At 63.7% G+C, this 54548-nt stretch carries 57 protein-coding genes and 3 tRNA genes (1 of these 60 running past the window's edge); 25 read left to right on the top strand and 35 right to left on the bottom strand.

Going from position 1 to position 54548, the window contains the following annotated elements; all coding sequences use genetic code 11:
• Positions 1-185 precede the first annotated feature (185 nt).
• Positions 186-943, bottom strand: a protein-coding gene (locus tag G9Q80_RS10970) for an IS5 family transposase (protein ID WP_088716168.1) whose coding sequence is annotated in 2 segments (ribosomal slippage) — positions 186-622 and positions 622-943 — 759 coding nt in all. Because the reading frame shifts where the segments join, the coding sequence is not laid out codon by codon here.
• A gap of 451 nt (positions 944-1394) precedes the next feature.
• Here G9Q80_RS10970 and G9Q80_RS10975 point away from each other — a divergent pair.
• The 3 genes from G9Q80_RS10975 to G9Q80_RS10985 all read left to right on the top strand — a co-directional run bounded on the left by G9Q80_RS10975 (position 1395) and on the right by G9Q80_RS10985 (position 5485).
• Positions 1395-1595 (top strand): hypothetical protein, encoded by a 201-nt coding sequence (locus G9Q80_RS10975; RefSeq protein ID WP_088716156.1) that lies wholly within the window; start codon positions 1395-1397, stop codon positions 1593-1595.
• A 224-nt stretch (positions 1596-1819) separates the two neighbouring features.
• Positions 1820-4396: a DpnII family type II restriction endonuclease gene (locus G9Q80_RS10980; protein WP_168246463.1), complete on the top strand. Its 2577-nt coding sequence runs from the start codon at positions 1820-1822 to the stop codon at positions 4394-4396.
• A gap of 12 nt (positions 4397-4408) precedes the next feature.
• The gene (locus tag G9Q80_RS10985) at positions 4409-5485 is read left to right on the top strand and encodes an AAA-like domain-containing protein (RefSeq protein ID WP_168246464.1); all 1077 of its coding nucleotides are present in this window, start codon (positions 4409-4411) and stop codon (positions 5483-5485) included.
• A 636-nt stretch (positions 5486-6121) separates the two neighbouring features.
• On the opposite strand, the gene G9Q80_RS10990 is transcribed toward G9Q80_RS10985, so the two are convergent.
• Positions 6122-6196, bottom strand: a tRNA-Phe gene (locus G9Q80_RS10990).
• A gap of 135 nt (positions 6197-6331) precedes the next feature.
• Between G9Q80_RS10990 and mnmH the strand changes: the two genes are divergently transcribed.
• A complete protein-coding gene (gene mnmH / locus G9Q80_RS10995; RefSeq protein ID WP_043146072.1) occupies positions 6332-7390 on the top strand; it encodes a tRNA 2-selenouridine(34) synthase MnmH in 1059 nt (352 codons plus the stop codon).
• Here the strand turns inward: mnmH and selD are convergent.
• From selD to G9Q80_RS11045, 10 genes are all read right to left on the bottom strand, one after another.
• Positions 7372-9504 carry a selenide, water dikinase SelD gene (gene selD / locus G9Q80_RS11000; RefSeq protein WP_088716071.1) on the bottom strand — a complete coding sequence of 711 codons (2133 nt, stop codon included), beginning with the start codon at positions 9502-9504 and terminating at the stop codon, positions 7372-7374. The two genes, mnmH and selD, sit on opposite strands and share 19 nt — an antisense overlap.
• Positions 9505-9565: 61 nt before the next feature.
• Positions 9566-10099 carry a chemotaxis protein CheD gene (locus G9Q80_RS11005; protein WP_088716070.1) on the bottom strand — a complete coding sequence of 178 codons (534 nt, stop codon included), beginning with the start codon at positions 10097-10099 and terminating at the stop codon, positions 9566-9568.
• On the bottom strand, positions 10096-11250 hold the full coding sequence (locus tag G9Q80_RS11010; RefSeq protein ID WP_088716069.1) for a CheB methylesterase domain-containing protein: 1155 nt from the start codon (positions 11248-11250) through the stop codon (positions 10096-10098). The genes G9Q80_RS11005 and G9Q80_RS11010 overlap by 4 nt, the downstream gene beginning before the upstream one ends.
• A 56-nt stretch (positions 11251-11306) precedes the next feature.
• On the bottom strand, positions 11307-11666 hold the full coding sequence (locus tag G9Q80_RS11015; RefSeq protein WP_133066438.1) for a DUF8776 family protein: 360 nt from the start codon (positions 11664-11666) through the stop codon (positions 11307-11309).
• Positions 11663-12049: a response regulator gene (locus tag G9Q80_RS11020; protein ID WP_043146077.1), complete on the bottom strand. Its 387-nt coding sequence runs from the start codon at positions 12047-12049 to the stop codon at positions 11663-11665. Before G9Q80_RS11020 ends, G9Q80_RS11015 begins: the two co-directional genes overlap by 4 nt.
• Positions 12050-12058: 9 nt before the next feature.
• Entirely contained in the window at positions 12059-12940 is an 882-nt protein-coding gene (locus G9Q80_RS11025) for a CheR family methyltransferase (protein WP_069209719.1), read from the bottom strand.
• Positions 12937-13404 carry a chemotaxis protein CheW gene (locus G9Q80_RS11030; RefSeq protein ID WP_088716067.1) on the bottom strand — a complete coding sequence of 156 codons (468 nt, stop codon included), beginning with the start codon at positions 13402-13404 and terminating at the stop codon, positions 12937-12939. The genes G9Q80_RS11025 and G9Q80_RS11030 overlap by 4 nt, the downstream gene beginning before the upstream one ends.
• Positions 13397-15514: a chemotaxis protein CheA gene (locus G9Q80_RS11035; RefSeq protein WP_088716066.1), complete on the bottom strand. Its 2118-nt coding sequence runs from the start codon at positions 15512-15514 to the stop codon at positions 13397-13399. The genes G9Q80_RS11030 and G9Q80_RS11035 overlap by 8 nt, the downstream gene beginning before the upstream one ends.
• A gap of 1 nt (position 15515) precedes the next feature.
• Entirely contained in the window at positions 15516-15890 is a 375-nt protein-coding gene (locus tag G9Q80_RS11040) for a response regulator (protein ID WP_043146082.1), read from the bottom strand.
• Positions 15887-16171, bottom strand: coding sequence for an STAS domain-containing protein (locus G9Q80_RS11045; RefSeq protein ID WP_043146084.1), 285 nt, complete (start codon positions 16169-16171; stop codon positions 15887-15889). Before G9Q80_RS11045 ends, G9Q80_RS11040 begins: the two co-directional genes overlap by 4 nt.
• Positions 16172-16589: 418 nt before the next feature.
• Between G9Q80_RS11045 and G9Q80_RS11050 the strand changes: the two genes are divergently transcribed.
• Positions 16590-17051 (top strand): thiol-disulfide oxidoreductase DCC family protein, encoded by a 462-nt coding sequence (locus G9Q80_RS11050; protein WP_043146087.1) that lies wholly within the window; start codon positions 16590-16592, stop codon positions 17049-17051.
• Between the two features lie 14 nt (positions 17052-17065).
• On the top strand, positions 17066-17575 hold the full coding sequence (locus G9Q80_RS11055) for a DUF4166 domain-containing protein (RefSeq protein ID WP_232788271.1): 510 nt from the start codon (positions 17066-17068) through the stop codon (positions 17573-17575).
• On the opposite strand, the gene G9Q80_RS11060 is transcribed toward G9Q80_RS11055, so the two are convergent.
• On the bottom strand, positions 17542-18081 hold the full coding sequence (locus G9Q80_RS11060; RefSeq protein ID WP_157903862.1) for an HD domain-containing protein: 540 nt from the start codon (positions 18079-18081) through the stop codon (positions 17542-17544). The two genes, G9Q80_RS11055 and G9Q80_RS11060, sit on opposite strands and share 34 nt — an antisense overlap.
• A 167-nt stretch (positions 18082-18248) precedes the next feature.
• On the opposite strand from G9Q80_RS11060, the gene G9Q80_RS11065 reads away from it, so the two are divergent.
• The 3 genes from G9Q80_RS11065 (at position 18249) to G9Q80_RS11075 (ending at position 20286) form a co-directional block, all read left to right on the top strand.
• On the top strand, positions 18249-19349 hold the full coding sequence (locus tag G9Q80_RS11065) for an ABC transporter ATP-binding protein (protein ID WP_088716063.1): 1101 nt from the start codon (positions 18249-18251) through the stop codon (positions 19347-19349).
• Between the two features lie 222 nt (positions 19350-19571).
• On the top strand, positions 19572-19778 hold the full coding sequence (locus tag G9Q80_RS27860; protein ID WP_088716062.1) for an ABC transporter permease subunit: 207 nt from the start codon (positions 19572-19574) through the stop codon (positions 19776-19778).
• A gap of 313 nt (positions 19779-20091) precedes the next feature.
• Positions 20092-20286 (top strand): hypothetical protein, encoded by a 195-nt coding sequence (locus tag G9Q80_RS11075; RefSeq protein ID WP_088716061.1) that lies wholly within the window; start codon positions 20092-20094, stop codon positions 20284-20286.
• A 13-nt stretch (positions 20287-20299) separates the two neighbouring features.
• On the opposite strand, the gene G9Q80_RS11080 is transcribed toward G9Q80_RS11075, so the two are convergent.
• From G9Q80_RS11080 to G9Q80_RS11100, 5 genes are all read right to left on the bottom strand, one after another.
• The gene (locus G9Q80_RS11080) at positions 20300-21724 is read right to left on the bottom strand and encodes a C69 family dipeptidase (RefSeq protein WP_088716060.1); all 1425 of its coding nucleotides are present in this window, start codon (positions 21722-21724) and stop codon (positions 20300-20302) included.
• A complete protein-coding gene (locus G9Q80_RS11085; protein ID WP_088716059.1) occupies positions 21721-23787 on the bottom strand; it encodes a dipeptide ABC transporter ATP-binding protein in 2067 nt (688 codons plus the stop codon). Before G9Q80_RS11085 ends, G9Q80_RS11080 begins: the two co-directional genes overlap by 4 nt.
• A gap of 13 nt (positions 23788-23800) precedes the next feature.
• Positions 23801-24700, bottom strand: a complete 900-nt coding sequence (locus tag G9Q80_RS11090) for an ABC transporter permease (protein WP_232788262.1) — start codon at positions 24698-24700, stop codon at positions 23801-23803.
• Positions 24681-25625: an ABC transporter permease gene (locus G9Q80_RS11095; protein WP_088716058.1), complete on the bottom strand. Its 945-nt coding sequence runs from the start codon at positions 25623-25625 to the stop codon at positions 24681-24683. Before G9Q80_RS11095 ends, G9Q80_RS11090 begins: the two co-directional genes overlap by 20 nt.
• 84 nt (positions 25626-25709) lie before the next feature.
• Positions 25710-27260: an ABC transporter substrate-binding protein gene (locus tag G9Q80_RS11100; RefSeq protein ID WP_157903861.1), complete on the bottom strand. Its 1551-nt coding sequence runs from the start codon at positions 27258-27260 to the stop codon at positions 25710-25712.
• Positions 27261-27429: 169 nt separating this feature from the next.
• Here G9Q80_RS11100 and G9Q80_RS11105 point away from each other — a divergent pair, with 169 nt between their 5' ends.
• The gene (locus G9Q80_RS11105) at positions 27430-28239 is read left to right on the top strand and encodes a helix-turn-helix domain-containing protein (RefSeq protein WP_074623530.1); all 810 of its coding nucleotides are present in this window, start codon (positions 27430-27432) and stop codon (positions 28237-28239) included.
• Positions 28240-28287: 48 nt separating this feature from the next.
• Here G9Q80_RS11105 and G9Q80_RS11110 read toward each other — a convergent pair whose 3' ends face one another.
• From G9Q80_RS11110 to G9Q80_RS11165, 12 genes are all read right to left on the bottom strand, one after another.
• Complete coding sequence (locus G9Q80_RS11110; protein ID WP_088716056.1) at positions 28288-30489, bottom strand: 3-hydroxyacyl-CoA dehydrogenase NAD-binding domain-containing protein; 2202 nt, start codon at positions 30487-30489, stop codon at positions 28288-28290.
• A 2-nt stretch (positions 30490-30491) separates the two neighbouring features.
• Entirely contained in the window at positions 30492-30929 is a 438-nt protein-coding gene (locus G9Q80_RS11115; protein ID WP_043146101.1) for a hypothetical protein, read from the bottom strand.
• Positions 30926-31393: a cupin domain-containing protein gene (locus G9Q80_RS11120; protein WP_088716055.1), complete on the bottom strand. Its 468-nt coding sequence runs from the start codon at positions 31391-31393 to the stop codon at positions 30926-30928. Before G9Q80_RS11120 ends, G9Q80_RS11115 begins: the two co-directional genes overlap by 4 nt.
• The gene (locus tag G9Q80_RS11125) at positions 31393-31872 is read right to left on the bottom strand and encodes a hypothetical protein (protein ID WP_088716054.1); all 480 of its coding nucleotides are present in this window, start codon (positions 31870-31872) and stop codon (positions 31393-31395) included. Before G9Q80_RS11125 ends, G9Q80_RS11120 begins: the two co-directional genes overlap by 1 nt.
• Positions 31869-32780, bottom strand: a complete 912-nt coding sequence (locus tag G9Q80_RS11130; RefSeq protein WP_069209706.1) for a hypothetical protein — start codon at positions 32778-32780, stop codon at positions 31869-31871. Before G9Q80_RS11130 ends, G9Q80_RS11125 begins: the two co-directional genes overlap by 4 nt.
• Positions 32781-32789: 9 nt before the next feature.
• A complete protein-coding gene (locus G9Q80_RS11135; protein WP_088716053.1) occupies positions 32790-34001 on the bottom strand; it encodes an acetyl-CoA C-acetyltransferase in 1212 nt (403 codons plus the stop codon).
• A gap of 16 nt (positions 34002-34017) precedes the next feature.
• Positions 34018-34656, bottom strand: coding sequence for a glutathione S-transferase family protein (locus G9Q80_RS11140; protein WP_088716052.1), 639 nt, complete (start codon positions 34654-34656; stop codon positions 34018-34020).
• 323 nt (positions 34657-34979) lie between these two features.
• Entirely contained in the window at positions 34980-36119 is a 1140-nt protein-coding gene (locus G9Q80_RS11145; RefSeq protein ID WP_088716051.1) for an acyl-CoA dehydrogenase family protein, read from the bottom strand.
• Between the two features lie 8 nt (positions 36120-36127).
• Complete coding sequence (locus G9Q80_RS11150; protein WP_069209703.1) at positions 36128-36340, bottom strand: hypothetical protein; 213 nt, start codon at positions 36338-36340, stop codon at positions 36128-36130.
• 83 nt (positions 36341-36423) lie between these two features.
• A complete protein-coding gene (locus G9Q80_RS11155; protein ID WP_088716050.1) occupies positions 36424-38205 on the bottom strand; it encodes an acyl-CoA dehydrogenase C-terminal domain-containing protein in 1782 nt (593 codons plus the stop codon).
• 37 nt (positions 38206-38242) lie between these two features.
• Entirely contained in the window at positions 38243-38644 is a 402-nt protein-coding gene (locus G9Q80_RS11160) for a MerR family transcriptional regulator (protein ID WP_043146119.1), read from the bottom strand.
• Positions 38645-38878: 234 nt separating this feature from the next.
• Positions 38879-39256, bottom strand: a complete 378-nt coding sequence (locus G9Q80_RS11165) for a MerR family transcriptional regulator (protein ID WP_088716049.1) — start codon at positions 39254-39256, stop codon at positions 38879-38881.
• A 137-nt stretch (positions 39257-39393) separates the two neighbouring features.
• Here G9Q80_RS11165 and G9Q80_RS11170 point away from each other — a divergent pair, with 137 nt between their 5' ends.
• From G9Q80_RS11170 to G9Q80_RS11220, 11 genes are all read left to right on the top strand, one after another.
• On the top strand, positions 39394-39816 hold the full coding sequence (locus G9Q80_RS11170; protein WP_043146123.1) for a PaaI family thioesterase: 423 nt from the start codon (positions 39394-39396) through the stop codon (positions 39814-39816).
• The gene (locus tag G9Q80_RS11175; RefSeq protein WP_043146124.1) at positions 39816-40325 is read left to right on the top strand and encodes a PaaI family thioesterase; all 510 of its coding nucleotides are present in this window, start codon (positions 39816-39818) and stop codon (positions 40323-40325) included. The genes G9Q80_RS11170 and G9Q80_RS11175 overlap by 1 nt, the downstream gene beginning before the upstream one ends.
• A gap of 111 nt (positions 40326-40436) precedes the next feature.
• Positions 40437-41759 (top strand): MATE family efflux transporter, encoded by a 1323-nt coding sequence (locus tag G9Q80_RS11180; RefSeq protein WP_088716048.1) that lies wholly within the window; start codon positions 40437-40439, stop codon positions 41757-41759.
• A gap of 35 nt (positions 41760-41794) precedes the next feature.
• Entirely contained in the window at positions 41795-42025 is a 231-nt protein-coding gene (locus G9Q80_RS11185; protein ID WP_088716047.1) for an N-(5'-phosphoribosyl)anthranilate isomerase, read from the top strand.
• A gap of 186 nt (positions 42026-42211) precedes the next feature.
• The gene (gene trpB / locus G9Q80_RS11190; protein ID WP_043146130.1) at positions 42212-43456 is read left to right on the top strand and encodes a tryptophan synthase subunit beta; all 1245 of its coding nucleotides are present in this window, start codon (positions 42212-42214) and stop codon (positions 43454-43456) included.
• A 335-nt stretch (positions 43457-43791) separates the two neighbouring features.
• Positions 43792-44013, top strand: a complete 222-nt coding sequence (locus G9Q80_RS11195; protein ID WP_043146132.1) for a hypothetical protein — start codon at positions 43792-43794, stop codon at positions 44011-44013.
• 7 nt (positions 44014-44020) lie between these two features.
• The gene (locus G9Q80_RS11200; protein ID WP_074623519.1) at positions 44021-44554 is read left to right on the top strand and encodes an ICP22 family protein; all 534 of its coding nucleotides are present in this window, start codon (positions 44021-44023) and stop codon (positions 44552-44554) included.
• A 139-nt stretch (positions 44555-44693) separates the two neighbouring features.
• Positions 44694-45209: a helix-turn-helix transcriptional regulator gene (locus tag G9Q80_RS11205; RefSeq protein WP_223306307.1), complete on the top strand. Its 516-nt coding sequence runs from the start codon at positions 44694-44696 to the stop codon at positions 45207-45209.
• Between the two features lie 273 nt (positions 45210-45482).
• Positions 45483-45559: transfer RNA gene (locus G9Q80_RS11210), tRNA-OTHER, on the top strand.
• A 1-nt stretch (position 45560) separates the two neighbouring features.
• A tRNA-Lys gene (locus G9Q80_RS11215) sits at positions 45561-45635 on the top strand.
• A 385-nt stretch (positions 45636-46020) separates the two neighbouring features.
• Positions 46021-47169, top strand: a complete 1149-nt coding sequence (locus G9Q80_RS11220) for a slipin family protein (RefSeq protein WP_069209699.1) — start codon at positions 46021-46023, stop codon at positions 47167-47169.
• 218 nt (positions 47170-47387) lie between these two features.
• Here G9Q80_RS11220 and G9Q80_RS11225 read toward each other — a convergent pair whose 3' ends face one another.
• From G9Q80_RS11225 to pth, 3 genes are read right to left on the bottom strand one after another with little or no spacing between them, the layout of a single operon-like run.
• Positions 47388-47768 (bottom strand): DUF2237 family protein, encoded by a 381-nt coding sequence (locus G9Q80_RS11225; RefSeq protein ID WP_074623517.1) that lies wholly within the window; start codon positions 47766-47768, stop codon positions 47388-47390.
• A gap of 15 nt (positions 47769-47783) precedes the next feature.
• Positions 47784-48935, bottom strand: coding sequence for a serine hydrolase domain-containing protein (locus G9Q80_RS11230; protein WP_088716046.1), 1152 nt, complete (start codon positions 48933-48935; stop codon positions 47784-47786).
• Positions 48932-49627: an aminoacyl-tRNA hydrolase gene (gene pth / locus G9Q80_RS11235; RefSeq protein ID WP_088716045.1), complete on the bottom strand. Its 696-nt coding sequence runs from the start codon at positions 49625-49627 to the stop codon at positions 48932-48934. Before pth ends, G9Q80_RS11230 begins: the two co-directional genes overlap by 4 nt.
• A gap of 68 nt (positions 49628-49695) precedes the next feature.
• Here pth and hmuQ point away from each other — a divergent pair, with 68 nt between their 5' ends.
• Positions 49696-50010 (top strand): heme-degrading protein HmuQ, encoded by a 315-nt coding sequence (gene hmuQ / locus G9Q80_RS11240; protein WP_043146141.1) that lies wholly within the window; start codon positions 49696-49698, stop codon positions 50008-50010.
• 56 nt (positions 50011-50066) lie between these two features.
• The gene (locus tag G9Q80_RS11245) at positions 50067-50870 is read left to right on the top strand and encodes a methyltransferase domain-containing protein (protein WP_088716044.1); all 804 of its coding nucleotides are present in this window, start codon (positions 50067-50069) and stop codon (positions 50868-50870) included.
• 70 nt (positions 50871-50940) lie between these two features.
• On the opposite strand, the gene G9Q80_RS11250 is transcribed toward G9Q80_RS11245, so the two are convergent.
• Positions 50941-51579 carry a 50S ribosomal protein L25/general stress protein Ctc gene (locus G9Q80_RS11250; protein WP_088716043.1) on the bottom strand — a complete coding sequence of 213 codons (639 nt, stop codon included), beginning with the start codon at positions 51577-51579 and terminating at the stop codon, positions 50941-50943.
• A 158-nt stretch (positions 51580-51737) separates the two neighbouring features.
• Here G9Q80_RS11250 and G9Q80_RS11255 point away from each other — a divergent pair, with 158 nt between their 5' ends.
• Positions 51738-52901: an MFS transporter gene (locus tag G9Q80_RS11255; protein ID WP_069086737.1), complete on the top strand. Its 1164-nt coding sequence runs from the start codon at positions 51738-51740 to the stop codon at positions 52899-52901.
• Positions 52902-52961: 60 nt separating this feature from the next.
• Here G9Q80_RS11255 and G9Q80_RS11260 read toward each other — a convergent pair whose 3' ends face one another.
• Entirely contained in the window at positions 52962-54125 is a 1164-nt protein-coding gene (locus tag G9Q80_RS11260; protein ID WP_043146144.1) for an alpha-hydroxy acid oxidase, read from the bottom strand.
• Between the two features lie 129 nt (positions 54126-54254).
• Between G9Q80_RS11260 and G9Q80_RS11265 the strand changes: the two genes are divergently transcribed.
• Positions 54255-54548, top strand: the 5' portion of a protein-coding gene (locus G9Q80_RS11265; protein WP_088716042.1) for a heme NO-binding domain-containing protein. 243 nt of this gene lie beyond the right edge of the window; the window shows 294 of its 537 coding nt (coding positions 1-294); its start codon is at positions 54255-54257; its stop codon lies off the right edge, out of view.

Below are 54548 nucleotides of genomic sequence, written 5' to 3' on the forward strand. Positions count from 1 at the left end.
CAGCCTCCTGTTCCTTGATCATCCCGATTATCTGCGCCTCGGTGAAACGGCTCTTTCGCATTGTCTGCTCCTTCAGTGTTGGCGCAGACCCTACATTACGGTGAGGGACCAGCGGGGGCAGGTCAAATCCGAAACGCATCCCAATCACTATCTTTTATCTGACTAGCCTCAGGACTCGTTCTCCCTCAAAGCCAGAAGATGACGGTCGCGGCGAGAGCTATCGCCGAGAAGAAGGTCTGCGGGCATCGGTCGTAGCGTGTCGCAACGCGCCGCCAGTCCTTGAGCCTGCCGAACATGATCTCGATGCGATTACGGCGTTTGTATCGCCGTTTGTCATACTTTACCGGCGTCTTCCGTTTCTTCCGGCCCGGGATGCAGGGGCGTATCTTCTTGTCCTGCAAAGCTTCTCTGAACCAGTCGGCATCGTAGCCACGGTCGCCGAGAAGCCATTTCACGTTGGGCAGCCCGCTGACGAGCGCACGCGCCCCGACGTAATCGCTGACGGGACCGGCAGTCAGGAACAGGTCGATGGGTCGGCCCCGGCTGTCGCAGATGGCGTGCAGTTTCGTGTTCATGCCGCCCTTGGTTCGGCCAATCAGGCGTCCACGCCCCCCTTTTTGACGCCCAGGCTGGACGCCGTACGATGGGCCTTCAGATGCGTGGCGTCGATCATAACGGTCGTTTCCTCACCGTGCTCGGCCGCCAGACCCGCCATGATCCGGGCGAAGACGCCCCGATCGCTCCACCGCTTCCACCGGTTGTAGAGTGTCTTGTGGGGGCCGTACACCCTTGGGGCGTCGCGCCACCGCAAACCGTTGCGATTGATGAAGATAATCCCGCTCAAGACACGCCGGTCGTCGACGCGGGGCTTGCCGTGCGACTTCGGAAAGTAAGGCTCCAGACGCGCCATCTGTGCGTCGCTCAACCAGAAAAGATCAGACATGATCACCGCTCGTTTTCGAACCGTGAATCATGCCAGTCAGACCAAATCAATGGGTCCTGACCCTAGGTACACGCCTTCGCTGTCCGGCAGGGTAGCGCGTTCGGCCCATTCGATAGGTTCGGTGAGCGTCAGTCCCATCCCACCCCGATCTGCGAGCGCCCTCGCGGTTGACTGGTGATCGGGGTGTTGGAAATCCGCTCTGACACGGACCCTGTGCCTTTAGCCGGAGCCTGTTGTATAACACAGGCACCCCGACCATAGGTCAAAGGTGTTCAGCCGGTTTCCCGGCCTAGTCAGAGAGGGGTTTCCACGCCCCAACATGGCCGCGTCTGCCATGTCGAGATCAGTCATAGCAGCAGATCGAGAAAAGCTAAAGATGCGCTGGGGTTATCCCTGACACGCTAGCGGCCAGCGTCTTATCGATCTGCATCAGCAACTTAGGAGATCGAAAATGACCGACATCGTGACGCTCAAAGCCATCTGCGAAGAACTCAAAGTCGACCCACGCGAAGCTCGCGAACGCCTTCGCGCCGCTGTGAGCGATGCCAAGACGAACCCTGAGCTGGCAAAGGCGCGGAAGCCGCGCACCCCGTGGCAATGGGTGAAGGGATCCGCCGCCGAAAGAGAGGCGCGAAAGGCTCTCGCCAAATGAACCGGAAGATGTTGAAGTGTGAAAGGGCCGCCTCGCGCGGCCCTCGAAGTTTGGGCGCAACGTGGAGGCTGGCATTAGCGATTTTGCGCGCGTAGAGGGCATGCCTTTGAGACCCTTGCATACAGAGCACAAGCCGCAACGCGGCAGCCTTGCGCGCCGTCCATAGATGATGGTGTTTCGGAGGAAAATCGGCTAAGAAGCTCAGAGGGCAAGTAAGAGCAGTAATGCGGGGCACGTATTTGAAAGTGGTAGATATAGAAGAGCGGATCGAAAAATTTAGAAACTCGACTGTTTCTAGCCTTCTTTCTCCCGGCGACTTTGTGGACTGGGCCACCATAAGGAGTGAAATCTCAAGGCAAAATACGGAAATTGATGCGCTTCAACACTTTGTCGATGATGGTGATTTTAACCAAGAACGCCTTTCTGCGCTTCTTTCCGAGGTCCCTTCGTCATACCCCTTGCTGCTGTCACTATTAGCCTTCAATGCATCCAGCACTCAAATAGAGAAGTGGGGGTTGCCAGAAAGCGTTCCAGCAGCAAGCAGACAACGCGAAAGACTTGCGAAAAACCTCGTCACTATCGGATTATCAAATCTCTTTGAGGCAAATTCAAATGTTGTCGATCAATTGCGAATTGCGGAAGTGTACAAAGACAGCTTCAAGCGCCGATTTCGTTCTGGGAATCATTTTGAAAAAAGTATTTCGGGGCTTATCAGGCGCGCCCTGAGTACTGCCAACGAGCAGGCAGAACAAGAACTAAGGAGCGCCGGACCGAGCATCCTGCGGCACACATCGGTGTCGAGGTTTTTGGATTATGTGATCCTACAAGGCGAACGACCAATTGCGGGCGTAGCTACGGTCTTTCAACAGCAATCAGGCGGGCGCCAGCAACGGGAGCTGTCTGTCACGTATCCCACCCTGCAGAGCAACTTACGCGAACTCGGAATCTCACTGGTACTCATTGCTGACGGTCCAGGCATACAGGACACATCAAGAAGGGCACTCGAGGCTCTTTTTGAGGGCGTTCGCTTCCCCATGACGATCCAACAGGCCGAGCAGGGAGACCTAGCAGAAGCCCTCTTGGAAACACAAATCGAACCAGAAACAGCTCCCCTAGAAAGCGCTGCAGTCGATAGAATCATAAAGTCCACGATGGAAGACCGCGGAGAAATTCAAGCTTCGGACCTGCCCCTAGGTTCAAGGGAGGCAAGCTTGGCGCTAGCACGTTTCGTGGAAACCAACCGGAATCTGAGTATTCAAATGTCTTCGGATGCATCGAAACTCGTATGGCGGGATTCCGATCTTGTATTTCAAGCAAAAGAGTTGGATGCCTCATTCGATCCCGAAAAGGCAATCCAAATTTTCTCACGAGCAGTTGACGCAGATATCGCATCAATTCAACTCGTGGATGGCGATTGTGAAGCCGTTTTTTCGCTAGAAAAGTCCGCACCTTTTCCCACCTTGCTTTATGTCAAGGCGGCAAACCGGGCATATGATAGTGAACTGTCGCTTCAAATGGCCTCTAAATCGATGGAGTTAGCTCAAGATGCGCGCTTTTCTATTCTCCTCACACCTCAAGGACTTGAGGGCGCCGAACTCAGCGAACATCGACGCCTACAAACGCTTAGAGCTGTTAGCATTGTAGTATTGTCACCGCCGCAACTTGCGCAGGCGAGCAAGTCGTCCGCTCCACGCGCATTTTTTGTTGATGAGTTGCTGCGGCAAGCAGACCTATCAAAGGTCAGCCCTTATGTCTTGTCTAATGCTACGCCTAGCCAAATGTTCTTTGGTCGAGATCAGGAAGCCGCCGCTACGCTTGCCACGGTTGCTACAAACAGCGTTGCACTTCTTGGAAGTAGGCGGATCGGCAAGACATCGTTACTTCGGCGACTGCGTGATGATTTGAACGATGCAAACTTTTCCCCTTACTTCGGAGATTGCCAAACTGTCCGCACATGGGGAGATTTCGCAAAGCTCGCAAAGAGAGAGTGGAACGTTTCCGTTCCAGACGATTTTTCCCCTAGCCATTTAGCCGATCTAGCTCGGCAACTTCAAAAGGGGTCTCAAGACCGCGTTGTCATACTGTTAGACGAAATCGATCAACTATTGCTTTGGGATATGCAGCACGACGAGAACTCGGTGCCAGAAGCATTCTTCAGAGCGTGCCGATCACTCTCACAGTCGGGAGATGCGCAGTTCATTTTCACCGGCGAGCGAGAAATCTCGAAGAAGATTTGGGATCCACAGTCTCCACACTGGAATTTTTGCCGTCCGATCCAGTTAACTCAACTCCCAAGAAAAGATGCGCTGGAACTACTGCTCTCGCCTCTTGATGGACTTGGAATTGATCTTCCACAGCGTAGCGACACAGCGGACTTGGCTTGGCAGTACACGAGCGGGCACCCCCAACTCGTTCAATTTCTTGGAGATAGATTGATTCGTACTCTGGATATCGGCCGCTATAATTCTGCCTTTACGGTGGAGCCAAGTGACGTCGAGAGGGTGTGCTCCACATTCGAATATGCCGAGCATTATGTAACTACGTATCTAGGCCAAGCAAATGAGTTGGAACGCGCTACCGCCTATCGGTTTGGCGAAGGCCCTCTAGAAAAATCTGATATCAGAGCAATGGTGAATAAGGACCTAGACCAGTCCTCGGAACCGGATTTCGAGACTGCGCTTCGAATGCTTCAGCTTTATGGAATCCTTGAGGTCGACGATAGCTTGTTTAGGTTAAGAGCAGAGTGGATGCCAAGAGCCCTAGAGTACTATGGAATGACTGCTCTGTCTGGCAGCAACTAGGAAGAAGTTTCAATGGTCTTTTACCAAGGTCCTATTCCCATCGGCGACGAGAGCTACGTTGAACGCGAAGCAGTGGGAAACGTTTCTAGTGAGTTACTCAGTCAACGTTGGGTTTTGCTTCTTGGCCCGCGGCAACACGGGAAGACGACGGCTCTGATCCGAATAAAAAAAACCATTTCAGACGCTGGAGTATCTTGCGTCTACATCGATCTACAGCAGCAACCACCCGTCGATAACTATTCTGACTTTGTGAATTGGTTTTCCAGAAGGATTGCTGAGCAACTTGGCACACAATTCGAGCACAGTGAAGGCCTGGACGACCTGCAAACTGCGATAAACCAAATTCTGCCAACTGGCACAGCACGAATCGTTGTTCTCGTTGACGAAGCTTCAAATATCCCGCGTGATGATTGGCGGAATTCTTTTTTTGGGCAGTTGCGGGGTCTGTCTAGCGCAAGAGCTTTTGCTTGTGATACTGATGCTTCTAAACGGGTGACTTTTCTGTTTGCTGGCACCTTTCGTCCAGAGACCCTGATTGATGCAGCAAACTCCCCTTTCAATGTTTGCGAAAAAATCGAAACTGTCGATTTGACCATTGATGAGGTGCGTGGTCTCGCCGCGACCACACTTGGCGAAGTGCAGGGTGTTCAAGACGCCGCCGATGCTATTTTTGCTGCAGTCGGGGGCCAACCCTATCTTGTTCAGAGACTGTTGGGAAAGGCAATTGGCTCCGAGAACATGCTGACGGCTATTTCTCAGGCACTTGACGAGCTCAAATCTGGTCAGGTAGATCACATCGCGAACCTATTTTCCCGATACCTTGCAGAAAGCAAACTCGCGGAATTGGTTTCGACGCTGGCGGCTGACGGACAGTTGGCAAATTCACCTGCCGACCCGGATTATTCGTTTTTGTGTACGGGCGGCATCGCAAAAAGAAGCGGTGCCCAGATCGTGTTTCGGAATTCGATCTACGAAGAGGTTGCGCGAACGAGTCCGCAAATTGGCAATAACAGCGTGGCAGTCGGAAGAGCACCTGTTTTCCCGCTTCCGCCGACGAGCTTTAGAAAAGTTTCCGCCGACGAGCTTTAGAAAAGTCAACAATGTTCAACTCAGGGAGATTGCAGTAAGCGCACAGCAAGGAGCTGTCGCATCTTACAATGGCGGCAGCAACCGGCTTGCTCTGGCAGGATATGGCTGTTCGATTGAAGCTATCTTGATTGATTATCTATCTGGAAAAACGGAACAAGAGCGAAATAACGCAGGACAACAAGCCGGCTGTCGCCTTGATCGTCGGTGGGAGAACTATGGCGACGCTGCTAGCCTTCGATTAGTAAACCTTGTAAAAATTGCAAACCAACTTCTGGGCTCGAATGCGCAAGTACCTGACGCACTCCGGGACTGGCGAAATCTAATCCACCCGAGTGTCGCTACACAAAATTACATGAGCGATGAGGCGCTTGACCCTGAAGTACGCGTGGCCGCAGCCTCCCATGAGATCTTTCTTCGCGACCTGCCTAGCGGCCCGTAGCCACAAAAAGGGTCGGAGAAGGGGCTGCCCAGAAAAAGTGTTCTGGTCAAAGGTTGATGGCGCCGAGATTCATATGCGCTTCAATCACATGGAGTGCTGGGATCTTGAAAACGCTACCCGTTTGATACCCAAGACCGGCTCTGTACCGGATAATTGCACTCTAACCAGACGCAAGATATTGTTTTATTTAAATAAAGTGGTGCCCGGGGGCGGAATCGAACCACCGACACGAGGATTTTCAATCCACTGCTCTACCCCTGAGCTACCCGGGCACGGGTGAAGCGATCGCTTCGGGTGGAGGCGGTTTAGCCGAGGTCCGACCCGGTGTCCAGCAGCTTTTGCAACAGAATTTCACCTCGCTGAATCCGGCCCTTCCAAAGCCTCAGTCGCCGCGATAAATCCACTCAATGACCTTGATACCAGACCGCCTGGAGAGCTTTCACGCGCACGGTTTCGATACCGTGATCGACGTCCGCAGCCCGGCGGAGTTCGAAGAAGATCGTATCCCGGGTGCAATCAATCTCCCCGTGCTCGACAACGAGGAACGTGCCCGCGTCGGGACGATCTACAAGCAGGATAGTCCCTTCAAGGCGCGCAAGCTGGGGGCGGCGCTGGTCTTCCGCAATGCGGCCAACCACATCGAACGTCATCTCTCGCATCACGAGGGGGGCTGGCGGCCGTTGGTCTATTGCTGGCGCGGGGGGCAGCGGTCCGGCTCTTTCACCTGGATGCTGCGTGAGATCGGCTGGCGGGCCGAGGTCGTGCCGGGGGGCTACCGGACCTATCGCCGGCTTGTCACCGCTTATCTGTATGACATGCCGCTGCGGCATCACCTAATCCAGTTGGGTGGGTATACCGGGACGGCCAAGACCGCGCTGCTGCCACGCCTGCAGGATCGCGGCGTGCAGGTTCTGGATCTCGAAGGACTGGCGAGGCATCGGGGCTCGCTCTTGGGAGAGATGCCGGGGGGACAACCTGCCCAGAAGGGTTTCGAATCCGATCTTGCCCGGGCGCTATGTGCCCTTGATCCCGCGCGGCCCGTCGTTGTTGAGGCGGAAAGCAGCAAGATCGGGCAGATCAACCTGCCGCCGGCACTCTGGGACGCGATGAAAGTCGCGCCCTGGGTTGAGGTCTCTGCCCCGATCGCGGCGCGTGCGGAATACCTTGCACAGGCCTATGACGACATTCTGTCCGACGGGGTGCGGCTGCGCGAAAAGCTGACGCCGCTGCGCTATCACCGTGGGCACGAGGTCGTCGATCGGTGGGAGGCGATGATCGATGCGGGGGATCGCCTGGCCCTGTGCCGCGCTCTGGCCGAGGATCACTATGATCCGGCCTATCGCAGTTCCATGCGGGCACATGTCCCACAGGTTCTGCACCGCGAGGAGACGGTTTCTCTGGCCCCCGGTGCTTTGGACGCGCTGGCCGACCGTTTGGCGGCGCGGCTTCAGACGATCCGGATCTGACCGGAGCCCTCGGTGACGATGCCGACCCGCGCGGCTTCGTAGCCTGCGCCGTTCAGCGCCGCCAGGGGCTCTGTCCCATCGCCGGGCACGGCCGCCAGCAGGCCGCCGGAGGTCTGGGGGTCGATCAGAAGATCGTGCGGGGCACTGTCCGCGAGGTCGGGGAAGGGCGCGCGATTGTCCGGGTAGAGGCTTGACCGGATGCCTTGGCGGGCAAGCTCCACGGCGCCTTTCATGAAAGGCACCGCCTCCAGCGTGATTTCCGCGCCGACGTTCGAATTCAGGCAGATGTTGCGCAGGTGACCCAGCAGGCCAAATCCGGTCACATCCGTCATGGCATGGGCGTCTTTTAGCAAGGTCGAGGCCTGCGCCTGCGACTGGACCATCCGTTGCAGGGCCGCAGCCACGTCTTCGCCGCGCGCAAGACCCGCCATTTCACCGGCCATGAGCACGCCGGACCCCAGCGGCTTGGTCAGGATCAACGCGTCGCCGGGGCGCGCGCCGGCAAGGCCGATCGCCCTGCGCTCGCAGGTTCCGGCGATGGTAAAACCGATGGTCAGCTCGGCGCCTTGCGACGTGTGGCCGCCGACGATCTCTGCCCCGGCGGCGCGCATGATGGCGCGGGCGGTTGTCATGATCTCGTCCAGGGTGCGGCTGGCGAGCCGGGGCGACATGCGGGGCAGGACAAGGCTGGTCAGAACGGCCCGCGGCTGGCCGCCCATTGCCCAGATGTCGCCAAGCGCATGCTGCGCGGCGATGCGCGTCATGGTGACGGGATCGGCGGTGATCTCGCGCAGGTGGTCGGTGCTGAAGACCAGGTCCGCACCGCCGATGCGGACCAGAGCCGCGTCGTCCCCGGGCAGGTTCGACGAACCCTCGCAAAGCGCCGCCATCAAGGCCCCCTGGCCCAGCTTGGCACCGCATCCGCCGCATAGCACCTTGTCGCCCAGGTCCGCCGCACCGGCGGCACGCGGGTCCGGCAGCGCAGGCAATGCCATTTGTGGCAGGTCCTTGAGTTTGGACATGAATTTCCGGTCGATCCGGTCTTTCCATCGCCAGACCCAGGGGCCGGCAAAGCTCAGGCCGAACCGGTCGCCCAGGGCGGTTTTCTCGCCCATCGACACCAGCTTCAGATAATCCTTCTGCGGCTGAAAGCGCTTCATCGTCCCGGCTTCGCGCAGTGCCAAGCACAGGTTCTGTGCCAGCACCGGGGCCTGCCGCACGGCATAAACTCCGGCCTTGGGCCGCGGGGCAAATGGCATATGCGCACAATCCCCCGCTGCAAAGATGCGGGGGTCCGATGTGCGCAACTGCGGATCAATGCTCAGATAACCGTCCTGCTGCGCCAGTCCGGTTTCCGCAAGCCAGGGATGAGGACGGGCACCCGCAGCGCCGCAGACGAAGTCAGCCTCGATCTCATACCCATCCAGCGTCACCCCATCCGGCGTGATCGCCCGCACGTCGGCCCCTTCATGCAGCGTGACGCCTGCGCGTTCCAATGCCGCGCGCAAGCGTTTTGCCGAACGGTCGGGCAGGGCGGTCAGCACCGTGTCACGTTCGATCAAGTGCAGCTTTGCGGGCCGCTCGGCCTGTGACAATGCGTGACCCATCGCCAGGATCAATTCGGCGCCGGCGACCCCGCCGCCGATCATCGCCACGCTGGCCGGGCCGCTGGTCCGAAGGAAGCTCTGCCATGCGGCGGCGAACCGCTCCAGGGGCTTGGCCGGGATCGCATATTCGGCAAACCCGGGTATTTCGGGCATGGCGGTTGTGATGCCGATGTCGATGCTGGCCAGATCAAAGGCGATCGGCGGGCGGGCCGCCACGTGCACCTCTCCACGGGACAGGTCGATGCCCTCGGCGGCGCCCAGGATCAGCCGGGCCCCGGCAAATCGTGCCAGCCGGACAAGATCGATCTCCAGCGCGTCGCGCGTGTAGTGTCCGGCAATATGTCCGGGCAGCATGCCGGAGTAGGCGGCGGAGGGGCCGGGATTGATCAGCGTCAGGCGTGCGCCCGGCAGCGGCTTCATGCCCCAGGACCGCAGGACCAGCGCGTGGCTGTGGCCGCCTCCGACCAGCACCAGATCGCGGGTAAACGGATGGGACGATGCTTGCATTCTGGTCTCTCCCGGCCTGCGGGCACATGCCCGCGTGGCCGGGATAGCGCCGAAGTGCCCGTCAGAAAAGCGTGATCTCGTCCGTCTTGGGCCGGGGGATGGGGGCCGGTTTCTCCACCGGCAGCGACACGGCATCCGCAGAGACGAGAAGCTGGCGCACGCGGCCGGTGGTGGGCCAGAAGCGAATTCGGCGGGCCGAGGTGCCTCCGACGCTTTCGGCGATGCAGGGGATGCCCTCATCCTTGAGGAAGCCGCGCGCGAACGCCGCGTTGGACGCACCGATGTCGCGCAGGTTGCCCATCATGCTGGCCCCGCCAAAGACCTTGGCCTGTAGCCGGGCACGGTCAGCCCCGCGTCGCAACAGCCCGTTGATCAGCAGTTCCATCGCGTAGGCGCCATAGCGGACATTCGCCCCTTCGCCCCCGTCCCGCTTTGGCAGGAGAAAATGGTTGAGCCCGCCGATCTTTCGTTGTGGATCGAACATGCAGACCGCGATACAGGACCCCAACACGGTCGTCAGGACAACCTGGGGGCTGTCCGAGATCTCGAACTCTCCCTGGATGACATTTACCAGCTTCTCGGTTTGTGGCGTCATTTCTGTGCTTCCCTGCCTGGGCCGACATTTGTCTTGCGACGGGCCAACAACGCCTCGGCGATTTTTTTCAGCGGAAGGACACGATCCACTCCACCCAGCTCGACGGCGGCACGGGGCATGCCGTAGACCACGCAACTGGCCTCGTCCTGTGCGAGCGTATGCGCGCCGGCAAGTCGAAGGGCCTTCATTCCATCCGCGCCGTCGCGGCCCATGCCCGTCAGCAAAGCGGCGGAGACCCTTGGCGCCACCGGCAGGGCCGACAAGAACAGCCGGTCGACAGAGGGAACATGTCCGGCCACGGGCCCGTCGGCGACGGTCGTGACCCGGGTCGCGGCGCGCCCATCCAGAACCAGGTGCGCCCGTATTCCGGCGCCGACCAGAATCTGTCCCCGCCTCAGGGGCATGGGGCCATTCGCCAGAAGGACATTCGGCAGGCACTGGCGGTCCAGAAGGCTGGCCAGGCTTTCGCCAAAACCTGACCCTGTGTGCTGGACGACCAGCGTGGGTGGGCAATCCTGGGGAAAGCGGGTCAATACGGCCAGCAGTGCATCGACCCCCCCGGTGCTGGCTCCAATCAGGATGATGGGATCGCTACCCAGGGGGGGGCGTGGATCTGCCTGGGACGCCCTGGACGTCTGCGTCAGATGGTCTTGTACCTTGACCGTGGTGATCAGGGGCCTTGTCGAATTGGTCGTCGGCGCGCCGCGGGCGAGATGGCTGCGCGGAGATTCGGTCGGACGAAGCGGATTGGGTTTGGCAGCGGGTCGGGGGTTCAACCCGGTGCGCGTCAGGGCACGGAGTTGTCGCTCATAAACCTCGTCAGACGCATCTGTCGGGATCGAAAACAGATCGGATCGAGGACTGCCGCCCACGGCGGGTCGGCGCAGTCTCCGGTTGGGCACCGTTACCACCAGCCAACGGATGTCCAGCGTCGAGAACAGCGCGCGCATCACTTCGAACTCGGCAAGGCCGGCCAGGACATCCGCGATGAGAACGGCCTTCGGCAACCGTTCCTCGACCACATTATAGGTGTTCATGAGGTCGCCGGTTTGGGCGATGACCTCGAACTCGCTCATACGATCCACGACAAGGCCCAGCCGTTTGCGCTGTGCGGCGTCCGGCGTGGCGATGACGACACTCTTGACCGACATGGTTCAGACCCAGTCCATACGGGGCCAATGCCGCCAGCGACACGCGGCCCGTTTCATCAGAACAGTTCCGCGTGGCCGCCGTTTGCGGCGGAATTTACCTGACCGCCCAGCCGGCAGGCCATGTCGCGCAAGGGGATTGCGGTCAGGGCTTCGCTGACATTGACCATGCCATTGGCGTCGGTCGCGGTCGAAATCTGGTCGAGGTAGTCCGCAAGCGCGCCGATCGACTGTCGCAGCATGTCCAGTTCCTGGAGCATGCCGATCGACTTCGTATCGAACGCGTGTGTGGAATGGCTTATCACCGCGTCCAGCCCGTGTTCGAGCCGTTCCAGGCGGGCGTGCAGGCCCTCCAACTCGTCCGAGGCTCGCTGGGTGGCGAGTTTCAGGGGCAGCACGGTGTCCTTTCCCCTGCTCATAGGCGACCGACCACGCTTTCGATGCACTGTTTCATCGAGGCCGAGGTAAAGGGTTTCTTGATCATGTTGTTGAGACCCAGCCGCTTGGCTTCTGCCACGATCTCGGGCGTCGGGCGGCCGGTGACGAGGATGAAGCCCATCTTCTTCAGCGCCTGATGGCCGCGCACCGCCTTGAGCAGCCCAAGGCCATCTAACCCGGGCATGTTGTAGTCCGACAGCACCAGGTGCACCGGGCTGGCCGCCATGCGTTCGAGGGCAGCACGCCCGTCGTTTTCGGTGATGTAGTTTTTTACCCCGATGTCATCGAGGGCCTGGGTGATCAGGCCGCGGCTTGTCGCCATGTCGTCGACGACCATGACCCTGAGAGAATCCTTCATTCCCATCTTGCTCTCCTATTGCAGCGCGGGAGGCACGTTGGTGCGTGCTTTGCGGTAACTCGTGATCCCGAACCCGGTGAGGGTCTTCAGGGCCTGGCCTGTCACCCGTTCGGAATGTCCGATGAACAAGAGCCCATCGGGGTTCAGCATGGCGCTGAAGCGTTGCCAGAGGCGCCTTTGCGTCTCCTGGTCGAAATAGATCGCGACATTGCGGCAGAAGATCGCGTCGAATGGGCCACGGAAGGGCCACTCCACCATGAGGTTCAACTCGTTGAAGGTGATCAGGTCTTTCAAAGCCTGCGTCACGCCGTATGTCTTGCCGCTCGCATCGGTTGCCTTTGTCCATTTGCCGCGCATCGGCGCGGGTATTCCGGCGACATCCTCGACCGAGTAGACCCCGTCCCGGGCCTTGTGCACGATCTTTGGGTCGATATCGGTCGCAAGGATACGCAGATCCTTGCGCGCGGCCTCCGGCACGGCCTCGAGCACGGTCATGGCGATGGAATAGGGCTCTTGGCCAGAGGAGCAGCCGGCAGACCAGATCCGCACCCTTTGACCGGAGCTTGCGCGTTCTGCCAAACCCTCTGCCAGCCGCTGTGTCAGCGTATCGAAGTGGTGTTTCTCGCGGAAGAAACTGGTGACATTGGTGGTCAGGGCCGAGATCAGTTCTAGGCGTTCGGCCTCTTCCTCGCTGCGTTCGAGCAGCGCCAGGTAGTCGGTGAAGCTCCCGACTTGCCGGGACTTGAGGCGCCGCGACAGCCGCGAGTAGACCAGCGGCTTCTTGCTCTCGGCAAGGCTGAGGCCGAACCGTTGCTGGGCAAGCTGCGCGATGGCGCGGAAATCCGCATCGCTGAAGGGGATGTCGCGCGTGAAGGCGCCCGGCGGAGAGCTTGTCATGCAGGCAATCCCTTGCCGCTTTCGACAACCGCGCCAAGGTTGACAACGCGCACCATCGCATCGTCGACCGAGATCATGCCCTGGATGCTGTTGCGCGTCGCTTCGGACTTGATATCCGGGGTTTCCTGGATCTCGCTCTTGTCGACCGACAGGATCTCGGACACCGACTCGACCAGCAGGCCGATGGTCGCGCCGTCGACGGCGGCCACGATCACGACGTTGCGTTCGTTCGCCGGTGTGGCGCCCAGGCCGAAACGCGCGGAGAGGTCGAAGATCGGGATCACGGCGCCGCGCAGGTTCATCACGCCCAGCACATCCGCCGGTGTGTGGGGCAGGGCGGTCACCGGGGTCCATCGGCGGATTTCACGGATCTGCGTGATCTCTAGGCAGTAGCTTTGACCGCCTGCCGAGAAGGTGATGAATTCGAACTGCGTATCCGCATGCGCTTCCGCGGTCTCAGCCATGACGAAGCTCCATTCTGCTGTGCTGTGCAAAGGGATCGTTGCCCGAGGCATGTGCGAGATTGATCAGCTCTTCGGGATCGAGGATCAGGGCGATCTTGCCATCGCCCAGGATGGTTGCCGCCGAGACGCCCCGGATGGCGGCATAGTTGCTTTCCAGGCTCTTGATCACCACCTGACGCTGGTCGTGGATCGCGGTCACCCTCAGGGCGGTCAATCCCTGCAGTTCGGTGCTGACCAGAAGGAGAATACCGGCGCCGGCGGTGTCGTCATGTCGTGAGAGGCCGAGGTTGTCGGCCACGTCCACGATCGGAACATACGAGCCGCGCACGCTGACCACCTGGCTGTCAGTGCCGACGACGTGGATGTCGCGCGGGTTTGGCCTTATGGTCTCGAGGATCGAGGAAATCGGGATGACCATCGTCTGATCGGCCACCGAGATCACGAAACCGTCCATCACGGCCAGCGTCAACGGCAGGACGATGGCAAAGGTCGTGCCTTTGCCCGGGGTCGAAGTGATCGAAACCCGCCCGCCAAGCGCATGTACCGCGTTCTTGACCACGTCCATGCCGACGCCACGGCCTGAGAGGGCCGAGACCTCGCCGGCGGTGGAAAACCCGGGCAGGAACAGAAGGTTGTCGATTTCCGGGTCCGAAAGCTCCACGTCCGGAGGCACAAGGCCTTTCTCGATGGCCTTGGCCAGGATCCGCTCGCGGTTCAGCCCGGCACCATCGTCAGATATCTCGATGAAGACGCTGCCTGATCGGTGCGAGGCCGAAAGGCGAATTGTGCCCACCGGGTCCTTTCCGGCGGAGTCCCTGCCATCCGGTTTTTCCAGCCCGTGGTCGACCGCGTTGCGGACCATGTGGGTCAGCGGATCGGCCAGGCGTTCGATCACGGTCTTGTCGACCTCGGTCGAGTCGCCCACAGTCACCATCTTGGCTTTTTTGCCGGTGGCGTCCGAGGCCTCGCGCACGATGCGCGACATGCGTTGGAACAGTGGTTTGACCGGTTGCGCGCGGATGGCCATGACGCCTTCCTGGATGTCGCGGGCCAACAGTTTGTAGGCCTCCAGTTCGTTGGTCAGATGCGCGACTGTCGGCAGGTCCAGTTCCTCGATCCTCTGAGAGATCATCGCCTGGTTGATGATCAGTTCCCCCACGGTGTTGATCAGTCGGTCGACCCGGTCCAGGTCGACCCTGAGGGTGGTTTTGGGTCCGCGCGGTTCCTTGCGTCGCTCACGGGGCGGACCTTCATAGGGAGGGTCCTCGTCTTGCGGTTCCGCGGCCTCGATTTCAGCTATGGGCTCTTCGGTGCCGGTCGACGGCTCCGGATCCAAAGGGGCGGTCAAAGGCCCCTCCTCGGGCCCGGTCGTGACGGAAATATCCAGATCGCACAGACCTTCGACAAATTCGAAAACCTCGTGCAGCGTGGTTTCCGGTTCGCTGCTGGCCAGCCGCATGTGCCAGGACAGGAAAGCGTCCGCGGGATCGAAGGCATCGAACTCGGGGATGCGGCTGATGTCGGCCTCGACCGTCAGTTCGCCCAGGTCGGCAAGGGCGTCGAGGATCAGCAGGGGTTCATGGCCGTTCTCGTAGAGCGCGCGGCTTGGTTCGAAACGGATATCGAAGACCCGCATGGCACTGCTGTCGTCCTCGGAGGGCAATTCGATCGCGGGGCCGTCGAAATCCAGCGTGACGGCGTCAAAGCTGAACTCTTCGGCCGCAGCCTCGTCGCCGAGGTAACTGTCGAGCTCTCCGATCAGGCCGGACTCGGCCTCGTCGTCCAGATGGGTTTCGTCACGTGCGGATTCGACGAGGTCGGAAAGATGGTCGCCCGCGCGGTGAAACAGGCTCATCAGCTTTTCGTCGACCGCCAGATCGCGGTCGCGGACCTTGTCCATCACCGTTTCAAAGGAGTGAGCGAAAGACACCAGCCGGTCGAGGGCAAAGGCCCCTGCGCCCCCCTTGATCGAATGCACGGAACGGAAGACGGCGTTCACCACCTCCATGTCGTCGGGGGCCTGTTCCATCTGGGACAGCCCTTCGACAAGGGCCTCCAGCAGTTCTTCGCATTCCTCGAAGAATGTATCTCTGATCGAATTTCCAGACATCTCAGCTCACATGCCCCGTCAAGCGCCGCAGGACGGACACCAGAGAGGCGTCGTCGAAGGGTTTCACGATCCAGCCGGTCGCCCCGGCGTTGCGGGCGCGGGACTTCAGCTCGTCCGAGCTTTCGGTGGTCAGGACCAGGATCGGCACGTTGGTCCGGTTGGGGCCGCCGCGCAGGCTGTCGATCACGCCGAACCCGTCCATCTTGGGCATGTTGATATCCGTGATGACCACGTCCGGATCCACGTCGGGGAAGATGTCGACACCCTCCTGGCCGTCACAGGCAGAGTGAAACTCGAACCCCGCGCCTTCGAGAGAGACGCGCAGAAGATTGCGGATCGTTCGCGAGTCGTCGATTGCCAGGACTTTGGTCGTCATTGCAGCGGTTCCTTGTCGAAATGGTCGGGAGAGAGACCGAGCCTTTCGAGTCCCTCGCGAAAGCTTGGCGCCATGTCGGTGATGTCGAACGGGATGCCGTCCGTTTCCCATTGTTTCCGCGCGACCAGCAGCAGTTGCAGCCGGTGAGAGTCGAGCCGGTTGACCTCGCGCGCCGATATCGTGACCGGCATGCGCCGGGCGTTCAGCAGAAAGGCGACAAGCGGGTCTTCACCGGAGCGGGCCCGGGCCGGACCGAGGGCGTGGAAACTGATGTCTGACATCGCGGGTATGCATCCTTCGTGGCACGGGTGTGGGCCTTGAAACGGCACATCTGACACTCGGCAGGAATAAGGATGCTGCCTTAACAAAGGGTTCCAATCCCCCGTGGCGGCCGCGCGACCATCGGGCCGACGCGACGCGGGACTGTGCAATTTCATGGACGAGGAAGGCAACTGATTGAAATGACGAATAGAAAATTGGCACCCGCAACTAGATCGTGGCCGATCCCCGGCGTCACCTTAAAACCGACAATTCGAGCCATCCGCCCGCTGTTCGATGTCGACCCGTTTTGCACATGGCCCGGCGATGTGGTCCCGGCCAGTCAAAGCGCGTCAGGCCCTTGCCCGCCGTACAGGGCGCCGGGGTCTTTTGTTTTGCCGCGCCGCGAGGCACCTTGTAACGGTCCAAAGGAGGCCCCAGATGCGTCTTGCCAGTTTGCCCCCCTATTCCTGGCGCGCCGATCCGCGTGTTCCGGTCTTTGACGAGACCCGTATCCTTGTGGTGATGGACGGGGACTGCGGGCTCTGCTCGGCGACCGCGCGGCGCATAGCGCGGCTCGACAAGGCGGACCGGGTCCGCATCTGTACGACCCAGACCACGCTGGGGCAGGGGCTGATGCGCCATTTCGGCCTTGATCCGGACAACCCCGATAGCTGGCTCATGGTGCAGGACGGTCGGGCCCGGGCCGGTTTGGACGGGGCGATACAGTTGTTTCCGCAGCTTCATGCGGGCTATGCGCCGCTCAAGGCCCTGTGCCTGCTGCCCGCGCCGCTGCGCGATTGGCTCTATGCCCGTGTTGCCCGCAATCGGTATCGCATTTTCGGCCGCGGACAGGTCTGTGCCTTGCCGGACGAGGCCCTGCGCCGTAAGCTGATCGGGTGACGCCCTATGCGCAAGTGCTGGGGGCGGACCTGGACCGTCTGCCAACGCCCTGCCAGGCTTTGCACCGTGCATTCGGCCGTTTCGAAGGGCGGATCACCGTAGAGCCGGGGCCGTTTCTGGTATTGCGTATGCTTGCGCGGCTGATGGGGCTGCCCGCGGCGACCCCCAATGCCCCTTTGGTGCTGGAAACAGCGCCCACCGAAAAAGGGGCTTGTTGGACACGCAGGATCGGGCCTCAGTGCATGATGTCACAACAGCGCGCCATGCCGGATGGCACATTGGCCGAACAGCTTGGCCCGGTGACATTGGCGGCCAGGCTGGTGCCCGATGGTGCGGGGCTGCGCCTGGAAACCGCTTGGGTGCGCTTTCTGGGCCTGCGATTGCCGCGCTTCTTCTGGCCGGGGGTGCAGGCGCGGGAATGGGCCGAAAGCGGGCTCTATCGGTTCGAGATCGACATCAGGCTGCCGGTTCTGGGTACGCGGCTGATCGCCTATTCCGGCTGGCTCGATCCATTGGCATCCTGATCGCCTGAACGCCGGTCCAGTTCCTCGAACAGGCGCTGTTTCGCGGCAAGATAGCGCGCACCCAGGCTTGCGGCCTTGTTTCCCGGCAATTGTGCCAGCCGGTCGGGATCGGAATTATCGCTCAGATCGGCCAGTTTGACCCGGATGGCCGAGACAGTGCCCTCGCGCGCCAATCGCTCGATCCGCTGTGCATAGGTCATCTCCGGGTCTGGCGATTTCGTCACCGCCTGGACCGTGGCGATCACCTCGGGCGCATAGCCTCGCGCGGAAAGATCCGCCGCGGTGACCTCCGTGTCCTCAAGCAGATCATGCAGCCAGGCGGCATGGCGCTCGACGGTGCTGGCATCCGGGAACAGCCGCAGCAGATGGCGCGACACCCGGACGAGGTGTCCGACGTAGGGCTGGCCGGCCTTGTCCTGCTGCGTTGCGTGCCAATGCCCGGCCCAGGCGGCGCTTTCCTCCAGCGAGGGGTGCTGTTGACAATCCGATCTGCGTGACGTGGCCATCCAGCGTCCTCCAATGGCGGGGCTTGCCGCGGCTTGTGCCCCACTGCCGGGGCCAAGTCCGCGTCCCTTGCCGAAATCTTGGCCTGCAAACGTGGGCGATGCAACTTGCACGCGGTTGTCACATTGCCCCGCTATGCCGGGGTTATAGGGCGAGCAGGAGGCCATGAATGCACGGCAAGGGTGTGCACCTTGAAAGCGTCTCAATCACCTTTCCGAACGGGATCACGGCGGTGCAGCCTACCGATGTGTCCATCGAAGCCGGCGAGTTCTTTTCGATTCTCGGCCCCTCGGGCTGTGGCAAGACGACGATTCTGCGCACCATCGCCGGGCTCGTGGCCCCCGGCGCCGGTCGTGTCCTGATCGGGGGAGAGGACATGGGACGGCAAAGCCCCGGTGACCGGCCCACGGCCCTGATCTTTCAGACCCTCGCGCTGTTTCCAGGAATGAGCCTGCGCGACAACGTGGCCTTCGGGCTGGAAGCGCGAGGGATGCCGCGCCGCAAGCGTCATGCCCGGGCCGAGGATCTGCTGCACCTGATGGGGTTGGATGACAAGGCGGACAAGAAACCTGCCGAATTGTCCGGAAGCCAACCTCTGCGCGTCGCCATCGCCCGCGCCCTGGCCGTCGAGCCCGCAGTGATGTTGCTGGACGAACCTCTCTCAGGACTGGATCGCACGCTGCGCCGCGACATGCGGGCCGAGTTGCGCGAGACCCAGAAACGGACCGGCATCACCTTCATCTATGCCACCCGTGACCCGGGCGATGCATTGGTTATGTCCGATCGTATCTCGGTGATGAACCGGGGGCGGATCGAGCAGGTGGGATCGTCGGACGCCATCTATTCCAACCCCAAGACAGCCTTCGCCGCCAGTTTCGTGGGCGAGGCAAACCGGCTGCCGGGCCGCGTGACCGATGCTGCCGCAGGGCTTGCCACGATCGAGACCGGGCTGGGCCGGTTCCGCGCCCGCAACCCCTCGCAACTGGATGCGGGCGCGCGGGGGATCCTCTTTGTCCGCCCCGAGGCGATGGAGCTGAACCGCAATGACAACGCGGTCAGCGCCGATCTTGTTCGCCGGGACCTCGAAGGCCCTTTCGTGACCCTGCATTTTCAGGCCGGCAGTCAATGTCTCTCGGTCTGTCAGAGCACTCCCGGCGAAACCGCCTTGCCGATGGGGGGCAGTGCCAGCCTCGGTTTCGATCCCACGGCGGCGCTGATCCTGCCGGCGGGAGAACTCTTTGACGCCGGACACGGGATTGCGGCGGAATGAACAGACTGCTGCGCGGCGTCGGCCCGGCCCTGACGCCCTCTGGGCCCCTGTCGTGACCGTCTGGGTGGGACGGCTCATCGTGGCGCTGCAACTGACCTTGCTGGGCCGGTCGCTGGCGTCTGCGCCAGTGCAGGACAGCTGCCATCCAGCTATCGAGGAAGCACACCCCCCGGCCTGACCATCCGTAACTTCGCGGCCTTGATACAGCCCGAACGGCTTGCGATGACATCCGAAACCCGGGATCTGAAAGAGGCGGCGCTGGATCTTGGCGCGTCGCATCTGCGGGTGTTCTTTCGCTTCACCCCGCCGTTTCTGGCGCCCGCGCTGGCCGTGGGGACGGCGATTGACGGCATCGCTTCGATGGAAAGCTACACGCCCACGATGTTTGTAAAGGGGGCTGCACGCCGGCGACAGAGATCGGCGAGATGACACGCCGCCCGGGCGGGCCCTTGCCGGGGGGAGATGCCGCGGGAACGGTCATCCTCATGTTGACCGCCGGGTTTTCCGCGCCCATGCAGTCTTGTGGCATCGTGAGAGCATTTGATCTGCGAAACTCGCCCGGTGTCGTGATCCGTCGTTTCCAGGCAGGGCATTTTTGCAGGCGCCTTGCCCGTTTGGCGGGCAATTGCGTCAGCCATGCTGCGACGCAGCTTGGATGTGATGCGTGCTGCGCCGGGCCTGTGGCAGTGTGGGGCCACCAAGGGGGAGGAGACCAACCGCACAAACGCGAAGGAGTCCTCCCATGTGCCTGACCGCCGAAGCTCTGGCCCTGTTCCTCAACCTGCTGGCCCCGCAGATCATCGAACGCAGCCCCGGACGTTATGTCGTCAATGCAACCGACCGCGAGGCCCATTGGGTCGCGGTCGGGGACAGGTGGTGCACGATGGCGCCACAGATCGACCGGATGGAACGCTTCGCGTCCCTGCGCGCGGACTGACCCACGCCCATTGTTACCAGAGCTGCGCAGGGGCCAGCGGCTTGCCGTTGCGGTTCAGGGCGTCGCGCATCCGCAGCCTTGCGTGGCCAGCAGCGACAAGCGCGCGGCAATCCTCCAGCCCGGCAGCCAGCCAGGCGGCGCTTTCCCGTGTCAGCACCCGGCGGGCAAGGCCGGTTTCGCCCGCGTCTAGCAGGATCTCGGCACTGCGCAGCACCTCCGGCAGCTGCTCCGCCAGTCGCGCCTCCATCAGGCGCCAGTGATCCCAGACCTCGCGCAGCAATGTTTCGTCCTGGAAGGCAAGGTGCATCAGGCGCTTGAACTGGTAGACCGCGCTGTCGGCAACCTCGATCCCCTGCGGCACATGGCTGACGGTATCGGGGTCCTTGTCCTCCTTGCGGCGGTCGAGAAAGCGGTGCGCCTCGCCCGTGGTCAGGTAGCGATGCTGGGCGTATTCGTCCGGCACCTCCGTCTGGCCAAGAAAGACCGGCACCAGCGGCGCCGTCACCGGGCCGACCGGCGCATGCCACATCATCCGCAGGTCCGGATGCGCAGGGTGGACCAGCGGCACCACCTGCCCATAGCCCGCCGTATCGCCGGTCAGGACTTCTGTCTGGATCGCCCAGCAGACATCCGCGAAGGTGATCGGCCCGGCCTCGGCCCGCTTGCGCATCTCGGCCTCGACCCAGGCCATGCCCGCCCAGGGGCCCTTGCCGTCGCCGTAGATGGCGTTGACGTCAAAGGGTGCGCCGGAGGCCGGATCGTACCAGCCCAGGTCGACAGCAGTCCGGATGAAGTGATCCGGGTAGAGAAATGTCTCGTCCGGCTGCAATGGCACCACGCCGACATAGCCGGGGCGAGAGGCACGGATGTCGTCTGCCCCCAGCCGCTCCGCCACCCAGAGCCCCTTGCCGCCCGAGAACTGGATCACCACCCAGGCCTCCTCCGGGTCGGCGATGATATGCGAATTGCCGCCGTAGCAGGAATAGCCGTGCTCGGCGATCAGCGCCGCCATGATCTCGACCCCTTCGCGGGCGGTACGGGCGCGCTCGATCACGATGCGGGCGAGGTCGGAATAGTTTGGGCCGGTCTGGTCCTGCGGCGTCATCTCGATCAGCGCATCGCAGGAGGTCGACCAGATGTCGCGCACCGCCACGCCGTGTTCGTTCAGCCCGCCGTTGGTGATCGGCGCGGGTACGCCCAGGTAATAGCTGTAGCTGACGCGCAGGTGCCGGGCGGTCTGCAGGGCCTGCGGGATCTGCGTCCGGTGGCCCGGCATGTCGCTGTCCGGGCCGACCCCCACGGTGATGCTGCTGCCCGGCGCATGGTCTGCGCGGTCCACGATTTCCAGCCAGTGGCTGGAGGGCTCGTCACCGTATCCGGCCAGCCATGCATGTCCGTCGGCCGTCAGGTTGCGGCCGATGTAGATCCCGTAACTCATGCGGTCTCCGTCAGGTCAGAAGTTGTGCGCAGGGGAAACAGGCAGGCATGCCTGTGGTCCGGCGCGATATGAATGTGTTCAGGTTTCGCCCGGCGGCAGGCCTCCTGCGCCAGCGGGCAGCGGGAGGCGAAATCACAGCCCTTGGGGCGGCGCAACAGACTGGGCACCTCGCCCTCGATCGTGGCCGAAGGCGGGCGCCTGCGGTCCGGATCGGGTTGCGGGACACCCTCGACCAGGGCGCGGGTATAGGGATGCGCGGGCCGGGCGAAAACCTCGGCCGCCGGGCCGTCCTCGACGATGCGGCCAAGGTACATGATGGCAATGCGGTCGGCGATGTGGCGCACCACCGGCAGGTTGTGCGTGATGATGAGGTAACTCAGCCCGTGTTCCGCCTGCAGGTCGGCCATCAGGTTCAGGATTTCGCCCTGCACCGAGACGTCCAGCCCTGCCGTCGGTTCGTCGGCCACGATCAGGCGCGGGTTCAGCGCCAGCGCGCGGGCCACGCCCACCCGCCGGGCCTGTCCGCCCGACAGTTCGTGCGGGTATCGCGACAGGAAACTGCGCGGCAGGCGCACCATGTCGGCCAGCCGTTCGGCCTCGGCATCCAGGTCGCGCCCTTGGGCGCCGTGGATCACCAGCGGTTCGGTGATCAGCGCCCGCACGGATTTGCGCGGCGACAACGAGCCGACAGGGTCCTGGAACATCATCGCCATGTCGCGACGCAGCGGCTTGAACCGCGCTTCGGCCATGCCGGCGATCTCTTGCCCGTCGAACCGAACGGACCCGCCGGAGGCGCCCTGCAGGTTGAGGATCGTGCGCCCCAGTGTCGTCTTGCCGGAGCCGCTTTCACCCACAAGGGCCAGCGTCTCGCCGGGCTGCAGGTCCAGGCTGACGTCCAGCACCGCGTCGACGAAGGGATCGGAAACACCGTTCATCCGCGCCTTGAGTGGCCCCATCGTCCGAAAGCGGACATTTAGGTCATGAACGTCCAACAGCGGCGGCGCGTCGCTGCGCACCTTGGCCGGGGCAAGCCCGCCAAGATCGCGCCCGACCGTGACAACATCGGCGGGCGGCGGCCAGGAGGCATCGGCAAGAGGCCCCTCCAGCAAGTGACAGCGCGCCATGCCACTGCCACGCGCCACCTGCGGCGGGGCGTCCCTGGCGCAATCCGGCATCGCCTTCTGGCAGCGGTCGGCAAAGATGCAGCCCGGCAGCGGGCGGGTCAGGTCGGGAATGTCGCCCGGGATCACAGGCAGCTTGCGGGAAACCTCGGCGATCCGGGCCGGGTCGCATTCCAGCAATGCCCGGGTGTAGGGATGGCGCGCGTTGTGAAAGATCTCGTGGACCTCGCCGGTCTCGACCACCTCGCCCGCGTACATCACCACCACGTCGTCGCACATCTCGGCAATGAGCCCGAGGTTGTGAGACACGACGACGATGGTGGTATCGAAATCGTCGCGCAGGCCTCGCATCAGCCCGATCATCTGCGCTTCCATCGTGACGTCCAGCGCCGTGGTCGGCTCATCCGCCAGCAGCAGGTTCGGCCCGGTCAGCATCGACATGGCGATGCCCGCGCGCTGCCGCATACCTCCGGAAAACTGGTGCGGGTAGGCATCGACGCGGCTGTCCGGATCGGGGATGCCCACGCGGCGCAGCATGTCGACCGCGGCCTTGCGCTTGTCCGCCTCGGACATGGACCGGCGATAGAGGATGTCGGACATCTGTCGCGCGTAGGGCAGCACGGGGATCTGCGAAGTCATCGGATCCTGAAAGACCACGCTGATCTCTTCGCCCCGGATGGCGCGCAGCCCCTCGGCATTCAGTGTCAGCAGGTCGCGGGCGCCATATTCGACACGGCCCGCCGTCACCTCGGCATTGCCCGCCAACAGGCCCAGGATGGACCACAGGATCGTGCTCTTGCCCGATCCGCTTTCGCCGACGATGCCCAGGATGCGGCCCCTGCGCACCGGAAAGCTGATGTCGCGCAGCGCCTTGACCCGGCCCCGGTTGGTGCGGAAGTCGAGCGTCAGCCCCTCGATGTTCAAAAGAATGTCGTTGGTCATCTGTCTTGGCCCCTTACCGGCCACGGCCCATGCGGGGGTCAAAGACGTCGCGCAGCGCCTCGCCCAGGAAGGTAAAGCCCAGCGTCGTCAGGATCAGCGGGATGCCCCCGGCGATCACCATCCAGGGCGCGTCGCGGATCACCAGGTAGCCTTCGTTCAGGATGGTGCCCCAGCTGGCCTGGGGTGGCAGGACGCCGATGCCCAGAAAGCTCAACCCCGCCTCGATGGACACCACCACCGGCACCTCCATCGCCGCCAGGATCAACAGCGGGCCGATCACGTTGGGCATGATGTGCTGGAACAGGATGCGCGGCGTCGACGCCCCCAGCGAGCGTTCCGCCAGGATGAATTCCGTATGGCGCAGCGCCAGTGTCGCGGTGCGGGCGACGCGGCCATAGCTGGGGATCGTGGTCAGGATCACGATGGCCAGCACGACGGTCAGGCTGGGTCCGGTCAGCGCCACGGTGGCCAGTGCCAGGATCACCGCCGGAAAGGAGCGCACCGCGTCGAACATCAGCAGCATCAGGTTGTCCAGCCAACGCGGCCCGTAGCCCGCGATCATGCCCAGAACCAGGCCGATGCTCAGCGAGGCCGAGACGCCGATGGCCGAGATGTACAGCGCCACGCGCCCGCCGTGCAGGATGCGCGAGAAGGTATCGCGCCCCAGTTGGTCGGTGCCCGCGATATGTGCCCAGGTCGGCCCGGACATCCGCGCCGGAATGTCCATCGCGTTGGGATCGTAGGGCGCCAGCCAGGGCGCGAAAAGCGCGCTGGCAAAGAACAGCACCACCAGTACAAGACCGACCATCGCCTGCCAGTCAGTCAGGAAGCGCCACAGCTTTTCGCGCCGCTCGCGGCTGGCGCTTTCGCGGGTTTCGGAGGGGGCGGCGGGGTCAGAGAGAGGAGCGGACACGGGGATCAAGCCAGGCAATGAGAAGGTCAGAAATCAGGACGACGAGGATGTAAAAGCCGGTGGCCACCAGCACGCCCCCCTGGACGATGGGAAAGTTGCGATCAGAGACCGCGTCAAAGATCATCTTGCCGACGCCGGGCCGGGCAAAGATGATCTCGGCGAAGACGGCGGAGGAAATCAGCCCGCCAAAGCCCATGCCGATCAGCGTGATGGTCGGCAGGATCGCCACCCGCAGCGCATAGCCCAGCGCCACGCGGCGCGGCTTCAGCCCAAAGGCGCGGGCGGACCGGATGTAGGGCTCTCCCATCACTTCCAGCATCGAGGCGCGCACCATCCGGGCCAGGTAGCCGACCCAGCCCAGGCCGATGGCGAAGGCCGGCAACACAAGGTGGCTCAATTGATCCGCCAGGTCACCCGGCTCTCCGGCGCCGATGGCGGGCAGCCAACGCAGTTCGAGCGAGAAAAGAAGCAGCGCCCAGATCGACACCAGGAAAGAGGGCACGGCGATCATGCCGACGGAAAAGACGCCCGTCACCCGGTCCAGCCAGGACCCCGGGCGCACCGCGGCAAGGCAGCCCAGCGGCACGCCCAGCAGCACGGCCCAGCCCATGCCGGTGCAGATCAGCGCCAGCGAAAAGCCGATGCGTTCCCCGATCACCGAGGTCACGGCCCTGTTCGAGAACACATCCTGTCCCAGGTCGCCCTGCACCGCGTTGCCGAGGAAGTAGACGAATTGCGTCAGCACCGGTTTGTCCAGGTGCATCCGGGCCGAGTATTCCGCGATGGCCTCTGGCGAGGCGCGGGTGCCCAGGGCCAGGATCGCCGGGTTGCCCGGGATCATGTGCAGCATGGAAAACAGCAGCAGAAGCACCGCCATGACGACAAGTGCCGCAAGGCCCAGACGCTTGAGAAGATAGGTGAACACGGCTGAAAGGCGCTCCGGTATTGGGGCCGCTCGGGTGTCCCGCGCCGCACATGGGCGCGGCGCGGGACGATGGAAGGGGCGGGATCAGACCTGCCGGAACCGATGGTAGTTCAGCTCACCCGAGGGGGCCGCCACGACCTCGATGTCGGTGCGGTGGGCATAGGTCTCGGGCTCGTGGTTGATCCAGACATAGGCGCCGGTTTCGTCCATGATTTCCTGCATGCGGAAATAGATCGCCTCGCGCTTTGCGGTGTCGGTCTCGGAAAGGCCTTCGTCATAGAGGCGGTCGAATTCCTCGTTGGTCCAGCGTTCCCAGTTCCAGACGCCGACCTGTTCCGAGATGAACCACTGGGTGGCTTCATACGGGTCAGGCACGGTGGCAAAGCGCATCAGCCAGAGTTCCAGCTCTTCCCAGGTGTCTCCGGCCTCTTCCATGCCCATTTCCCAGAACGGGCCGCTTTCCATCGGCAGAATCTTGACCGTGATACCGACCGCGGCCAGGTTCGCCTGGATGATCTGCGCGGTCAGCAGGCGTTCCTGCCAGTTCAGCGTCCGCAGGGTCAGTTGCAGGCCGGAAACACCGGCCTCTGCCAGCAGTTCGCGCGCTCTGGCCGGGTCATAGCTGTAGCCGTGGTTCGACCGCGCGCCCAGAAGACCGGGGCAGACGATTCCGTGCGACGGCGCCGAGGTGCCCGCGAAGGCGCCGGCCAGGATGCTGTCCACGTCCACCGCGTGCTGGATCGCCTGCCGCACCTTGAGGTCCTGCAGCTTGGGGTGCTGGGTGTTCATGCCCATCCACATGTATTGCAGCTGGCCGGCGGTGGTGATCGCCGTGTTGTCCGGCATTTCCCGCGAATACCGCGCCAGGCTATCGGGGCCCAGTTCTGTGCAGTCGATCTCGCCTGCCTCGTAGGCCAGTTCGGCGGCCTGTACCTCGGTGATGACATGGCAGACCACGCGGTCAAAGCCCGGGGGCGTGCCGGTCCATTCCGGGTTGCGGTCGAACACCGCGCGCTGACCAGGGGTCGCGCTGTAGGTGTAGGGGCCGCAGACCGCCGGGAATTCCGTGGTGAAACGCCCGCCCGCCGCCTCTGTCGCCGCCTCGCAGACGATTGCGCCAGGGCCGTGGCACAGCGTGACCATGATGAAGGGCGCAAAAGGCTTGTTCAGCACCAGCGTCCCGGTCAGTTCCCCCGTGACCTCGACGGTTTCCAGTGCGTCGAAATAGCCCGACCATTCGCTGTCCTTCATGCGGGCATAGGAATAGGCCACGTCCGAGGCCTTGAGCGTGCCGTGCCCGCCGGACCAGACCAGCCCGGGTGCCAGCTCGAACTCGATATGCGTGTCGTCGACATATTCCAGCCGTGTCACATGCGCCGTCGGCTGCCAGCTGAAGGTGTCGCCGTCGCGGACGTATTCGGCCAGGAAGGGCAGGCACTGTTTCTGCGCCTCGATCTCGGTGCCGCCGACCATGTAGCCGGGGTCGAGGATCGAGTTGTCGCCGTCCAGCCGCAGGTTCAGCACGCGCCCTTCCTGGGCGCGCAACATGCCCACGCCACCGGGAAAGATCCCCGCCGCGCCAAGGGCCGCGGCAGAGGTCATGAAGGTGCGTCGCGTCGTTTTGCTGAGTGTCAAGATGATCGCTCCTGTTGGGGTCCCAACGCCGGGCATGCGGTTTCGGGCGATGCTCCGACGGTCTTTGCAACTCTTTTGTGACGCGAAGGATGAGCGAGTGCCCCGCGCAAGGCAATTTCGCTACCTTACGCGGCTTGACACTGTGGTTGCGTCAGTATGCGATAGGGGCATGTCCAGCTTCAGCTCCAATCTCACGCTCGCCTGCAGCTATCACCGCTCCATTTCCGAGGTCTGCCGCCGGATAGGCATCAACCGGCAGCAATTCAACAAGTACCTGAACGGGCAGGTTCACCCGTCGCGGCACAACATGCGGCGGATCTGCGATTTCATCGGCGTGACGGAATCCGAGATGCTGATGGACGAAAGCCGCTTTGCCCAGGTGATCGGGTTGCGCCGCCAGCCGCTGGACAAGCCGCAGCTGGAACTGCCGATGTTCCACCTGGAAACGCTGTTGGCCCGCAGCAGCCCCGTGGACCGCTACGAAGGCTATTATTTCCGCTACTTCTATTCCTTCGGCAACAAGGGCAGCATCATCCGGTCTCTGGCGCGGATCGTGGTCCGCGACGGGCGCGGCTATTTCAAGAACGTCGAGGTCCTGCGCGATCCGGATAGCCGCCGATGGATCCGGACCAACAAGTATCAGGGCGTGCTGTTTCAGCTGGCGGACCGCATCCAGCTGTTCGAGTACGAGACGATGGAGATGAACTCTGTCACGCAGATGACGCTCTATCCCAGCTACCGCAGCCGTTTGGATTACCTGCTGGGCATCCAGACCGGCGGGCCGACACGGCGCGGGCGCAAGCCAGGCGCCTCGCGCGTGGCGCTGGAATTTCTCGGGACCGACATCAGCGTGCCCCGGGCCATGCGCCAGACCGGGCTGTTCCATCCCGACGACCCGGCGCTGCGGCGCGAGATCGTCGAGGCGATCGGCAACCGGATCGATCCGGGCGCCTATGTTCTGGAAATCGACGAGCCCTGAGGCGGAATGGGGCCCGGCGCCATCGCGGCGCCGGGCCCGGGTCTGGGATCAGGCCGCTGCGGCGCTGTCCGGGGCGAACCGTCCGTAAAAGCTCTGGGTCTTTTCGGCCATTTCGCGCAGCAGGGCAGGGCAGGTGAACCGGGGTCCATGCGCCTCGGCCAATTGGTCACAACGTTCGGCCGCATAGGGCGCACCGATCATGTCCAGCCAGCTCAGCGGGCCACCCGACCAGGGGGCAAAGCCCCAGCCCAGGATCGCGCCCACGTCGCCCTCGCGGATGTCCTCCAGCACGCCTTCCTCCAGCGCGCGCACCGCCTCCAGCGACTGCACGAAAAGCAGGCGGTGCTGCACCTCGATCAGGTCGGGTTGCTCTTCGGCTTGCGGATAGCGCGCCTTGACCACCTCGGACAGGCCGGTGCGCTTGCCCTTCTCGTCGTAGTCATAGAACCCGGCCTTGGCCTTGCGACCCAGCCGGCCCTCGCCTTCCATCCAGAAGATCACCTCGTCGACCTCGCCGTCGGGATAGGCATCACCCATGCCCGCCTTTGTCGCGCGGGCGATCTTGGCGCCCAGGTCGATCGAGGTCTCATCCACCAGTTGCAGCGGACCCAGTGGCATCCCCACCATCTTGGCGGCATTCTCAATCAGGGCGGGGGACACCCCTTCCTTGACCATGCGGATGCCCTCGTTGATGTAGGGGATGATGCAGCGGTTGGCGTAGAAGAAGCGCGCGTCGTTGACGACGATGGGCGTCTTGCGGATCTGGCGCACGAAATCCAGCGCCTTGGCCACCGCGCGGTCGCCGGTTTCCTTGCCCTTGATGATCTCGACCAGCATCATCTTTTCGACGGGTGAAAAGAAGTGGATGCCGATGAACTGCTCTGCGTTCTTCGATGCCTTGGCCAGCTCGGAAATCGGCAGGGTCGAGGTATTGGTGGCAAAGATGCAGTCCGCATCTGTCACCGCGTCTACGGCCCTCGTCACTTCGGCCTTGATCTTGGGATCTTCAAAAACCGCCTCGATCACGAGGTCGCAGCCCTTGAGCGCGTCGTAATCGGTGGTGGCGGTGATCCGGCCCACCATCTCGTCGGCCTTCCCCTGGGTGATCTTCTTTTTCTGCACCCCCTTGGCGGCGTAGTCGGCGCTATAGGCCTTGCCCTTGTCGGCGGCCTCCTGCTTCTGGTCTAGCAGGACCACCTCGATCCCCGCCTGCGCGCTGACCAGCGCGATCCCTGCGCCCATCATGCCCGCGCCCAGAACGCCCAGTTTCTTCACCTTCTGGTCGGGTACATCGGCGGGCCGCACGGCGCCTTTCTCCAGCGCCTCCTTGTTGATGAAGAGCGAGCGGATCATGGCCCCCGAAGAGGGGTTCATCAGCACGTTGGTGAACCAGCGCGCCTCGATCTTGAGCGCGGTGTCGAAGGGCACAAGTGCACCCTCGTAGACCGCCGAGAGCAGCGCCTTGGCCGCCGGGTAAACGCCCTTGGTCTTGCCGTTCACCATCGCGGAGGCGCCAACAAAGGTCATGAAGCCCGCCGGATGGTAGGGCGCGCCGCCGGGCATCTTGTAGCCCTTGGCGTCCCAGGGCTTGACGATGTCGGCATCCTTGGCCTGCAGCACCCATTCCCTTGCCGCCGCCAGCGGATCCTCGACCACCTCGTCGATGACACCGGCCGCCTTGGCCTTTTTCGGGTCGTTCAGCTTGCCCTCCAGCAGCAGCGGAGAGGCCGCCATCGCGCCCATCTTGCGCACCAGCCGCGTTGTGCCGCCCGCGCCCGGAAAGATGCCGACCATGATCTCGGGCAGGCCGATCTTGGCCTTGGGGTTGTCCGCGCAAAAGATCCGGTGCGTCGACAGCGGGATTTCCAGACCGATGCCCAGAGCGGTGCCGGGCAGGGCGGTGGCAATGGGCTTGCCGCCCTTCAGGGTCTTGGGGTCCATGCCCGCCCGCTCGATCTTGCGCATGATGCGGTGCGCATTCATGATCCCGTCGAACAGGCCCCTGGCCGGATCGTCGCCCGCCATGTCCTTCATCCTGGCGATGACCTTGAGGTCCATCCCCCCGGCAAAGCTGTCCTTGCCCGAGGTGATGACGACACCCTTGACCGCATCGTCGGCCAGCGCGGCATCAATCAGCTGGTCCAGTTCGTCCCAGGCCTCCAGCGTCATCACGTTCATCGACTTGCCGGGGCAGTCCCAGGTGATGACGGCCACGCCATCGGCGCTGGTTTCCATCGTGAAATCAGTCATGCTCACTCTCCAGTGTCTTTCGGGGGGCGCCCGGTCCAGTCGTGGTGGCCACGGGCGTTGAGGATTGCCGACATGCGCCATCCTTCGGGATCGGGATGCAGAAGCGCCGTCGACGTGTAGGGATCGACCATGCGGGTGCCGTTACGCATCAGGTGCGTGCGATAGGTTGCAAGGACGGTGCCGTCCTCGCAGTGTTCGACACCCAGCGGTTCGCGATGGACGAAATTCAGGCCCATCGCCTTGACCGCCTCCAGGTAGAGGCGAAAGTTCCGGACGATGTCGCCGTCGGATTTCAGCGTGACCGGGCCAGCGCCGGTCACCATGCTGAACGGCAGGCGAATGCGTGCCCGCCATCTTGCAATCTGCCCGCTCATGAAGGGCGCAGAGATATCGTCAATGAACTCGGCGAAATCGCTGTCGGTGAATAGGGCAGAGGTCATGGATCTGACACCTCGCCACCGTCCCGGCGCAGAAAACGCATGTCGCCGTCCGCGACCTCGACCTTCAGGTCGTGGTCCGGGTACCAGCCGGTTTCCCGCTCTGTCCGGGTGCCCACCACCACGAAGGCGCCATCGGCCTCCGACCGGTTGACGATGTGGTGCCCGTTCGGATCGCCTGCCGGAAAGGCACAGCAATCGCCGGGCGCAAGCGGGGTCTCACCGTGATCGTCCACCAGCGTCAGCGCGCCCTGGGTGACGACCAGGAATTCGTCCTGGCGTTCGTGCCAGTGCCGCAGAGAGGACATGGCCCCGGGCGCCAGCCGCACCAGGTTCGCGCCGAACTGGGTCAGCCCGGCGGCATCGCCCAGCCTTTGCTGGCTGCGGCCCGCCATCGCCGCGTCGTGCGGAGGCGGGTAGGATGAGCCTGTCCTCACAGGCACGGTGAAAAGGTCGATTTTCGGCATCAGCTCTCTCCCTTGTCGGGCTGGGCCTCGCGGCGCCGCAGATGTTCCATCAACTGCGGGCCGACCATCGTCAGGTCGCTGTTCCGCATCTGGCGGTCCAGGTCCAGCGCCTTCCAGTCGTCCCCCTGCAGTTCGATCAGCTGCTCGCAGGGGGAGCGCTCCATCAGGTAAGAGCCGCCGCGCAGCAGGTAGGTCCTGTGTTGTCCCCGGATGCGCTGGCCGGTCGGGTCGGTGAACTCTGCCTTGATGCAGATGCGGTGATATTCGGTCGTTCCCAGCCGCCGGAGACTGTCAGGTTGTTCGCGCAGCATGACCAGCAGGTCTTCCAACCGCTCTATACGTTGCGAACTGTCCTGGGTGTGAACCGCGCAGGGCTCCGCGATGTGACAGCCGATCCTGTCGAGGTCGCCTGCAAAGAACATCCGGCTGCCCACGTCCAGGTTTGCCTGGTAGATTTCCGCAGCACTTTGCACCGTCATACCCGTTCTCCCGGACCGTAACCTTTCGCGTCCCCCGGTCCGTCCGGCAGGGTCATGTGACCGATCGGATGCATGACCGAGGTCATGCGCCAGTTGAGGTCGGTGCCCATCTCGATGCTCATGGCGCTCTTGTAGGCGGGGATGACCAGTTGTTCCGCGCTCAGGATATGGGTCCGATAGGTGCCGTGGATCCGTTTTTCGCCGATGATCTCGGCGGACTGGACGCGGCGCACGATGTCACTGACCGATTGCACCCGCAGCCGCGTGACCGAGCGGCTGAAATCCTCCTGCATCTGCTGGATGTCCGAGATCAGCATGGCACCTTCGCTGGCCTGCAGGAACAGTGGCAACTGGACCGCTGCCATCAGCAGGTCGAACCTGTCTTCCATGTAGGCCCGCGTCACCCGGTCCAGGTGGTTCTGAAAGATCGCTTCGGCCGCGCCGCCGGCGCCCTGCGCCCGATAAGGACCACCCCCGCTCAGCAGCGCCTGCCCGTGGGCGCTTTCCGCGGAAATCGTGTATTGCGTTCCGCCGATCAGCCACCGCTCGCCCTCGCGCAGGAGGCGCGACATGGTCAGGATCGGCGTGTTCAGCAGCTTGCCCGATTTGGACAGCATATGCGTGACATGGCAGCTGCGTATCTCGTCCGGGCCATCGAACAGGGCGACCTCGATCCAGCGGTCCAGACGGTGCAGCCCGATTTCTGCGTAATGCGCCTGGATCTGATCGAAGGTCCGGCGCAGGTCCTCGTCGCTGCGCAGGGTGCGGGTTCCGCCGATTGTCGCAATGGCCTGCGGCAGTCGGAAATTTCTGCGGAACAGCTCGAAATCGCCGGTGGTCAGCGCATCGCCCGTGGCCGCCAGAAGGCTGGCGGCCACGTCGTGCGCGGTATCCGGCGACAGGTTCATGGGCGGGCCTCAGATCCGCTCGATGATGGTGGCGGCGCCCATGCCGGAGGCGATGCAGAGCGTGGCCAGCCCGGTGCCCTTGCCGGTGCGTTCCAACTCGTCCAGCAGGGTGCCCAGGATGATCGCCCCGGTGGCGCCCAGCGGATGGCCCATCGCGATCGAGCCGCCGTTGACGTTGACCTTGCTGTCGTCCACGTCGAAGGCCTGCATGAAGCGCAGTACCACCGAGGCAAAGGCCTCGTTCACCTCGAATAGGTCGATGTCGGAGATCGACATGCCGCTGTCCTTCAGGATCTTCTCGGTCGCGGGGACCGGGCCGGTCAGCATGATCGTGGGGTCGGTGCCGATCTTGGCGGTGGCGCGGATGCGCGCGCGCGGCGTCAGCCCGTATTTCTCGCCGAACTCCTTGTTGCCGATCAGCATGGCGGCAGAGCCATCCACGATACCCGAGCTGTTGCCCGCATGATGGATATGCTCGATCCGCTCAAGGTGCGGATATTTCATCAGCGCGACCTTGTCGAAGCCGGGCATGACCTCGCCCATGTCCTTGAACGAGGGTTTCAGCGCACCCAGCGTCTGCATGTCGGTACCGGGCCGCATGTACTCGTCGTGATCGAGGATCGGCAGGCCGTTCACGTCGCGCACGGTGACGACGGATTTCTCGAACCGCTTGTCCTCCCAGGCGGCGGCCGCCCTGCGCTGGCTTTCGACCGCCAGGGCATCGGCGTCATCGCGGGAAAATCCGTATTCAGTGGCGATGATGTCGGCGCTGATGCCCTGCGGGACGAAATAGCTTTCCATCGCCAGGCTGGGATCGACGGCAATGGCCGCCCCGTCGCTGCCCATGGCGACGCGGCCCATCATCTCCACGCCGCCGGCGATATAGCCCATGCCCGCGCCGCCGCGGACCTGGTTGGCGGCCAGGTTCACCGCTTCCAGCCCCGAGGCGCAAAAGCGGTTGATCGCCAGACCCGGGATGGACTCGTCAAGATCGCTTGCCAGCACCGCCGAGCGCGCCAGGCAGCCGCCCTGTTCGCCGACCTGGGTGACATTGCCCCAGATCACGTCCTCGACCGCGTGGCCGTCGAGCCCGTTGCGGTCCTTGACGGCGTTCAGCACTTGCGCCGACAAGCGCAGCGAGGTCACTTCGTGCAGCGCGCCATCCTTGCGGCCCTTGCCGCGCGGTGTGCGGACGGCGTCATAGATAAATGCGTCGGTCATCTTGGGTCCTTCTTCATCAGGTCCGGTCCGCGGGGGAGCCGGGCATCAGGTCATAAGGGGCCTTCCAGCCGGGAAGGCCCTGGATGTTCGTCAGCCAGCGGTCGACGGCCGGCCAGGCGCTGCGGTCGAAGCCGAAGGGTTCCGGGTAGAAGAGATAACCGCAACAGGTCAGATCGGCATTGGTCGGGGCGTCGCCCACGATCCAGTCGCGCCCCTCCAGGTGGGCATCCAGGATCTGGTAGGCGGACTTGAGGCGCCCCTGATTGAAGGCGATCACCTCGGCCGGCCGCTTGTCTTCGGGCAGGAAGTTCATCAGGAAGCGGGTCATCCCGGCCATCGAGCTGAGTTTGTGGTTGTCCCAGAGCACCCAGCGCAGCACTTCGCGCCTTTCCTCGGGTGTCGTGCCGCCGAAATGCCCGTAGGTCTCGCTCAGGTACTGCTGGATGACGCCGGATTGTGTCAGCCGGGTTTCGCCATCGACCAGCACCGGGCATTCGCCCATTTCGTTCACCTCGGCGCGATATGTTTCGCTCCGCGTTTCACCGTTGAAGAAATCGACCTGCACTGGCTGCCAGTCCAGCCCGGCGAGTTGGAGCGCCAGTGCCGCCTTGTAGGAATGTCCCGACTCGCCAAAGCAGTAGAGTTTCATCGTCATGCGCCGCGCCTCCCGTTGCGCTTTTTGTCGTCCGTTTCGCCGCGGGGGTTTCACACCCCCGCACCCCCGTGGGAGTATTTTTCCCAAGAAGAAGCACACAGGCCCTTCCCGGATAACCGCGCGTTAAGGTTAACGCGCCTAATCTCGTGTTGCGGTACAGGCTGGGGAGCCGATGACCGCCCAAGGAGAAGCCCCGTTCCTAGCCAAAGGCGCGGGCACTGCAGGAAGGTCGACTGCTGCCCGGACGTGCGGGTCCGATGTGCGACCTTCCTGTTTCTTCTTGGTCAAAATACCCCAATCCTCCGTATCCGTTCGCGCCTCGTTCAGAGCGACCGCGCGATCAGTTCCTTCATGATCTCGTTGGTGCCGCCGTAGATCCGCTGCACCCTTGCATCCGTCCACATCTCGGCCACGGCATATTCCTGCATGAAGCCGTAACCGCCGTGCAGTTGCAGGCAGTCGTCCAGGACCTCGCCCTGCGTGTCGCTCAGCCAGTACTTTGCCATCGCCGCCTTTTCGACCGTCAGTTTGCCTTCAAGGTGTTCGGCGATGCAGGCGTCGAGAAAGGCGCGAGCCACGGTCGTCTTGGTCTGGCATTCCGCCAGCTTGAAGCGCGTGTTCTGGAATTGCATCAGTGGGCCGCCGAAGGCCTCGCGTTCCTTGCAATAGGTGATCGTGCGCGCCACCGCGCCTTCCATCGCGCCTACGGCGCCGCAGCCGATGATCAGACGTTCCTGCGGCAGTTGTTGCATCATCTGGTAGAAGCCGCGGCCTTCTGCCCCGCCCAGCAGGTTTTCCGGCGCGATCTCGACATTGTCGAAGAATAGCTCGGAGGTGTCCGCCGCGTGGCAGCCGATCTTTTCCAAATTGCGGCCCCGTGAAAACCCCTCGGCGCCCTCGGTTTCGACCACCACCAAAGAGACGCCTTTCGCACCCTCGGCAGGGTCGGTCTTGGCCGCCACGATCACCAGGTTGGCGTGCTGGCCATTGGTGATGAAGGTCTTTTGCCCGGTCAACCGATAGGCGTTGCCGTCGCGGATGGCCCGCGTGCGGATGCCCTGCACATCCGACCCGCCCGAGGGTTCGGTCATTGCCAGGGCGCCCACGATCTCGCCGGAAACCATCTTCGGCAGCCAGCGTTTTTTCTGCTCTTCGGTGCCGTAGGCCAGGATGTAGTGCGCCACGATGCCCGAGTGGATGCCATGCCCCCAGGAGGCGAGGTTGGCGCGGGCGGCTTCCATCAGGATCACCGCCTCATGCCCGAAATCGCCGCCGGCGCCGCCGTATTCTTCGGGGACAGAGGGGCAGAGCAGGCCCAGCTCCCCGGCCTGTTGCCAGGTCTCCGGGTCCATCTGGCCCTGCTTGCGCCACTTGTCGTAGAGCGGCGTCCATTCCGCCTCGATGAACCTGGCCGTCATCTCGGCCAGCATGGCGTGTTCGTCTGTCATCCAGTCGCGCGGCATCCGGGCTCCTATTTCTTGCGCTCGTCGAGGTCGGCGTTGAACAGGCGCAGCCGATGGGCCAGCGCCTCGCTGTCGGTCACGCTCTCGAAATGTTCGAAGAGGAAGGACAGGGCCTCGCCCTCGTCCAGCCCGGCCTCGTGGGCAAAGGATTTCAGCTTGCGATAGCCGTCCTCGGTCATGGCGACCGGGAAACGGCGGGTCAGGCGAAAGCGTTTGGGCATGGGTCCTCCGACGTCAGGGGCGCCGGGCGGTGTGATCCGCCACGGGCGCAGGGCGGGGGGATCCCCGCCGCCACAGCTTCGTCTCAGAAGGCCTCTGCCTCAAGCGCCATCACGGGGTCGGCCCCGGATTCGATGCGTTTCAGGTGCGTCGCCGTCATCGGCAGTTGTCTTGCCATGTAATAGTGCCCGGTGGCGATCTTGGTGGTCAGGTACTCGGCATCGCCGTCACCGGCCGCCAGCTTGCCTTTGGCCGTCCAGGCCATGCGCGCCCACATCAGTCCAAGGCAGACATGACCGAAGAGATGCATGAAATCGTAAGACCCGGAGAGCGCGTTGTTCGGGTTCTTCATGCCGTGCTGCATGAAGTACATTCCCGCCGCCTGCAAATCCTTGGAGGCCGCCTTGAGCGGGTCGAGGAATTGTGTGTCGAACGCTTCGTCCTGACCCTTGTGGTCGGCGATGAAGCCTTTGACCATCTCGAAGAAGCCCATGACGTGTTTGCCGCCGTCCTGGCCCAGCTTGCGGCCGACGAGGTCCAGCGACTGGATGCCGTTGGTGCCCTCGTAGATCATGGTGATGCGGGCATCGCGCACGAATTGTTCCAGCCCCCATTCGCGGGTGAAGCCCGATCCGCCCAAGGTCTGCTGTGCCAGCACAGTGGTCTCGAAGCCCTTGTCGGTCAGGAAGCCCTTGATCACCGGCGTCAGCAGCGAAATGAGCCCCTCGGCCTGCGCATCCTCGTTGCGGTGCGCGCGGTCGATCATCGAGGCGCCCCAGAGGACGAAGGCGCGGGCGCCCTCGGTAAAGGCCTTCTGGTCCATCAGGTTGCGGCGCACGTCCGGGTGCACGATGATCGGGTCGGCGGGGCCGTCGGGGTTCTTGACGCCGGTCACATCGCGGCCCTGAACGCGGTCCTTGGCAAAGGCCACCGCGTTCTGGTAGGCGACCGCGCCCTGGGCATAGCCCTGCAGGCCGACACCCAGCCGGGCCTCGTTCATCATGGTGAACATGGCGCGCATGCCCTTGTGCGGCTCGCCCACGAGGAACCCTTTGGCGCCGTCGTAGTTCATGACGCAGGTGGCGTTGCCGTGAATGCCCATCTTGGATTCCAGACCGCCGCAGGAGACCGCGTTGCGATCCCCCAGGCTGCCATCCTCGTTCACCATAAACTTGGGCACGATGAAGAGGCTAATGCCCTTCACCCCCTCCGGCGCATCCGGCAGTTTCGCCAGCACCAGGTGGATGATGTTGTCCACCATGTCGTGCTCGCCGGCGCTGATCCAGATCTTCTGGCCGGTGATGGCATAGCTGCCGTCATCGTTGGGCACCGCCTTGGTGCGGATGAGGCCCAGATCCGTGCCGCAATGCGGTTCGGTCAGGTTCATGGTGCCGCCCCATTCGCAGCTGACCATCTTGGGCAGGTACATCGCCTTCTGCTCGTCCGAACCATGCGCATGAATGGCATTGTAGGCGCCATGCGTCAGGCCCTGGTACATGTTGAAGGCCATGTTGGCCGAGGAGAACATTTCACCCACTGCGGTCGCCACGACATAGGGCAGGCCCTGGCCGCCATACTCGGGATCGCAATCCAGCGCCGTCCAGCCGCCTTCGCGCATCTGGTCGAAAGCGTCCTTGAAGCCCTTGGGCGTGCGCACAACGCCATTTTCAAGGGAACAGCCCTCTTCGTCACCAACCGGGTTCAGCGGGGCCAGGACGTTTTCCGCCAGCTTCGCCGCCTCGCCCAGGATCGCGTCCAGCGTCTCGCGGTCGAGGTCGGCATAGCCGGGAATGTCCTGCGTGCTGAGTTGCAGCACGTCGTCCAGGAGGAACACCTGGTCCTTGGTCGGCGCCGTGTAGATGGGCATGTCTCTCTCTCCCTGAAAGTCCTGCCCGCGGCCGCGCTTATTCGGCCGCGCGCTTTTGGTCCATCGAGGCCAGCATGCGCTCGCCCCATTTCATCTGGTCCTGCAACTCTCCGATCGCCGCGTTCAGCTCGTCACGCTGCCGGATCAGCTCCGCCAGGCGGTCCTGGGCCACGTCATAGGCCGCCGCCAGCTGCGTGCGCTGCTGGTCGCCCACATCGTAGAGATCCAGCAGTTGCCGGATTTCCTCGAGGCTGAAGCCGAAACGCTTGCCGCGCAGGATCAGTTTCAGCCGTGCCCGGTCGCGCCGGGTGAACAGCCGCTTCTGGCCTTCGCGGATCGGGAAGAGCAGCTCCTTCTGCTCGTAAAAGCGCAGCGTCCTCGGGGTCACTTCGAAGGCGTCGCACATCTCCCGGATCGTCATAAGTTGCTCGTCTGTCATGTCTCGCATCCTCGGGTCTCCGACCGTCACAGTTCCGTCACGACAACCGAGGTGCGTCTTTCCGGGCCTTCATACAATGGGAAAACCGGGTGACGTAACTCATACGCTGCGTCACTTTATGCTTGACGTAAGATAAGGCAAGGTCAAGCTGCCATCCGCGCAATTTTATACCAAGTGGTAAAAATTTCCGGGGTAAGGAATTCCGGACCCTGCTTGACGCAGGGGCGTCTCACGTCAGGCAGAGTGCCCCAGTGAGTCGGCGGTCTGGTCGCGCAGGGCCTTTAGCTCGGTCATCGCCTCTTCCAGCTGCCTGCGTTCCTCGGCCAACTGTTTCAGTTGCCGGTCCGCCATCTCCAGCCAGGCCTGCATCTGGGCCTCGGTGCCTTCTTCCTCGTAGATCATCAGCCACTGGCGGATTTCCTCGAGCTGGAATCCGAACCGGCGACCGCGCAGGATCAGGGTCATGCGGGCGATCTCGCGCGCGCCGTAATGACGTGCGCGCCCCTCGCGCTGGGGCGAGATCAGCTCGATGTATTCGTAGTACCGCAGGGTCCGCGGCGTCACGTCGAACTTCGCGCACATTTCCTTGAAGGTCAGACGCGTCTCGCCCATCGCTTGTCTCCCCATCCGCCTGGGGCGAAATCTAAGCCCAGCCTGCCGGGGTGACAAGCCGCCTCGCCCCAGCCGGCGGAACGCCCCGCTTGCAGCGCCGCGATCCCGTGCCCATAAAGGCCCCAAGGAGATCCCGCATGAGTGCAGACAAGGCCGACATCGCCCGCCAGTTCATCGATTCCATCCCGCACTGCAAGGCGCTGGGCATGGAGATCGCCGAGCTTGGCGACGGCATCGCGGTGATCCGGATGCCCTATGACGCGCGGTTCATCGGCGATCCGGAAACCGGTGTGATCCACGGCGGCGCCGTTTCGGCCCTGATGGATACCTGCAGCGGGGCGGCGGTGATGAGCCATCCGAAGTCGCCTGCCGGCACCGCCACCATCGACCTGCGCATCGACTACATGCGCCCCGCGACGCCGGGCCAGGCGATCACCGCGCGGGCGGTCTGCCACCATATCACCCGCTCGGTCGCCTTCGTGCGCGCCACCGCCATGGACGACGACACCGATCGCCCGGTCGCCACCGCCACCGGCACCTTCACCGTGGAGAGCGAATGATGCAGCGTCCCGCGCCCGAACCCGTCCAGGTCATCAAGCAACGCCGTGACGCGGCTCTGTCGGCGCTGGTCTCCGGCGTGCCCTACATGCAGTATCTCGGCGTCCGTTTCGACCGGCGCGGGGACGAGCTGACGGCCCTCTTGCCCTTCGATGACAAGTTGATCGGCAACCCGATGCTGCCCGCGATCCACGGCGGAGTGACGGCGGCCTTCCTGGAAATTACCGCGATGGTCACCCTGAACTGGAGCTATCTCTGGCAGGACATCGAATCCGGCGCGCTGGACCCCGACAGCATGACCCGGGGGGCACTGCCGCGCCTGCCCAAGACCATCGACTTTACCGTCGACTACCTGCGCTCGGGCCTGCCGCGCGACGCCTATGGGCGCGCCCGCGTCACCCGTTCCGGGCGACGCTATGCCAGCGTCCAGGCCGAGGCCTGGCAGGACAACCGCGACCGACCCTTTGCCCAGGCCAATGCGCATTTCCTGATGCCGCGCAAGGACGGCTGAGCGGGCCGCGCGCCTCGGCTGACCCAACGTAAAGGGGCGGCCCACCCTTGCCGTTTCCGCGGGGCGCCCATATCCCCGGGGGCATTCCCAGTCCCCGATCCCCGGCAAGCCATGACCGCGTCCCAGCCCATCACCCATGCCCGTGTCCTGATGATTGCCGTGCCGATCGTCATTTCCAACATGACCGTACCGCTTCAGGGCATCGCGGACACTGCCATCATCGGCCAGATCCCCGATGCCACGCCCATCGCCGCCGTCGCCGTGGGCGCCGCGTTGATCACCGCCATTCTCTGGATCTTCGGCTTTTTGCGCATGGGAACGGCGGGCATGACCGCGCAGGCACAGGGGGCGGGCAACCGGGCCGAGGTCGCGGCCCTGCTGACCCGGGCGCTGATGGTCGGCGGGGCAGGGGGGCTGTTGCTGATCCCGCTCTTCGGGCCGATCGCCGCCTTCGGTTTTGACCTGTCGCCCGCCACGGACGAGGTCAAGGCGCTGGCGCAGGGTTACATGGACATCCGAATCCTGTCGGCACCCGCCGCGATCGCGATCTATGGCATCAACGGCTGGCTCGGCGCGCAGGAGCGGACCCGTGCGATGCTGGTGCTGCAACTCTGGCTGGTGACGGTGAACGTCGGGCTGAACGTGCTCTTCGTCGTCGGCATGGACCTGGGGGTCGAGGGGGTGGCCTGGGCGACCTTCGTCGCCGACTGGAGCGGGCTCGTGCTGGGTCTCTGGCTGTGCCGGTCCACCTTCGCCAACCCGGCCTGGCGCGACTGGCCTCGGGTATTCGACCGCGAACGCCTGCGCCACATGGCGGCCGTGAACACCGATATCCTGATCCGCTCGCTGCTGTTCGAAGCGATCATGCTCTCCTTCATCTTCTACTACAGCGCGGGGTTCGGCGTGGTGACCCTGGCCGCAAGCCAGGTGCTGCTGCATTTCATCGAGATCATGGCCTATGCGCTGGACGGCTTCGCCTTTGCCGCCGAGGCGCTGGTGGGCCAGGCCTTTGGCGCACGCGCGCTGGGCAGGCTGCGCCGGGCGGTCCGGCTGACCAGCCTCTGGGGCTTCCTGTCCAACCTGGTCTTCGCGCTGGGCTTTGCCCTGTTGGGGGGCACGATCATCGACGCGATGACGAAGGACCCGGAGGTGCAGCAGATGGCGCGCAATTTCCTGCCCTGGATCGTGGCGGCGCCGGTGCTGGGCCTGCCGGCCTGGATGCTGGACGGGATCTTCATCGGGGCGACCCGCACCCGCGACATGCGCAACATGATGGCGGTGTCCGTGGTGGTCTATTTCATTGCCGTTTCAGTGCTGATCCCGCTCTGGGGTGCGCATGGGCTCTGGGCCTCGCTGATGATTGCCTATGTCACCCGCGCGGTCACCCTTGCGCTGCGCTATCCGGCGCTGGAACGGGCGACGCTGGCAGCTTAACGCGCTGTTAACCGCGATGCGGTGAGATGGCACGCATGGCCATTTTGCCCGCTCACATCATGCCCGACCGCTGGCTGGCACAGATCTTCGCCTCGCAAGAGGCGATGGGCGGCGGGGTGGTCAAGCGCAAGATCCGCGATGTCGAACGGCTGGTGGGGCGCGACGCCTTCGTCTCGGCGGCGGCCCGGCGCGGCTTTCAGGTGGTGGAGAACCACCGCCACTTCGTGATTTTCTGCAACGGACAGCCGATCCGCCGCGTGCGCTGAAGGGGCCTTCGAAGGCCCTTTGACAACGCCATTCCAATGGCTTTGCCCAAGCGCGTTCGAACACGCTTGTCCAAGGCGCTTCGAACCGCCTTGCCGCCGGCCCCCGGCTGCGCGCCACCTGCTTTTGCCTCTGGCCTTTTCCGCCCCAAATGCCCTATTCAGGCGGCCAGACAGAGGAGAGGTGTTATGGACGATCTCGTGAACAGCTTCATGACCGGACCCGATGAAAAGGGCCGTTTCGGCATCTACGGCGGGCGCTTCGTGTCCGAGACGCTGATGCCGCTGATCCTCGATCTTGAGGCCGAGTACGAAAAGGCCAAGACCGACCAGAGCTTCTGGGACGAGATGGACTTCCTCTGGAAGCACTACGTCGGACGGCCCAGCCCGCTCTATTTCGCGGAACGGCTGACCGAACGCCTGGGCGGCGCCAAGGTCTACATGAAGCGCGACGAGCTGAACCACACCGGCGCGCACAAGATCAACAACGTCCTGGGCCAGATCATCCTGGCGCGGCGCATGGGCAAGACCCGGATCATCGCCGAAACCGGCGCCGGCCAGCACGGTGTGGCCACGGCGACCGTCTGTGCCAAGTTCGGCCTGAAATGCGTCGTCTACATGGGCGCCCATGACGTCGAGCGCCAGCAGCCCAACGTCTTCCGGATGAAACTGCTGGGCGCCGAGGTCGTGCCCGTCACTTCCGGACGCGGCACGCTCAAGGACGCGATGAACGACGCGCTGCGCGACTGGGTGACCAACGTGCGCGATACTTTCTACTGCATCGGCACCGTCGCGGGCCCGCACCCGTACCCGGCGATGGTTCGTGACTTCCAGTCGATCATCGGCAAGGAAGCCAAGGAACAGATGCACGAGGCCGAGGGCCGCAACCCCGACACGATCATCGCCGCCATCGGCGGAGGCTCGAACGCGATGGGCCTGTTCTTCCCCTTTCTTGACGACAAGGAAGTCAACATCATCGGCGTCGAGGCCGGTGGCAAGGGCGTCGACGAGAAGATGGAGCACTGCGCCTCTCTCACCGGTGGGCGCCCGGGCGTGCTGCATGGCAACCGCACCTACCTGCTGCAGGACGACGACGGCCAGATCCTCGAAGGCTTCTCGATCTCGGCGGGTCTCGACTATCCCGGCATCGGCCCGGAACACAGCTGGCTGCATGACGTGGGCCGCGCGAAATATGTCTCGATCACCGACAAGGAGGCGCTCGAAGCCTTCAAGCTCTGCTGCGAGACCGAGGGCATCATCCCGGCGCTGGAACCCTGCCACGCGCTCGCTCATGTCGCCAAGATCGCGCCCGAGCTGCCCCGCGATCACATCATCTGCATGAACATGTGCGGACGGGGCGACAAGGACATCTTCACCGTCGCCAAGCATCTGGGTGTCGACATGTCCGGCACCGAGGGGCGCAGTGCGGGCTGATCCGGCGCTTTCGGGGCCCTTCCGGACACATCCTTTTGAATCAATGGCTTGGCGCCCATAAACTTCAGTTTATGGGCGTCTGCATGTGGTTTAGGGGGTGTCTGATAAACCCCTGTTGAGTTCCACCCCCGGTGCGCTGCGGGCAGATTGTCCGAGGTTGCCGACTTGATCGGTCAAACTCGTCGGTCACCTGCCGTCGCCTGATGTCCCACACCGGTCCCCGACCGCCCCCGTCCGGTTCCCCGTACCGGGTCAAGGCACACTCACGGAACGCGGTCATCGGTGTAAGGCCTCGGCAGGTGGCCGACACATTTTCCACTGTCTCCCCGCAGGGGATGACCCCGGAGCGAATGAATGTCATGATGAAGACCCGGATCACACGAACCCAGACTGTCATGGCCATGACCCCGACAACCACCCTCATGATGACGATGACCACCCTCGTCACGCCCACAACCAAGCTCAAGCTCATGACCAAGCACCGCCGCCCGCGCCAGACCAGCGACATGGAGACGACGCGCAAGACAAGCACGGGCGCCTGGTTCGTGGCTGTGTAGCTGCGCCATGCGTCTATTCCTCATCTGCATCGGACTGTTCGTCAGCCTGCTCTGCACGCCTCCCGCGATGGCGCAGTCCTACCGCGACCGCGTGATACAGAGCCTGACCGACCAGGGCTTTTCCAATTTCCGCGTCCGCCGCACCTGGCTGGGCTATGACCAGATCATCGCGCTGGGTCCTGATGGCCGGCGCGAGGTGGTGCTGAACCCCTCGACGGGGGCGATCCTGCGCGACTATCTCTACACCTCCGAGACGCCCCGCTCTGGCAGTGCGCCGCTGGCGCGCGGCAGTACACCGCCTGCCGGTTCAACGCCGCCAGAGGCGGCGGATGCGGGCACCACGGCTCCGCCCGATGCCCAACCCGATACCGCCCCGCCCAACGAAGGCGCCCCGGGACAGCAGGACAAGGACGGCCCTCCGGGACAGGCGGACAAGGACGGCCCTCCGGGCCAGGGCGACAAGGGCGATCCCCCCGGACGGTCCGACGACAAGCCCGGGGCAGATCCTCCGGGCCGCGACGGGGCGCCCGGCCTCAACTAGGCGGTTTCCCGCCACCTCCCGGGCTTGCCTGTCCGGTCGCTGCGGGTGCATTCTTGTCCCGAGACGCGTAACCATCCCCAACCCTGCAATCCGGCATGATCCTTGCGGTCATGCCGTCTCGCCAATGGAGCCTTCTGGCGTGAAGACCCGCATCGGAATCGGTATGCTGTTTTCCTTCCAGCTCTGCTGTGCCGGGTTCTTTCTGAACGACATCCTGTCGACACGCCTTGGCCTGCGCAGCGTCCCCATTCCCTGGGCGATCTACGAACTGATCCAGATCAGCGCCGCCATCGGGCTCATCTTGGGGCTTGGCGTCACCGCCACCCTGCTGGCGCGCAGCCTGCGCGCCCGGGCCCAGGCCGAGGACAGCCTGCGTCTGGCACGGGGCGCCTTCATGGAAGTGCTGGACGAACATTTCGACGAGTGGAGCCTCACGCCCGCCGAACGCGACGTGGCGCTGATGGCGATCAAGGGCCTGTCCACCGCCGAGATCGCGGAGGTACGCAAGACCTCCGAGGGGACGGTCAAGGCGCAGACCAATGCCATCTACCGCAAGGCCCAGGTCACGGGGCGGCCACAGCTTCTGAGCCTTTTCATCGACGACCTGATCGCAGCGGACCCGCCCGAACCTTCCTCGACCGCCGCAGCCTCGTGAATTTCTGCAAATTCCGAACCGCTTTGGCCGGTCGATTTGCGCATCTCTGCTCGTCGATCTTTTCAAAAGTTGCGCAACCTTGAAATAATGTTGCGCTTACGCCACGGCGATAATCGGGCCGAAAAACTTTTGTAGAGCGACTCGGCCCCGCGCCGCTATTCAACACCTCCGGACATTCCGGAACTGACCCTAGCGGGCGGAGGTGATCTCTCCCCCGGTGCAGGCGGCGCTGCCGAGACTGTATGCCAGGGCGGGGACGGGTGGTCTGGAACGGACACTGTAGCTCAGCCAGGTCAGAGCAGCGGATCTTCTTCCGTTCGGCGTGGGTTCAAATCCCACCTGTGTCGCCATGCAAATGTAGCTCATGGGTAGAGCATTCGACCTTTAATCGAAGTGTAGCAGGTTCGATTCCTGCCTTTTGCTCCAAAATGCCCTTGATGGAGGGCACCGGCTTCGGGTGCCGGTCCACGAGAGTGGTCCACCTCACAGGATCCGGGGCGTCTCTTGCAGGCGCCCGCTGCCAAACCCTGCGCGGCACCGCGATGGGGGCGGCAGAGGGGTCGCCTGCTCCGGCCTTGGGCCGGAGCATCGGATGACGGTTCCGCCGGGTGCCGGTCCGTCACGGGTCTGACGGCCCGCGGCGCGCCGGTGCTCCGCGCCCCTCTCTCCGAGCTCCCGCCCGCGGTCGCGGCATGGGGGCGGTCCCGGATCCACCTCTTTGACACCTGTGGGGCATTTCGCCTCCAACCCACTGCAAACAAAGGAACATCGCTTTGCGACGACGATAGGCACGAGGAAAAGGAGACGAAAGATGACCCATGTGCTGACCCGAATGATACATGCCCTTACCGGGCGCGAACGTGTCACCCTGACAGAGACCCAGCGGATGCTTGTCCTGGTCAACGGGCGCTTCGACGCGCTGCTCGGCCCGGGCGAACACCTTGTCCCGCGCGACAACTGCGTGCGCGAGATCCACAGCATCGACCGTCTCCGGTTCATCACTGCTTTTGACCGGGCGCTGTTCCGCAGCCGTCCCGACCTTGCCGAAGGCCACCTGACGGAGGTGCGGACCGGCCCCGAGGAGATCGCCGTCGTCCTGCGCGACGGGCGGCCCGTACAGGTGCTCTTTCCCGAAGAGCGCGAGGTCTTCTGGACCGATGCGGGCCCCTTCACGGTGGACCGGTTCGACCTGGCCAGCGATCCCGGTGTCGATGCCGCTCTGGCGCGGCGCCTTGATCGTGCCAGCCTTGGCCGGGCGCTGACCACGGTGACGGTGGCCGAAGGCCATGTCGGGATGTTGCATTTCGACGGGGTTCTTGTCCGCCGTCTGCCGCCTGGTGTCCACAGCTTCTGGGCGGTCGGCCCCCGCGTCACGGCGCGGCTGGTGGACATGCGCACCCGGGCCCATGAGGTCGCGGGCCAGGAGATCCTGACCAAGGACCGGGTCACGATCCGGGTCAACCTGACCGCGATCTTCCGCGTGACGGACCCGGAGCGGGCCGTGAGCGCGGTCAGCGACTTCGAAGAGACGCTGCACCGGGCAGTGCAGCTGGTCTTTCGCCGGCGCCTTGGCGCCCTGACGCTGGACCAGCTTCTGGCCGAGAAGGGCGCCATCGACGTCGAGGCGGGGGACAGCCTGCGGGCCGAAATGGCCGGGATCGGGATCGAACTGAAGGAGATCGCCCTCAAGGACGTGATCCTGCCGGGTGAGATCCGCGAGATCCTGAACCGCGTGGTCGAGGCCGAGAAGGAGGCCGAGGCCAACGTGATCCTGCGGCGCGAGGAAACGAACGCGATGCGTGCGCTTCTGAACACCGCCAAGGTCATGGAGGACAACCCGGTGATGCTCCGGCTCAAGGAGCTGGAGGCGCTGGAGGCGATTGCCGCCAAGGTGGATCACCTCACGGTGCACAACGGCACCAAGGGCCTCATGCAGGAGATCGCGCGCCTGCGCGACTGAACCGTGCCAAAAGAAAAGCCGCTCCGGTCGCGCCGGGGCGGCAGTTTCGCGATCTGCCCACCAGATCGGAGGGGTCTGGGGACAGATCGCTTTCCTGAAAGCAAACAGGAGATTTCGGGCAACCAGCCCCTGAAACCATCGTGATCGGTCAATGGTTAAGGGCGGGTTAAGCGCGCAGCCTAGCGCAAAGAATTTGTTGGCCCCCGGCCTGGTGCGTCTCAGCCCTGGTTGGTCCAGCTATAGGTCTCGAGGATCCGCAGCGGCACAATGTCCAGGGCGCCCCGATGGGTCGCGGCCAGGTTCACCAGCGGCGCGCAACCCTCGTCATGGGCCTGCAAGAAACGCCCGGCACAGAGACACCAGTGATCACCGGGGGTCAGACCCGGAAAATGGAATTCCGGACGCGGGGTCGACAGGTCGTTTCCGACGTATTTCGAATAGGCCAGGAACTCTGCCGTCATGACCGCGCAAACGGTGTGACTTCCCCGGTCCTCGACGCAGGTGTTGCAGTGCCCGTCGCGAAAGAACCCGGTCAGCGGGTCTTGAGAGCAGGACTCAAGAGGGCCGCCGAGGACATTGAAAGAAGGGTCTTTCTCCATGATTTCCTCTCTCCCTTACAAGCCGGCGAGGCGGCGGAACATCTGCAGCGCGTCGTCAAAGGCCCCGGCCTCGCGAAAGCGGCGATCTGCGCCCGTGACGGCCACCACCGTGCCGCTTTGCCGGTCGACATAGACGTACTGCCCATAGATTCCACGCGCCATGAACTCGCCGTCGCGCGCGTCGGACGGCATCCACCATTGATAGCCGTATTGCAACCGTCCCGGCGCGGTGCGGGCCGAGGGAGTCGTGCTTTCGATCACCCAGTCCTCGGGCACGATCTGCTTGCCCTGCAGGCGCCCGCCATCGCGGAACATCTCGCCCAGCCGGGCATAGTCGCGCAGCATCAGGTTCAGCCCGCCAAGGGCGAAGGCCACGTCGTAACCATCTGACAGGTAATAGGGTTTCCCATATGTCCCCATCGGGTCCAGCAGGTTTTCGGCCAAGAGGTCCGGCAGCTGTTTTCCGGTGGCGCCTCGCGCGACCATCGACAGGACATGCGTGTCGATCGAAACATAGCGCCAGCGCTCGCCGGGCGGCTGATCGGTTTCGGTCAGTCCTGCGGCGAAACCGTCCATCGAGCCGCCAAGCGCAAGGATGCGACCCATCTTGTTGATGTCGCTCCAGAAATCCAGGTAGTCTTCGTCGAAAACGACTCCTGTGGACATCTGCAGGACATTGCGGATCGTGGCGCCCTCATAGGCGCTGCCCTTGAGCTGCGGGGCGTATTTCACCACCGGGTCGTCCAGGTTGTCCACATGACCCTGCGCCACCAAGATCCCGAAAAGCGCGGACAAATAGGATTTGGCCACAGACCACGAGATGCGCAGGTCTTCGGCGCCGGTGCCCAGGTGATAGCTCTCGTGAACAACCTCTCCATTACGCAGGACAATCGCCCCGGTGACGGCCCGCCGGTCCAGCCAGTCCTGCCACTCGGCGGGCATCTCCATCTCCGGGCCTTCGGGCAGCGGTTCCGCACGCGTCGTGACCGGGATCGGGACCGTCTCGAACAGCCGGTCCATGTGGCTGAAGTTGTCGACGATTTCGCCCTCGTCGAACAGCGTCATGGTGGCCCGCAGGCGCCCCAGCTCGTCGCGATACCCAAAGCCCGCAGCTCCCAGTCCCACCAGGACGACAAGACCGATGGCGGCTATGCGCTTGCCCTTCATCGGAATTTGTCCACCAGTCGTTGCAGCGGGTTGCGGGCCTCTTCCCCGCCGCCCGTATCCTCGGGCGGGGCGGCTTTCGCGGCAGGCGCGGGCTTGGGTTTCTCCGGTGTCTTCGAGGACCGGGGCGGGGCCGTTCGCAGCGCGACGGCATTGGAAAACTTGGCCGTGTCGCCCGCCGCAAGCTGCGGCGCGCCGTCCGACAGCCCGCGCAGCAGGTCGTCCAGCCAATCCTGGTCGGCCTTGTGGAAATCGTGCAGGACGTAGGCCGCGACCAACTCCTTGCGGCCCGGATGGCCGATGCCCAGCCGCACCCGGCGATAGGCCTCGCCGATATGGGCATGGATCGAGCGCAGCCCGTTATGGCCCGCGTGACCGCCGCCCGTCTTGACCTTGCACTTGCCCGGGGCCAGGTCCAGCTCGTCGTGGAACACGGTCACGTCGCCCGGTTCAAGCTTGTAAAAGCGCATCGCCTCGCCGACCGACTGTCCGGAAAGGTTCATGAAGGTCTCGGGCTTGAGCAGCAGCACCTTTTCGCTGCCCAGCCGCCCCTCGGCCAGCTGGCCCTGGAACTTGGCCTTCCAGGGGCCGAACCCGTGATCCTCTGCGATCCGGTCCAGCGCCATGAAGCCGATGTTGTGCCGGTTGCCGGCGTATTTCGTGCCGGGATTGCCGAGACCAACGAATATCTGCACTGTGCCCTCCGAGATCGCCTGCGCCCTATGTAGGCCAGAGGCGGCATGGATCACAACGGGAGAGCGGAATGTACCTGACCATGAACCGGTTCAAGGTGGTCAAATCCGAAGTCGAGGCCTTTGAAACTCTCTGGAAGAGCCGCGACAGCCATCTGAAAAGCGTGCCCGGGTTTCGCAGCTTTGCCCTGATGAAGGGCCCTGAGCGGGAGGATCACGTCCTCTATGCCTCGCACACCTTGTGGGAGGACGAGGCCAGCTTCACGAACTGGACCAGATCCGAGGCGTTTCGCGCAGCACACGGCGGGGCCAAGAGCTCGGCCCACATGTACCTGGAACCGCCCGAGCTGGAGATCTTCGAGGCGGTGCAGGTGCTGACCGCCTGAACGGCGTCGGAGAAACAGCCGTTTTGATGTAGGATGGGGCAAGGAAAGGACATCCGATGCCCGATCTCTACCTGCAGATTGCCGACCAGCCCGACAGCGTCCTCGAGGCCATTGCGGCGTCGATGGAGGACAGGATCTCGGATCCGGCCATGCAGGAGATCTGCGCCGATTACCTGGGGCGATTGCCGGGCCCGGGCGCCGAGGTGGTCGAAATCGGCTGCGGCAACGGGTCCAGCACGGAAATGATCCTGCGCCATCTCCGGCCCGGACGGTTGGTCGGGATCGACCCGGCAGAGGGGTTGTTGGCCCGCGCCCGCAAGAGGTTCGCAACGCGTGACGAGATGAGCTTTGCCACCGGGAACGCGGTCCAGACCGGGCTGCCGGGAGAGGGGGCCGACGTGGTCGTGGCCCACACGGTCTATTCCCACCTTGCCGATCCGGCGGCTGCCCTGGCCGAGGCCCGGCGCCTGTTGCGGCCCGGCGGCATTCTGGCGGTCTTCGACGGTGACTATGCCACCAATACCGTGGCGCTCTTCGAGGGTGACCCGCTGCAGGCGGCGATGGTCTCGACGCAGCGGAACCTGATCCATGACCCCTATATCATGCGGCACCTGCCAAGGATGATGCGCGAGGCAGGCTTCGAGGCACCCGAGAGCCGGGCCTACGGTTTCGTTCAGACCGAGCGGCCCGCCTATATCCAGTCGCTGATGGCGCGCGGTGTCACCGCTGCCGCGGCGGCCGGGGACTGTTCCGAGGCGCTGGCGCAGGGGTTTCGCGACGAAACCGATGCGCGGGTAGAGGCTGGACGCTTTTACGGTGCGATCCTCTTTGCCTGTCACGCGGCGCGCAAACCTGCCTGAGCCCCGGTCCGGCAAAGCAAAACCCCCGCCGAAGGGGCGGGGGTTCGAAATCGTTTCAGAGAATGGCCTGTCAGGCTTCTTCGGTGGTCGCTTCTTCGGCGGCGGCCTCTTCGGCCTCCTCGGCTTCCTGTGCGGCCAGGCCCGACGGTGCCGAGATGTTGGCGATCACGAAGTCGCGGTCGATCGTCGGCTTGGTGCCTTCCGGCAGGGTCACGTCCGAGATGTGGACGATGTCGCCGATTTTCAGGGTCGACAGGTCGACGGTGATCTTCTCGGGGATGTCACCCGCGGTCACGATCAGTTCGACTTCCGGGCGAACGACGGTCAGAACGCCGCCCTTCTTGATGCCGGGGGCCACGTCTTCGCCCACGAATTCAACCGGGATGTACAGGTTGATCTTGGTGGTGCGGCGCAGGCGCAGGAAATCGACGTGGGTCGGCAGGTCCTTGACCACGTCGCGCTGCACGTCGCGGCAGATCACGCGCACGTCCTCGTGGCCATCGACCTTGAGGTTGAACAGCGTCGCCTTGAAGCGGCCGTCTTTCAGGCGCTTGAGCAGGGCGTTGAACGGCAGATTGATCGGCAGCGGTTCTTTGTCGCCACCAAAAACGATGCCCGGAACCATGCCATCGCGGCGTGCCTGACGAGCGGCGCCCTTGCCCGTCCCCGTCCGTTCCAGGGCGTTGAGATCAGGAATCTCACCAGCCATATTGTATCTCCATCTAAAAAGGCAGGGTGCCTCCAAGGCTGTCACCCCGCGTGAAGCCGTGCCGGTAAACCGGATCGTCCCGATTGGCAAGCGGATTCGCCCCTGTCCCGGTCTGTTTCGCGCTGGACGAGGGCGGCGGACCGTGGCAGGCGATCCCCATGTTGCGCGATCTTATCATCAGCCGGGGGCCAGCGGCGGGTTTCGTGGCCGTGGGTCTGTATTGGGGCGCCTTCGCGGCGCTGGTGCCCGATCTCAAGCCGCAGGTGGGCCTGTCCGATGGCGGGTTCGGCCTGGCCATGCTGGTCTCTGCCGCGGGCGCGGTGCTGGCCATGTGGCTGGCGCCCCTGGCGCAGCGGCGGCTGGGCAGCGGCGATCTGCCGGTTTCCGGCCTGCTGATGGCGCTGGCCTTCCTGTTGCCGGGGCTGGCCGGCGGCGGGGTCGGCTTTGCCCTGGCGATGATGGCGGCTGCGATGGCCTCTGGCACGCTGGACGTGTCGATGAACGCCCGCCTGTCCATGCTGGAGGGGCAAAGCCGGCGGTCGCTGATGAACCTCAACCACGGGATCTATTCTGCCTCATACGCGGTGTCGGCCCTGATGACGGGGCTGGCGCGCGAAGCGGGCTGGTCGCCTTTTGCCGTTTTCGCCGCGCTGGCGCTGCCGGTGGTCGCGCTTTGCCTGCAGATGGCGCTGGCCCCGGTGCGAGAGACCCCGCCCGAGGACGGCGCACCGCCCGCCGCGCCGCTGTCCTGGTGGGTGCTGGCGCCGCTGGGGGCCATCGTCCTGCTGGGTTTCCTGGCGGAACAGGGGACCGAGGGCTGGTCGGCGCTGCACCTGGAACGTACGCTGGGGGCAGGGGCGGCGCAGGGTGCGCTGGGGCCGGCGATCCTGGGTGTGACGATGGCGCTGGGGCGCTTCTCTGGCCAGGTGGTGGCGCAGCGCGTGAGCGAGGCGGCGGTGATCCGGCTGGCGGCCGTGCTGACCTGTGTGGGCGCCGTGACGGCGGCCTTTGCGCCGGGGCTGGCCGTGGCCTATGCCGGTTTCGCGGTGCTGGGGCTGGGTGTTTCGGTGGTGGCGCCGATGGCCTTTTCCTGGTGCGGGCGGTTGGTCTCGACCGAGTTCAAGGCGCTGGCGATCAGCCGGGTCGCGGTGCTGGGCTATGCCGGGTTCTTCGTCGGCCCGCCGCTGATGGGTGGCCTGGCCGAGGGCTTTGGCCTTGGCGCGTCCTTCGCGGTGGTCGGGGGCCTGATGCTGGTGATCCCGCTGGTCCTGGTGCCGATGGTCCGCCGGGTGACGTCAACCGCATTGACCCCGGCGGAATGATCCGCCGGGGCCCTGTTTCGCGCGCGAAACATTTTCATTCATTAACAGTGGGTTAATCCGTCAGGCCCAGTCGCCGGAAAAGCCCCGGGGCACCATCAGGATATCGCGGTTCACCGTCTCGATGTCGGTGTGTCCGCACAGCGCCATCGAATGATCCAGCTCCTTGTGGATGACCTCCAGCGCGCGGGTCACGCCGGCCTCGCCCATCGCGCCAAGGCCATAGACGAAGGCGCGCCCGATCCAGGCGCCCTTCGCCCCCAGCGCGCGCGCCTTAAGCACGTCCTGCCCAGACCGCACGCCGCTGTCCATGTGGACCTCGATCTTGTCGCCCACGGCCTCGACGATCGGTTCCAGCGCGCGGATTGAGGACAGCGCCCCGTCCAGCTGCCGCCCGCCGTGGTTGGACACCACGATGGCATCCGCACCGACATTGCAGGCCTCGAGCGCGTCGCGCGGGTCGATGATGCCCTTGATGATCAGCGGGCCGTCCCACATCTTGCGGAATTCGCGGATACGGTCCCAGTTCAGCGATTGGTCAAAGCTTTCCGCCGTCCAGGTGACCAGCGACGAGGGGTCGGTCACGCCCTTGGCATGGCCCACGATATTGCCGAAGAACCGCCGTTTCGTCTGCAGCATGTTCAGGCCCCAGCCGACCTTGGTCATCATGTTGGCCACGGATTTCGGCGTCAGCTTGGGCGGGGCCGAGAGACCGTTTTTCAGGTCCTTGTGGCGTTGTCCCAGCAACTGCAGGTCCACCGTGATCACGGCGGCGGAACATTTCGCCTCTTTCGCGCGGTCAAAGAGGTTCTGCATGAACTCGTCGTCGCGTAGCGTGTAGACCTGCATCCAGAACGGCGCCGAGGTGTTCGAGGCCACGTCCTCGATCGAGCAGATCGACATGGTGGACAGGCAGAAGGGCACGCCGAATTTCTCCGCCGCCTTGGCGGCGAGGATCTCGCCGTCGGCGTGTTGCATCCCTGTCAGGCCAACCGGCGCCAGGGCCACGGGCATCGCGACGTCCTGGCCGATCATCTGAGTCTTTGTCGACCGGCCCGCCATGTCCACCGCCACCCGCTGACGCAGGTAGATGTCGTCGAAATCCGAAGAATTCTCGCGAAAGGTCTGCTCGGTCCAGCTGCCGGACTCGCAGTAATCATAGAACATTTTCGGGACCCGGCGCCGATAGATGCGTTTGAGATCCTCGATTTCGGTAATGACGGGCATGGCAGGGCGCTTTCGTGGGAATTGGTAAGAAGCGATTACCAATGCCGGGACATTCATGCAATGCGACTCTTAAGACCCTCTTCATCGACCTGCGCTACGCAAGATCAAACAGGTCAAGGAGACAGGCCGATGAAGGGCATCGTGTTCACGGAACTGCTGGAAATGGCGGAACAGGCCATCGGCGAAGAGGCTGTGGATGACATCCTGGACCAGCTCGACCTGGACTCCGGCGCCGCCTATACCTCTGTCGGGAACTACCCCTGCGGGGAGCTGATGCGCATCGTCGGGGCGGTCAGCGACCTGACCGGCATCCCCACAGACGACCTGCAACGCAAGTTCGGTGCCTGGATGCATGGCCGTTTCGTGCAGACCTATCCGCAGTTCTTCGCGGACAAGACCACGGTGCTGGACATGCTGGCCGCG

Origin of the sequence: Mameliella sp. LZ-28, assembly GCF_012274245.1 — a bacterium.
Taxonomy (GTDB): Bacteria; Pseudomonadota; Alphaproteobacteria; order Rhodobacterales; family Rhodobacteraceae; genus Antarctobacter; species Antarctobacter albus.

Excerpts from the sequence above, each read along its gene's own strand:
- G9Q80_RS10975 (WP_088716156.1), top strand. The coding sequence starts at position 1,395 with ATGACCGACATCGTGACGCTCAAAGCCATCTGCGAAGAACTCAAAGTC.
- G9Q80_RS10980 (WP_168246463.1), top strand. The coding sequence starts at position 1,820 with ATGCGGGGCACGTATTTGAAAGTGGTAGATATAGAAGAGCGGATCGAA.
- G9Q80_RS10985 (WP_168246464.1), top strand. The coding sequence starts at position 4,409 with ATGGTCTTTTACCAAGGTCCTATTCCCATCGGCGACGAGAGCTACGTT.
- mnmH (WP_043146072.1), top strand. The coding sequence starts at position 6,332 with ATGACCTTGATACCAGACCGCCTGGAGAGCTTTCACGCGCACGGTTTC.
- selD (WP_088716071.1), bottom strand. The coding sequence starts at position 9,504 with ATGCAAGCATCGTCCCATCCGTTTACCCGCGATCTGGTGCTGGTCGGA.
- G9Q80_RS11005 (WP_088716070.1), bottom strand. The coding sequence starts at position 10,099 with ATGACGCCACAAACCGAGAAGCTGGTAAATGTCATCCAGGGAGAGTTC.
- G9Q80_RS11010 (WP_088716069.1), bottom strand. The coding sequence starts at position 11,250 with ATGTCGGTCAAGAGTGTCGTCATCGCCACGCCGGACGCCGCACAGCGC.
- G9Q80_RS11015 (WP_133066438.1), bottom strand. The coding sequence starts at position 11,666 with ATGAGCAGGGGAAAGGACACCGTGCTGCCCCTGAAACTCGCCACCCAG.
- G9Q80_RS11020 (WP_043146077.1), bottom strand. The coding sequence starts at position 12,049 with ATGGGAATGAAGGATTCTCTCAGGGTCATGGTCGTCGACGACATGGCG.
- G9Q80_RS11025 (WP_069209719.1), bottom strand. The coding sequence starts at position 12,940 with ATGACAAGCTCTCCGCCGGGCGCCTTCACGCGCGACATCCCCTTCAGC.
- G9Q80_RS11030 (WP_088716067.1), bottom strand. The coding sequence starts at position 13,404 with ATGGCTGAGACCGCGGAAGCGCATGCGGATACGCAGTTCGAATTCATC.
- G9Q80_RS11035 (WP_088716066.1), bottom strand. The coding sequence starts at position 15,514 with ATGTCTGGAAATTCGATCAGAGATACATTCTTCGAGGAATGCGAAGAA.
- G9Q80_RS11040 (WP_043146082.1), bottom strand. The coding sequence starts at position 15,890 with ATGACGACCAAAGTCCTGGCAATCGACGACTCGCGAACGATCCGCAAT.
- G9Q80_RS11045 (WP_043146084.1), bottom strand. The coding sequence starts at position 16,171 with ATGTCAGACATCAGTTTCCACGCCCTCGGTCCGGCCCGGGCCCGCTCC.
- G9Q80_RS11050 (WP_043146087.1), top strand. The coding sequence starts at position 16,590 with ATGCGTCTTGCCAGTTTGCCCCCCTATTCCTGGCGCGCCGATCCGCGT.
- G9Q80_RS11060 (WP_157903862.1), bottom strand. The coding sequence starts at position 18,081 with ATGGCCACGTCACGCAGATCGGATTGTCAACAGCACCCCTCGCTGGAG.
- G9Q80_RS11065 (WP_088716063.1), top strand. The coding sequence starts at position 18,249 with ATGCACGGCAAGGGTGTGCACCTTGAAAGCGTCTCAATCACCTTTCCG.
- G9Q80_RS27860 (WP_088716062.1), top strand. The coding sequence starts at position 19,572 with ATGACATCCGAAACCCGGGATCTGAAAGAGGCGGCGCTGGATCTTGGC.
- G9Q80_RS11075 (WP_088716061.1), top strand. The coding sequence starts at position 20,092 with ATGTGCCTGACCGCCGAAGCTCTGGCCCTGTTCCTCAACCTGCTGGCC.
- G9Q80_RS11080 (WP_088716060.1), bottom strand. The coding sequence starts at position 21,724 with ATGAGTTACGGGATCTACATCGGCCGCAACCTGACGGCCGACGGACAT.
- G9Q80_RS11085 (WP_088716059.1), bottom strand. The coding sequence starts at position 23,787 with ATGACCAACGACATTCTTTTGAACATCGAGGGGCTGACGCTCGACTTC.
- G9Q80_RS11105 (WP_074623530.1), top strand. The coding sequence starts at position 27,430 with ATGTCCAGCTTCAGCTCCAATCTCACGCTCGCCTGCAGCTATCACCGC.
- G9Q80_RS11110 (WP_088716056.1), bottom strand. The coding sequence starts at position 30,489 with ATGACTGATTTCACGATGGAAACCAGCGCCGATGGCGTGGCCGTCATC.
- G9Q80_RS11115 (WP_043146101.1), bottom strand. The coding sequence starts at position 30,929 with ATGACCTCTGCCCTATTCACCGACAGCGATTTCGCCGAGTTCATTGAC.
- G9Q80_RS11120 (WP_088716055.1), bottom strand. The coding sequence starts at position 31,393 with ATGCCGAAAATCGACCTTTTCACCGTGCCTGTGAGGACAGGCTCATCC.
- G9Q80_RS11125 (WP_088716054.1), bottom strand. The coding sequence starts at position 31,872 with ATGACGGTGCAAAGTGCTGCGGAAATCTACCAGGCAAACCTGGACGTG.
- G9Q80_RS11130 (WP_069209706.1), bottom strand. The coding sequence starts at position 32,780 with ATGAACCTGTCGCCGGATACCGCGCACGACGTGGCCGCCAGCCTTCTG.
- G9Q80_RS11135 (WP_088716053.1), bottom strand. The coding sequence starts at position 34,001 with ATGACCGACGCATTTATCTATGACGCCGTCCGCACACCGCGCGGCAAG.
- G9Q80_RS11140 (WP_088716052.1), bottom strand. The coding sequence starts at position 34,656 with ATGACGATGAAACTCTACTGCTTTGGCGAGTCGGGACATTCCTACAAG.
- G9Q80_RS11145 (WP_088716051.1), bottom strand. The coding sequence starts at position 36,119 with ATGCCGCGCGACTGGATGACAGACGAACACGCCATGCTGGCCGAGATG.
- G9Q80_RS11150 (WP_069209703.1), bottom strand. The coding sequence starts at position 36,340 with ATGCCCAAACGCTTTCGCCTGACCCGCCGTTTCCCGGTCGCCATGACC.
- G9Q80_RS11155 (WP_088716050.1), bottom strand. The coding sequence starts at position 38,205 with ATGCCCATCTACACGGCGCCGACCAAGGACCAGGTGTTCCTCCTGGAC.
- G9Q80_RS11160 (WP_043146119.1), bottom strand. The coding sequence starts at position 38,644 with ATGACAGACGAGCAACTTATGACGATCCGGGAGATGTGCGACGCCTTC.
- G9Q80_RS11165 (WP_088716049.1), bottom strand. The coding sequence starts at position 39,256 with ATGGGCGAGACGCGTCTGACCTTCAAGGAAATGTGCGCGAAGTTCGAC.
- G9Q80_RS11170 (WP_043146123.1), top strand. The coding sequence starts at position 39,394 with ATGAGTGCAGACAAGGCCGACATCGCCCGCCAGTTCATCGATTCCATC.
- G9Q80_RS11175 (WP_043146124.1), top strand. The coding sequence starts at position 39,816 with ATGCAGCGTCCCGCGCCCGAACCCGTCCAGGTCATCAAGCAACGCCGT.
- G9Q80_RS11180 (WP_088716048.1), top strand. The coding sequence starts at position 40,437 with ATGACCGCGTCCCAGCCCATCACCCATGCCCGTGTCCTGATGATTGCC.
- G9Q80_RS11185 (WP_088716047.1), top strand. The coding sequence starts at position 41,795 with ATGGCCATTTTGCCCGCTCACATCATGCCCGACCGCTGGCTGGCACAG.
- trpB (WP_043146130.1), top strand. The coding sequence starts at position 42,212 with ATGGACGATCTCGTGAACAGCTTCATGACCGGACCCGATGAAAAGGGC.
- G9Q80_RS11195 (WP_043146132.1), top strand. The coding sequence starts at position 43,792 with ATGACCCCGGAGCGAATGAATGTCATGATGAAGACCCGGATCACACGA.
- G9Q80_RS11200 (WP_074623519.1), top strand. The coding sequence starts at position 44,021 with ATGCGTCTATTCCTCATCTGCATCGGACTGTTCGTCAGCCTGCTCTGC.
- G9Q80_RS11220 (WP_069209699.1), top strand. The coding sequence starts at position 46,021 with ATGACCCATGTGCTGACCCGAATGATACATGCCCTTACCGGGCGCGAA.
- G9Q80_RS11225 (WP_074623517.1), bottom strand. The coding sequence starts at position 47,768 with ATGGAGAAAGACCCTTCTTTCAATGTCCTCGGCGGCCCTCTTGAGTCC.
- G9Q80_RS11230 (WP_088716046.1), bottom strand. The coding sequence starts at position 48,935 with ATGAAGGGCAAGCGCATAGCCGCCATCGGTCTTGTCGTCCTGGTGGGA.
- hmuQ (WP_043146141.1), top strand. The coding sequence starts at position 49,696 with ATGTACCTGACCATGAACCGGTTCAAGGTGGTCAAATCCGAAGTCGAG.
- G9Q80_RS11245 (WP_088716044.1), top strand. The coding sequence starts at position 50,067 with ATGCCCGATCTCTACCTGCAGATTGCCGACCAGCCCGACAGCGTCCTC.
- G9Q80_RS11250 (WP_088716043.1), bottom strand. The coding sequence starts at position 51,579 with ATGGCTGGTGAGATTCCTGATCTCAACGCCCTGGAACGGACGGGGACG.
- G9Q80_RS11255 (WP_069086737.1), top strand. The coding sequence starts at position 51,738 with ATGTTGCGCGATCTTATCATCAGCCGGGGGCCAGCGGCGGGTTTCGTG.
- G9Q80_RS11260 (WP_043146144.1), bottom strand. The coding sequence starts at position 54,125 with ATGCCCGTCATTACCGAAATCGAGGATCTCAAACGCATCTATCGGCGC.